Consider the following 56737-nt stretch of genomic DNA (forward strand, 5'->3'; position numbering starts at 1 on the left):
CGATTCCGATCCGGTGATCACAGCCCAGGCCCAGAAACTGACTCCTTCCGGGCTCCCCGTCACCTTCACCGTCGCGGATGCAATAGCTGAGCTTCCTGCCGGCCCTTACGACGTCATCACGTGTGTCGCCACGATCCACCACCTGCCGTTCCCCCTGGCGCTCACCCGTTTCCGCCGCCATCTGGCTCCGGGAGGGACACTGGTGATCGTCGGCCTGTCTCGCGCCCAGACCCCCGTGGACCACCTGCTCGGCGCTGTCGCCATTCCGGCCAACGCTGCCATGGGCTGGCTGAAGAACAAGGGCCGCCCCTCGCAGCGGCCCGTCTCCATGACGGCCCCTACTCGCTCAGCGGACATGACCTTTGACGACATCGTCCGTGAAGCCAGAGACGTCCTCCCTGGCGCACGGCTGCGACGACGGTTGTTCTGGCGCTATACGCTTGTATGGAATCAGCCCTGAGTGGCCCGTGGCTTCCTCGACCAAGTATCGGTGCGGGGGCTCTTGCGGGTGAGACGCCGAGTCATCATGGTGATGAGCGCCCAGTTCAGGTGTGCTTCGGAGTGCTGGGGCAAGCGTTCGTAGTCGCGTGCGTTGCGGCGGGCGTTCATGCACCAGCCGATCGTGCGCTCGACTTTCCAACGGCGGGGTAACACGACGAAGCCCTTGGTGCCCTTGGGTCGGGAGACGATGCGCAGGGTGAGCCAGAGGCGGTCGCGGGCCCAGTCCACGAGGTCGCCGGCGTAGCCGCGGTCGGCCCAGACCTGGGTGATCTGCGGCTGGGTGAGGCGCAGGCGCCAGAACACGTCGCGGGCGGCGTCGCGGTCCTGGATGTCGGCGGGCGTCACCGTGATCATCACGGGCAGGCCGAGCGTGTCGACGGTGATATGTCGCTTGCGTCCGTTGATTTTCTTCGCGGCGTCGTATCCCCGGCTGTCCCTGCCGACAGTGGAGGCGCCCTTGACCGACTGGGAGTCCACGATCAGCGTCACCGGGTGGGGACAGCGGCCTTTGCCGGTACGGATCCTGCGGCGGAGCTGGTCACGGATGTAGGTGACGACCCCGGCCCGGTTCCACCGCCAGAAGAACCCGTAAACCGTCTCCCACGGAGGGAAATCCGCAGGCAGGGCTCGCCACTTCGCGCCGTTGTCGACGATGTAGCGGATGCCGTCGACGATCTCCCGCCGCGGCCACTTCTCCGGATGACCGCCGGTCTTGGTCTGGCAGGCCGGGACGGGCAGCAGGGGTTCGAGAAGTGCCCATTCGGCGACGGAGGTGTCAGAGGGGTAGCGGCGGCGACGGGAGGCAGCGGGCATGGCGGGCTCGGCAGAGGTGATCGACGGTGGACGGGGTTTATTTGGCGAGCTGGGCGAGGGTGGCGCGCACCCCAGTGAGCTGGGCGGTGGCGAGCTGGGCCCATTCGTCGTCGGGGTAGCGGGCCAGGTGCGGATCGAGCGTGCCCGTGATCACACGGGTGAGCCGGCCGAGGATCTGCCGGAACTGCCGCTTGTCGTACTCAATCCAGTCCGCGGGGTCGTCGGAGAACATGAACCTGTCCCGCCGTGTCCAGGTGATCGGCGTCAGGTTCTCCGCGGCGACGACGTCGCGGACGTGCCGCATCCCGCGGCCGACCTGCGAGCGGGTCAGGCGGGTGGCGGCCATGAGCTGATAGGTGTGCAGGCCGGCGGGGCGTGCTTCCATCAGAGCGACGCGGACCAGATCGCCGTAGTGCTCGGCCAGCGGCCGGGCCTCCCGCCGTCGCGGCATGGCCTACTCGCCTATGAGCAGCTGGACCAGCTGCTCGTCCAGGGTGAACTCGCCGTTGTCGAGGGCCCCTTCGAGCCAGTCCGCCGCCGCGCGGACCCGGCCGATCTGCCGGCGCACGGTCTCGCGCTCGTCCTCGGTGAACTCCTGCCCGCGCAGCTGCGGGACCAGGCGGCCGAGCGTGGCCACAAAGCCGTGGCAGGAACCGACCAGGTCGAGGTACTCGATGGTGTGCTCGATCGCGCGGACGGCCGGGGTACGTTCCCGGATCCGGTCCCGGGTGTCGGCGGAGTTGTCGAACTGGGCGCGGTTGACGAGCATCCGGGTGGTGTCGTCCCGCATCGTCTTCCGGGCGACGGCCGGGCGGCGCAGCAGGTCGGTGGTCACCTGCTGGGCGACGGTGTCGTCCCTGGTCAGTTCCGTGACGACCCGGACCCTTTCGGCCGGGGTGACGTGCTCGGTGACCGCCGGACGCTTCAGCAGGTCGGTGGCGACCTGGGCTGCGACCTCGTCGTCTCGGGTTAGGTCGGCGACGGCCTGGACCTTCTCATCGACCGTGACCGGCCGGTCGACCCGCTGCCCGACGACCCGTTTCGCGCCGTCTGGCGTCCACTGCCGAGCTCCCGTGCGCGGGTTGAACGGTGCGTCCTCGATCGCCGCCCACCGCTCGTCCTCGTCCGCGACCGATGCGAGGATGCGGTGAACGGTGAACGACACACCCTCCTTGCGGCGCCCCTCGGGCCACCGGTTGGCGGTGTATCGCCAGTCCTCGACCGTCCGGCGCTCGACGCCTATGTCGTCCGCGAACATCTGCAACGACTCCGTCACGGTGAACAGGTCGTCCGTGCCGTTCGGCATCGACCCGCCCACCGACCGCATCGGCTCGATCTCCAACGCCATGTCGCCCAGGGCGAACTGCGCCCTCGCGACCTGTGCGATCAGTTCCTTCGCCCGGGTGACGAGCTGTTCGTAACGCTGCCGGGTGACGTTCCCGATCCGGTCGGCCACGTCGGTCATGATGACCACCGCCCTCGCCCAGGTCCGGCCCGGCCACCACGATGTGACCGGTCAAAGGGGGCGCCGGCCCCGGTCACCGTCCACCGTGACGCGGGCGCGACACGCCGGGGCAGGGCGTGAGCCAGGGGCGCTTGAAGCGCACACGCTTTGCAGCCAACTACCCTGCAAAACTTGAGATGTTCGAGGTGTCTGCGAGGCGTTCGGCTACGGCGTTTCCGTAACGCCGTTCCGCGACGCCCGCCGGTGGCGGCAAGCTCGCACCCGGCACCGGTCCGAGCAATACACCGCCGCCTTCGACCGCTCCACCCCTACCGTCCACGACCGTCGGCACACCGGGCACTCGGCCTGCTCTCCCCGCTGTATCGCGGCCACACGCTGCCGAGTCCGCTGAAGCCTCCGCCACCGTCGTGACCTGCACCGACCCGAACAGAACACCGCCTCCGCCGCCATCGTCTGCGGCAGCGGATCACCACACTCCCGGCAGTACCGCCGAGCCGTCCCGCCAGCCCCCACACCTCAGATCATCCAGGTGCACGCACCTCACGGCCAGGGATCAAAAACACCTACTCAGTCGCTGCAGGTAGGGCAGCAGCCGGTGGAGGCTGTCGGCGAAGACCACCTCGTTGAAGCCCTCCGCCAGCAGCGCGGGATGGGAATGGACCATCGCCTTGTGCTGCGCACGTACCGTGTCGTCCGGCACGGTACGGTTGGCCGGCCGCGGGCCTTGGCGTTCCACGCACACCGAGACGGGGGTGGCCACCAGGATCGCGATGACGGGCATGTGGTGCCGCTTGGCGGCGGCGACCAGCGGCTCACGGGCCTCGCGGGTGACGTTCGTGGCGTTCCCTGTCAAGTTCTACTGTTCGCATCGAGCGAATCCCAGCGGGGCCATGAACGCGGTTGTCTCACTGAGCTGTTTCCAACCTCAGTTTGAGCAGGTCAGATGCAGGGTGAGGACGGCCTGAACCAGGCTGGTGATGCGAGTCGTGGAACATCGCAGCTTGCGCAGGAGTCGCCAGCTCTTGAGGGTGGCCATGGCCTGCTCGACGAGCGCACGGATCCCTGCATGCGAGCGGTTGACATGCCTTGATGTCGTGGACCGCGCCGGGCAGTGCAGGCGATACCCACACCAGTCGCCCGGGCGGGATCGGTGATGATCTGCACGTTCATGCCTATGTTTCCCAGAGTAGAAGGGCCGGTCGGCCGCGATTCGGTCGATCGGCAGCAGCGTGCCGTCCAGGATCACGAAGGCCTTGGTGGACGCCGTGCAGGCCGCGGTCCGCAGGTCGGAAGCCAGCGCGGCGAGGACCGCACCCGCAGCAACCGCTTCAAGCGCTGAACACTTCGCGAAGAACCCGCTGCAGGCGGTCGCGAGCAGGCAGGTCGGCAACGACAACGACGAAAGGCGGATCAGCGCGCCGGCTCAGACATGCCTCGCGCCTGGTCGCGGCTGGCGACCACCAGGTATCCATCGCTCTCGGGGCGAAGGTGGTGGACTGCACCGTGAGCCCGACACTCCGCAACTGCGCCACGAGGTCCTCGTACCGGTAGGGCCAGATGGACAACCGCTCCGAGCAGGCTCGCACTGCCCCATCCGGCTCGATCTGGGCGACCACGATCTCGAGGAAGTGTTCCTGCTCCCAGCGCTGCTCGATCTGCCAGTAGTAGCTGACGACCGCATCGCGGTCGTTGCGGCGGATGAGTCGATCGCGAACGTCTACCCGTGAGCCGGCGGAGCGCACGAGCTCCCAGTTGCGTGACGTGAGCACGAGGCGTCCGCCCGGATTCAGCAGCCGCGACATCGCTTCCAGTGCGGTCAGGCGCCCGGCTGCGCCCTCGGCGTGCCCGAGCGAGTTGCCGACGCAGAACACCAGATCGAACGTGGAGTCCTCCAGGTGGTCGGGCAGCTCGTCCCAGCTCGCGCGGAGGGCTCGAAGCGAGACACCCTGCTCGTCGGCGGCCTTCTCGGTCCGGCGAACCATCCCATCGCTGGCGTCTGCGGCGACCACGTCAAGGCCAAGACTCGCGAGACCGACGGCGAGCTGGCCGGTTCCACACGCGCAGTCGAGGACGCGCGCGTTGGGCGGCAGAGAGCCCACGACATCGCTGTAGTAAACCGCGGCTGCCTTGGCGGGGGTCAACCTGTCGTCCCCGATCAGCCACTCGTATACGTCGGAAAGCGCCCCATAACCAGCCACCGCGATAACCTCCATCACTCGACGACACGCAGGCGAGACCGCGCCTGCGATTCGGACCTTGCGCCTCGCACTGTGCCGGGCCGTGTCAGCGAAGCATTGCGCAGGACCCAACCACTTCCGGCCGCTGAGACTCCACCGGATTTCGTGGGAAACCGCGACACGCCGCACCGACGCAGGTCCCCACTCCACCGGCGCCCCATCGGCCACGATGGGGACCGCAGCCGGCAAGCGCGCGTTCACTGCGGAGCGCTTTCACTGAGCTTTTTCAGCGCTGACGCTCCAAGGTGAGGACCGCTGCGGTGATTGACGACAGGCGGTTCGGGCTGCATCGGGCTCTACGGAAGATCCGCCAGGACTTCAGCCTTGCGACACCTCGCTCGACCGGTGCTCGGGCTGCTGACAGCGCCCGGTTCGTCGTGCGCTGGGTGGGTGTGAGTTCTCGGCGGGGCGGGCGTCGGACCGGCGTGGTCACCCAGGGGCCGGCTCCGATGTAGGCGCGGTCAGCGAGGATGGGGACGCCCTGGCGTTCGCAGATCCGGATGATCCGGTGGGTACGGGCTGCGGTGAGGTCGTGGGTGCGGCCGGGCAGCGCGGGCGAGATCCACAGCAGTCTGCCCGCGGGATCAGTCACGACCTGCACGTTCACGCCGTGGCGGCGGTGTTTGTGGGAGTAGTTGGCCCGGCTGTCGCCGACCCGGTCGCACTCGGCGAGCGTGCCGTCCAGGAGGACATGCCCGGGGTCGGTCTCCCGCAGCACCCGCAGCAGTCCGGGCGCCCGTTTGGACAGGTGGCTGATGACGGCGGTGACGTAGGTGTGGGCGGTACCGACCGAGATCCCGAAGCCGGCCGCGATCTGCGTGAGGGTGTCGTGCCGACGCAGGTACACCAGGCCGACCAGGGCACGCTGGTGCGGGGGCAGCTTGCAGCGGCGGTCACCCTCGCGGGTGACGATGAGCATGGTGACCCACTCGACCAGGGCGTGAGGCAGGTCGAGTGCGGCAGGATAGACAACCAACGAGGCTCCCACGCCGGTGGGTTGAGACGTAGAACACCTCCTCCAACGGCACGGGAGCCTTGTGTGTTGCGGGGATCCATCCCGTCACCCGATCAGTGGCCACGCTGAAAAAGCTCAGTGGCCACGCTGAAAAAGCTCAGTGAGATGCACACTGCCGACGGCAGCAGTGTTCAGCACCGCCGTTTCTGTTCCGCCCGACTGTCAAGTCGGCGGCTTGCGGACGATACCGGTGAAGCCAGCAACGAACAGGGTGAGGAACGCCCAGCTTAAAAGCTGCAGGACCACGCCTGCCACGAAGACCCACTGCGCAGGACCTGCGTTGGTCAGCTCGCAGCGGCCGGCCCCGATCGTTCCAAGCAGAGGCACGGCGCGGTCGACAGCGAACCCGATGCTTTCCACCACGCCGCAGCGCCCACCTCCTCGAGCCTTCGGGTGAACTACCCATCCGTGAGTATCCGCCAAGAGCATAAGGCCACAAGAGATGGCCATGACGAGGAGGAGGAACCACAGAGCGCGACCGGATCGGTAGCCATAACGGACCGTCACGCGGGCGATCCAATGCCAAACTCTGGCCCCTCGCAGGGAGCCATCCTCTTGGCTGAGCGTCAGGCCGAAGGCATCCTGCTGGGCGATAAGAACCATCTTGGCACGCTCCTCATCACCCGCTCTCCGGAAGACATCGGCTAACTGTCGGTACGGCTGCGGAGGATTACCAGGCACGCACTTCTGGAGCACTTGCAGCCAAGTTTCGGCTCGAGGCTCAAGGGGCTGGGAACGGTAAGTGAAGCCTTCCAATAGCAATCGCGGCCGCGCCTTGGCCTCGTCGAGCAGACTGTGCCATGCGTTCTCGCTCCACAACGACAGCGCGCCGTCCACTCGGGCATCTCGTAGATCGAGGATCACACGGTCGCCGCCTTGGGTGGCCACCCGTCCACTTACCGTCAACGTGCCAGTGATGTGGGCGCCTGACAGCCGGATGGCGCCGTCTTTTCCGCCGCCGGTGGCCTTCAGGTCAGCCAGCGAGGTTTCGCTGTCGACGCGCAGGCGGTCGGCGGCCAGGGCTGGACCGGTGTGGTTGGTCAGCTCTGCACCGGTTAGATAGAGCTTGCCGGCGAAGTGGGCTCCCGTTAGGCGAACGGTGCCGTCCTCCCCGTGCCCGGTGGCCTTCAGGTCGGCCAGCGAGGCGTGACTGCCAATCTGCAGGCGGTCGGCGAAGAGGGCGGGACCTGTGTCACTGGTCAAGGTTGGTCCGCTGCGGTTGGTCAGTTCGGCTCGGCGCAGGTCGAACTGGCCAGCGATGTGGGCCCCAGCCAGTCGGACGGTGCTGTCTTTTCCGTGGCCAGTAGCCTTTATGTCGGCCAGCCAGGTGCTGCTGTCGACTCGTAGGCGGTCGGCGGCCAGGGCTGGACCAGCGTGGTTCGTCAGCTTGGCGCCGGTCAAGTGAAGCTCGCCGGTGATATGCGCATCGACCAGCCGCACAGTGCTGTCTTCTCCGTGACCGGTGGCTTTTATGTTGGCCAGCGAGGTGTAGCTGTCGACCTTAAGGCGGTCGGCGAATAGGGCGGGGCCGTTGTGATTGGTCAGCTCGGCATAGCGCAGGTCAAGCTCGCCGGTGATGTGCGCGCCTGACAGCCGCACAGTGCTGTCTTCTCCGTGACCGGTGGCTTTTATGTTGGCCAGCGAGGTGTAGCTGTCGACCTTAAGGCGGTCGGCGAATAGGGCGGGGCCGTTGTGATTGGTCAGCTCGGCATAGCGCAGGTCGAGCCCGCCGGTGATGTGCGCGCTTGACAGCCGGATGGCGCCGTCTTTTCCGCCGCCGGTGGCCTTCAGGTCAGCCAGCGAGGTTTCGCTGTCGACGCGCAGGCGGTCGGCGGTCAGGGCTGGACCGGTGTGGTTGGTCAGCTCCGCGCCGGTCAGGCGGAGCTTGCCAGTGAAATGGGATCCCACTAGTTGGACAGTGCCGCCTTCTCCGTGGCCGGTGGCCTTCATGCCAGCCAGCGAGGTGTGGTCGTCGACCTGCAGACCGTCAGCAAATAGGGCGGGGCCCCTGTCGTTGGTGAGCTCGGCGCCGACCAGGAGCAATTGGCTGGTGATCTGCGCGCCTAGCAGCCGGACAGCGCCGTCTTTTCCATGGCCGGTGGCTTTTATGTTAGCCAGCGAGGTGTAGCTGTCGACCTTAAGGCGGTCGGCGAGTAGCGCGGGGCCGTTGTGATTGGTCAGCTCGGCATAGCGCAGGTCGAGCCCGCCGGTGATGTGCGCGTCCAGCAGCCGGACCGCACCGGCCTTTGCGTGACCGGTGACCTTCACGTGGGCCAAGGCGAGGGAAAAACTGAGCTGCAGGTGGTCAGCGTGCAGGGCAGGCAGCACCGACCCGCTTAGGGACAGAGAAGACATCTGGGCGCGTTCTAATACCACCGGTTCGTCGAACTGGCACCCCTCCAGCCTGAGTGGGACAACACTGCGCACATCGGTCAGGTCAAGTTGGCCGGTGATGCGCGCCCTGAGCAAACGGATGCCTCGTGGGTCGAGCGGACCTCCAGTGCGCTCCAACAGAAGGCTGCGGATTTGCCTCGCCGACACCTTCCTGAGGCGCGGATGCACTCGCGCAGGCATCCACCTTCGGGTCAGATCGAGGACTGCCCCCGCTTCTGTCGCTTTGATCAGTCGGTCACGCACGTTCCCCACGTTATGCCGACTCCATAAGCAGACGCCTAGGCAGGATGAGAAATCCTCCTCCATCTGAGTCAAAGACAGCAGTAGCTTGACTGTGCGTCTTCCCCAGCGCATGCCCGAGCAGGCCGTGCTGCGCGACCGCGCCCTGGTCACCCTCGCCCTCGCCGTCACCGGCCGTTCCGCGGAGGTCTCCGCGCTGGATGCCGATGGCATCCGCCTGGTTGCTGAAGGCCTTGAGATCCACGTCCCCTCTGCCAAGGGACGCCCGGCCTGCGACGTCGTCGCCCACGGACAGCACCCCGTCACCTGCCCTGTCCGCTGCTGGCTGGCCTGGAAACAGGCCGCCGACATCGACACCAGACCCGCCTTCCGTCCCGTCGACCAGGCCGGCCGCATCGGCGCCGCCCGCCTCGGTCTCGACGGCTGCCGCCGTGCCGCCTGCCGTGTCAGCTATGACTTGCCTTCTGTCTCCACCGGGTCTTCGTAGGGAAGACGGAGGCCGGTGGCGCGGTGGGTTGCTCTTTGGTGCTGTCCTGGTGTGTGCGAGGACGTTTCAGTGATTCGGCCGACCATCCGTCGGTTTGCTGCCAAGTGCGCCGCATCGGGCTGCCGCACTACCAGCTGCCCGCTACACAGGGAGGCGGGACTGCGCTTGCGCCTGGAGGGGGACTGGCCCGGTGGTGACGATCAATGTGGCGGTGCTGCTTGCTGTGATCATTGTGATCCGGCTGCGTCGGCGGACCCAGGCCCGCAGCCGTAGCGACGAGCAGCTGACGGTGCTCATCGTCTTGGTGTTCGGTGTGTTGATCGCCCCGACCGACCTGGGGCAGGGAATCTTCAATGCTGTCGGTCAGGCCACGGCGGGGCTTTCGCGGTCGGGTCCGTGAGGCCGCGGCGCCCGGCTACATGCCGCGGTGCCTGTGCTCGGATCTCTGTTGCGGGTCTGTCAACGCCGCGGGCACCGGCCGATTGCGGGGTGAGCGGCGGGGGAGGGGTGCCGGAGCGGGTCTGGCCCGCTCCGGCGCGGTGGGGTTACACCATGGGGTAGTAGCCGTACATGTACTCGTCGCAGTCGCTGCTCTCGTCGGTACTGCGGGGGTCGGCTGCTACGGCGCGCGCGGCGAGCGGGGCGGCGATGAGGAGCAGGCTCAGCAGGCCGCCGGCGGGCAGGACCGCGTCGATGAGGGTCAGGTGGCTGTCTTCCTCCACGTGGAACATGCCCGCGAAGAACAGGGCCAGGGAGCCGGTGAGACTGGTGAGGGCGGCCAGCCACCTGAGGTTGTTGCGAAGAGCCGTGTCCTTCCGCTCCGGTGTTGCGGGCCCGTCAACGACCGGCCGGGCCGGCGCGGCGCCCGGCGGCTGAGCCGCTTCCTCTCGCGCGGGCGGGACGCCCTGGCGCGGTGACGGCGCAGCGGCGTGCTGGTCCTCGCGGCGGATGGTCTGTGCCACCTCGGCGCGCTGGCGTTCGCTGTCCTGCAGCCGGGCCTCGAGATCCTGGACGTAAGCCGAGGCGGCGTGCAGCTGCCGGCGCATGACCGCGTTCTCCTCCTCCAGCCGGCCCCGTTCGGTCCCGGCGAGAAGAAGGCGCTCATGTGCCGCGGCGAGGTCTTCCTGGAGCTGTTGCAGCCGTGCCAGCACGACGCGGTGCTCCTCCAGCACACCGGCCCGCAGATGATGCTGGACTTCTGCCCCCTCCTGCGCCAGGCACCACCGGACGGTCACGGCCTGCACCTGGCCCTGCAGCTCCCCCACGAGGGCCTGCAGTTCCTCCACACGGGCCTGCAGCCGGTAATTGGCATGCCCGCTGCCGCGCAGCGCCGCCTCACGCAGCCTCCTCAGCTCCTCCAGCCTGGCCCGCGCGATGGGCTGGCCCCCGCGGTGCGCCTGCTCGGCCAGGCTGTCCAAGAACCACTGTGGCGCTACCCGCGCGCCCGACAGGTAGCGCGAGACGGTGCTGGCGTCGGCGTCTTTCACCTCGCGGGCGAAAGCACGCACGCCGAACCCCCTGCCGGTGAACTCCGCTCGCAGCGCTGCCGCGAAGGCCTGCCGCTCTGCGGTGAGCCGGCTGCCGGTGTCCGTCTTCTTCGCCGGACTGCCGTCCGGCCGGTGATGCGTCATGGCGTACCCCCCAAGTAGTTAACTAACTGTATTCATATGATCACTTTTGGTGTGTCTGGGGGGTGGGTTCCCCGCTGCCCGGGAACCGGCCGGTGCCAATGCCACGGCAACGGGTGCTGCGGCTCCCGCCACAGTCCCGGCCGGTGGTGACGTGAGCACAGGAAGTCTTCACGTCTCGCCCGCGGCCCGCCCGCGCGCCCGACCCAAGAGGGGAGAGCACTTATGTCCACGCTCGCCCGCATCGTCGTCCTGCTGCTCGTCCTGGTCACCCTGGTCATCGCCAGCGGCCTGGCCGTCGTCGGCTATGCCTACCCGGCCCTCGTCCAGCCTTTGACGCTCGCTCTGACCGGCGCGGGAGTTCTCGTCGCCCTCGTCGTCGGGGTCATCGCGGCGGGACGTCAGTAGTCCGGCACAAGAGCACGCTCCTACTGGAACCGGGCGTCCGGAGCGGGGTGGCCCCGGATGCATGCCCGCGCTCAAGGCGTACGGATTACAGCTGCAGAGGTGAATCGCTGCACCCGCGGGGATGGTCCTTCCGCCTCCATCCTCGGCATCGTGCCCCTTGGCTACTCCTCGCACCTGTGGGGATGGCCGCGAGGTCGGCCGCTGCTCTTCGCCTCTGCGGAGGTGGTCCTGGGGCGCAGCCCGGCGTCGTTGTCTGCCTCGGCTGCTCGCGTGTTGACTGGCCTTCGTGCACCCCGGGTTCCGCTGGATTTTGTTGACACGCTTGTGGATCTTCAGGTGGCGGGTGAGGGGCGCATGGTGGGGGCACGGGAGGACGGGGAAGTCTGCGCGGGCGCACTCAACTTCGTCGATTCATCCGACATGTCCTCTTTGAGTGACCGTTTTTGATCGATTGGAGTCGTTTATGCGCGAGGTCTTCTGGCAGTGACCGTCCACGGGGTGACGGGCACCCGTACCCACGACGCTACTTTCTGGCATCAGAGCGCTGCGCAAGGTAGTAGCGTCCTGCTCCCGGCATCTTCTGCCGGACGGCAAAGACCCCGGCACCGTTGGTTGGTCGCCCGCGCGCCGGGGTCCTGTCGCTCTCAACGCCAGCCCCGAGACAAGGGAGATCTCCGATGTCGCTGCGCCGACGCCGAACTCGTTTCCCCGCAGGCGCGTACGCACTTGCGCTGAAAACGAGTCGTGACCGTATCATCCCGCTGCCATACCCGGCCCAAACCACGGTGTGGCATGTCAAGGCTGTCATGCTCCGCGGGAGCCTGCCCATGGCCGCGATCTGCCTTCCTCTGCTCGCGATTCCGGACGCTCTGCCGCCGCGTGTACTGCCCCTTCTTGCCCTCTTTCTGACGGCTGCTCACGGATCTGTACTGGTCCGCCAGTGGATTGTCCGCCGCTGACCTGATCGCCGGTGGGGGCACGAGCCGTCGCTCGTGCCCCCCGCCGGCTCCAGCCTCTCCGGCCCCGCGCGGCCGGACAGCCGGTACAAATACCCGCCCAGCACCCCCGAAAGAGGTCCCCTGTGTCCACCCGTTCCCGCGTCCAGACGGCTGACAACGCCCCGCGGCCGGCCCGCACCGCCCCCTCGGCCGACCCCGCCCGTGCCCGCCGCTGCACCGAAGCCCTGCGCGACATCGCCGAGGACTGCACCGTGGTTTCCGAGTCCTTGCTGCTCAACGCCTACAGCGCGGCCGCGCTGAACACCGAACTTCTCCAGCGTCTCGTCGCCCTCCGGGACCTGGTGGACGAGGCGATCGGAGTCGTCGTCGTGCGCCAACGCGCCCAGGGTGAGCCGCTAGCAGACCTCGCACCGATCGCCAAGCGCACCGAGGACCGGCTGCGCAAGAAATACGATCCGCCCTCCGTCGACCGCGCCCTGGCCACCCGCCGTCGGCCCAACCCTGCAACCCCCGCCCACAACACCGAGGCCGCCGCCGACACACCGATCCTGCGCCGCCCGGGCCAGCGCCTGGCCAGCGCTCTGACCCGGATGAAGGAAGGTTCCGGCCGCCGCCAGCGCGAATTCGCCGAAAAGATGGGCGTCCACGAGTCCTACGTCTCGCGGATGCTTTCCGGCCAGCGCGACCCCTCCTGGAAGCATGTAAAGATCATCTGCGACGTGTGCGGGGTCGACCCCGAGTGGATGAAGCCACTGTGGGAAGCAGCCGCCGACGTACAGCCCTCAAACGCCAATGACCCGGTCACGTACCTGCGCACCTACCTGCAAGGCCTGCACTATGCGCTCGGCTCCCCGGACCCCGAGGTCATCCTCACAGCCGCCCAGCACACCATCAGCGCCCACGACCTCAGCCGCGCGCTGTATGGGCCCGGCGTCCCCGACTGGCCAGTGATCGACCGGCTCACCGTCGTCTTGCAAAGTCTGCCCACCATTACCCGGCCCTTGTGGCGGCGTGCTCAGGCAGCCGCCGAAAGCGCCCCTACCGACACCCTCAACTGATCTGCCGTCCTACCGGGGGAAGGACCATGAAGCCCACACCGCCCACTGCGGCCGTGCTCACGACCGCCTTCTACGCCTTCTACGACCTGCACCGCCCGGCCTACCACGCCTACGCCGCTGCACGCCTTCCCCAAGAGGAGGCTCACCTCAGCGTCACCCAGCTCTTCGACCTCATCGCCAGCAACTGGACCTGGCTCATGACCAAGCAGTGTCCCTCCGCCTGGGCCTGGGAAAAGCACACCCGGGCCGTCGCCCGCCGCACCGGCCGCACTCCCACCCCGGCCGAAGACACCGCGCTCCTGCACGATGATCTTCGCCTGAGCATCGACCGCATCGCCACCATCACCGGCACCGACCCCGCACGGGTCACCACGCTCCTAGCCGCCGCCAGGCGCCCAGCGGGCCGCGCGCCCGAAGCGGTTGGACACGTGCAGGAGCGCCTCGGAGCATCGGGTGCCGGCGGTCTCCTCACGAGTACCATAGGCACGAGGACCCGGTAGGACCGGCTTTCCAACTCCCGCTCCGTCTGAGGAGCCGCCGTCTTCCGACTGATGCCAGCGGCAAAGATCGGTATCAGCGGCAGTGTGGACTGCTGCGCATGGCGATGCGCAGCCCAGGGGATTTCCGCGTGATGCGCTGACCGCGGGGGTGTTCCGCGGTTGGTGGGCGCGTGTTGCGCAGCTGCTGCGCGTTCGGCTGCGCAACGGCCTGCGCAGGACGCTGTCACGTTGTTGAGTGTGCGAGTGCCTGACGGCGTGTCGTGTGTGGTGGAGCCGGGTTCCGGCTCCGAGCTCAGGCCTCGGCGGACCGGCCGACGACGCCGGTGACCTGGTCCCAGATGGCGAAGCGGACGGTCATCTCGGCGCGGTAGTTGTGTGCGGTCATCAAGTGGCGGCGGGGTCTGAAGTGGGGTGAGATGCCGCTGAACGCGGCCAGGAACCGCTGCGCCCCGCCAGCGCTGCGGAAGCCTTTCATGGCGCGTTCGCGTTGCCGGGTGGGCTGGTGGCTGTTCTCGGCCCGGTTGTTCAGGCTCTTGTGGGAACGGTGTTCGACCGAGGGCATGACCTCGCGGTGGGCGGCACCGTAGGAATGCAGCTTGTCGGTGACGACCACCCGCGGCACCGCACCGGTCCTCTTCAGCAGCCTGCGGAAGAAGCGCCTGGCGGCGGTCGTGTCCCGCCGGTTCTGCACGAGGATGTCCAGCACGGTGCCGTCCTGGTCGACAGCCCGCCACAGGTACTTCCGCTCTCCGTTGATCTTCACGAACACCTCGTCCAGATGCCATTTATCCCCGGGCCTCGGCCGGCGGCGGCGCAGTCCGTTCGCATAGGCCTGCCCGAACTTGGCGCACCACCGCCGGACCGTCTCGTACGAGACGACCACACCGCGTCCAAGCATCAGCTCCTCGACCTCCCGAAACGACAGCGGGAAGCGGAAGTACAGCCACACGCAGTGGGAGATGACCTCGACCGGGTACCGGTGCCCCTTGTACGACGGCGACGCGCTGTCCACGGACAACCCCTCCCGCATGATCAACCAGAAGATCATCCCACCAGCTCAGCCAACGTGACAGCGCCGGGCGGATGAGTTCGCGCATGCGCTTGTCCCAGGTGCGGTCCGCGTGACCGCCGGCGAGCTCGGCCAGGATGCGGCTGGTCTTGGTGAAGCGGACGTTGGCGCCCTGGCGGACGGCCTGGTGGCCGAGGGCCTGGGCGACGTGTGTCTTCCCGACCCCGACGGGCCCGAACAAGATGACGGACTCGCCGGAGTGGAGCCAGCGCAGAGCGGCGAGGTCGCGGATCTGGGCGGCGGGCAGCTTCGGGGAGGCGTTGAAGTCGAAGCCTTCCAGGGTGGCCTGCTGCTCGAACTTGGCCTTGCGCAGGCGCCGTTCGAGTGCGGCGGATTCGCGGCGGGTGATCTCGTCCTGGCAGAGGACCTGGAGGAAGTCGAGGTGCCCGAGCTCGCCCTTCTGGGCCTGGGTGAGGCGGGCGTCGAGGGTTTCGAGCATGCCGGACAGCCGCAGCGTCTTCAGCGACTCGCGCAGGGCGGTGGTCATCACGCTCACCGGCCGGCCTCCTCGGTGTCCACATCCGCATCGGCGTCGGTGTGACCCTGGTCGTCGTGAACCTGGCCGGGGATCTGCAGGGGGACGGTGGCCGCGAAAAGGCCCTCGGGGCCGTGCAGGAAGGCCGCGGCCCCGGCGTCGCCGGTCTCGGGTTCCGGGTCGGTCTCGGTGCCGGCGACCAGGATGCCCTTGACGGTCCGATAGGACGGATCACCGACGGCGACCGCCTTCGCGCAGGCGGCTTCGAGTCTGGCGTCGCCGTACTTCTTGCGCAGCCCGAGTACTCCCTGGGCGGCCCGGAGCCGGTAGAGGGCGTTGACCTCCAACAGCTGGTCGATCAGCTCGCGGCAGGCGTCCCCGACCTGGGAGGCTTGGCCGCGGCACCAGATCGGCGTCCGCATCTGGAAGGCGATCTTCTCTGGCGGGTAGTCGTTCTTGTCGGTGCGTTTGCCCTGCTCCAGGGCCGCGTGGGTCTTGACGAGCTCGCCCTCGTGGAAGACCTGGACCATGGTGGCGGTGGAGCGGACATCGACACGGCGGCCGATCAGCTTCCAGGGCACCGAGTAGAGAGTGCGGCCGACCTTGATGTGGATGTCCGGGCCGACGGTGGCCTGTGACCATCGGGCCAGCACGAACGGTTCCTCGGGCAGCGGCAGCAGGGCCTTGGCCTCCGCCGCCTCGAATACGGACAGCGGCTTCGCGCCGCCCAGCGGGCGGCACTGCCGCTGGCCTGCGACGTTGGTGGCCCAGAGCAGGGCCTCGGCCTGCATGTGCTCCAGCGAGGTGAACGTCCGACCGCTCCAGAACGAGTCGCGGACATAGGGCATGGGCCGCTCGACCCGCGGCTTGTCCTTCGGCTTCGACGCCCGGGCCGGATCCACCAACGTCCCGTAGTAGGTGGCGAGTTCGGCATAGGACCGGTTGATCTTCGGGTCGTAGAGGTCCGGCTTGTCGACCCCGGTCTTGAGGTTGTCCGGCACCAGGCGGCGCGGGACGCCGCCGAAGAAGCGGAAGGCTTCCGTGTGTGCGAGGGTCCAGGCGTGCTGGTCCATGTGCGTCACCGGGCGGACGAACATGTGCCGCGAGGCGGGCAGCACCATCACGAATGCCCAGATGCGGTGCCGTTTGCCGCTGGTGGGGTTGATCCACTGCCCCAGGAAGCCGTAGTCGATCTGGGCCTCCGAGCCCGGCTCGATGTCGTCCCGCAGCACCGTGACCTTGGAGCGGGCCGCTTCGTCGGGCAGGTTCTCGTGGACCCAGCGGCGGAACGTCGTCAGCGATACCTTCAACTTGCCCTCATCGCGGAGACGTTGGTGGATCGTGGTGACCGTCGTGGTCTTCAGCAGTTCCTTGACGTAGTCGCGGTGCGGCTCGATCTCGCCCCACCTGACCTGGTTCAGCTTCCGGCTCGTGAGCTCGGGGAACCAGCTCTTGAGCAGCTTGGCCCAGTCCGCCTCGCTCATGGGCGGCCCGCCCGGGGTGATCCCCGCCTTCTCCGCCGGCGCCAGGTACTTCCTGACCGTCTTGCGGTCTACCCCCAGCGATGCGGACACCTGGCTCTTGGACCGGCCCGCGTACCAGTGCACGTAGATCTCGACGATGTCGACCACGGTGAATGTTCTCCTTGCCATCCGGTGCGTCCGTCGGCCTCTCGGCTCGCGGATCGAGGGCCTGTGACACTCCGAGAGGCCAGCACCCTCAACCCGGGCACCGGCATGCCCATGGGGAACCCGGCCGATTCGCAAGGAATAGTCAATAAGTGATCAAACCACCCGAAACAGGGAACATCGCGCCAGTTCGAGCATGGTCGGTGGCACCATCGATGGTCGGCGCCCCGGTGGGGAATCGTGACCACAAGGGTGGGGAATTACGTGGCGCTGATCATGCAGATCGTGGGGAATTACGTGACCGCCGACAGTTTCTGCCCCGGCAACACGGGCCAGGCCGCACGCCGCTGGAAAACGGGCATCTGACACCGGCGCAGCCTGTTGACCCGCTCGGTCAGTGCGACGGGGAAAAGCGCAGGCCTGCGGTGACGAGCTTGCGGATGGCGATCACGGCGGCGGCCGCCATGATGGCGTCCCAGCTGGGCTCACCCGCCAGCCGCAGCAGCCCTGCCGCGATGAGGAAGTCCAGCAGGACGGCCAGTGCGGGCATCAGCCGTCTCGCCGCCGCGAACACCACCGCGGCTGCGATGAGCCCGAAGGCGGTGGCGGCGAGAGCGGCCAGGTGCAGGAGGGCGGTCACGCCGGTCCCGCCGGGGCGCGGGAGCCGTCCGCCTCCTTGCGGCGCTCGCGCTCGATCTCGGCGCGCTCGTTGGCGATCTCCCGGCTGAGGAAGTAGTTCAGGGCGGTCCGGATCGCAGCGATCGCGGCGAGCTGCCCGATCTCGGTGAAGCTCGGCGCGATGGCGGTGCGCAGCACGTCCCCGGCGAGCTGGAACTCCAGGCCCAACGCCAGGAACCGGCCCAGGGAGAGCCGGATCCGGTTGAACTGGCGGCCCACGCCGCCGCCACGGATTCCTGCCAGGAGGAAGTGGCCGAACGCCCAGGCGGCCCCCACGAAGATGATCAGGGCCCCGGCCGCCTCCACCAGTCTCACCAGCAGGTCCACCACGTTCCGGAGCGTGGACTCGGGCAGCACTTCCACCGACAGGAAAACGTTCATGAGCGGCCGGGTACCCCCACCCGGCCTGGTCGGCACGGCGGGCGAGGCGGGGAGTCGTACTGCACGTCAGGGACCTGTACACTCGGCCGGCGCGACCGGTACTCGACCGCCGACGCCTGCATGGCCAGGACTGCGGCGGTCAGACGGCGGCCGATGATCACCTTCTACGAAGGCCGGAAGCGGCAGGCGACGCCCTGCCCGTGAAGCAGGATGGGGCGCCGCTGCGTCTGGCGACGGCTGCCGGGTCAGCCGTGGTAGGTGATGTAGCCGTTGCCGTCACGGTCGTTGGCCGTCTTGGTATAGGAGTGCACGTCCGCGCGGCTGCCGGAGGGCTTGTAGAAGTAGATGGTGTCCTTGTCATTGTTCCAGATGAAGTTGCAGTTCTGGCGGTAGACGACGTTCTTGGCGTCGGAGTCGGTGCCGCGGCCGCCGCGCAGCTTGATGTAGTCGCCGGGCTGCAGGGTGTGGCTCTTGGTGAAGGTGAACGTGTTACCGGCGGCGTCCTTGACCTTGTAGCCCTTCAGGTTCACGTTCGCCGTCTTCGAGTAGTTCTTGATCGTCAGGTACTCGTCCTTGGTGTTCCCGCCGGAGCACTTGTTGGAGTCCCGGCCCGGGGCGTCGTACTGGACACCCTTGATCTTCAGCGCCGAGGAGTACTCGGCGGCCTGGGCCGGCGCGGCGGTGAGGCTGAGCACGCCGGCGGCGGCCACGGCCGCGGCGACGGGCAGGGTACGGCTGATGCGCATGCGGGTTCCCCCTGATGGTGCCTATGGAGCATCGGGGAGCATACCGAACCCGTGACCATCACATGGTCAAATGATGAAGGAAACGTGAAGACTAGACAGCGTGGGCTGGTAGTTGACAGAAGCGGGGCTTGGTGGGGCACCAGGTGCGGCTGAGCTGAGGGTCTGCCCGGCGAACGGACTTCCGCCGCGGGACCACCGAGTGTGCTGCGCTCTCCATCGAGATTGTCACGGTCCGCCGGACGCTCCACCGCACCCCGGCCGAGTTGGAGAGGGCCGTCGGCAGCCATACCGTCGCAGAGGCGGCCGGCCTGTATGCGCTGACCTGACGGCAAGCAGCAGGAGCCCTGCCCAGCTGCCCTGGGTGGCCGACGGACTATGGGGCCGGCTCGTAGGTCACGGTCTGGTCGGGGCAGCCGGCCGCCACCTTGCTCAGGGCGGTCACTTCGGCTTCGTCAGCCGCAAGGCTCCAGCGGAGCTTGGTGGCGACCCATTCCGCGACGTACCGGCAGTGCACCTCGGCCGCCGGCGGCAGCCACTCGGCGGGGTCCTGGTCGGCCTTGGACCGGTTCGAGCGGGCGGTGACGGCGACCAGACTGGCGTCGGCGCCTTGGTCGTTGGCGTACGCCTCACGCCGCTGCGCCGTCCACGCGGATGCCCCACTGTCCCAGCTCTCCGCAAGGGGCACCATGTGGTCGATGTCGAGGCCGGGAGCCGACGTCACCCAGACCTGGTCGTAGTACGACCACCAGCGCCCGCCCGACAAGCGGCACCGGGGCCCGACCGTGGGCGGCTCAACGGCCTCAGAGAGCAGGACCTCATTGCGCGTGTTGCAGCCGTCAGCCGGATCATCCCCGGTGTTCCAGTGACGGAAGGCATCCCGGTCGTAACCGTCGCGGGACTCGGTATCCACCGGCAGACGGGTGACAGCCTCGGCCAGTGAAAGCGTCTCCGCGGCGTGGGCGGGCGCGGGGATCGTGAGGGGCAGGACGGCGAGGGAGACGGCGGCCAGGCCGCGCAGCACAAAGGTGAGCATGAGCCGTTCATAACGGCCCCCGAGGGGGCGCTATCAGGCGTTCTCCGAGTACGCCGCCCATATGGACGCAATGGTCGTACCGGGAACCGGGCAGCGGGCCTTCTCACAGCGCCTCACGCTCGAGCGTCTCCGTGCGCCCGGCCACCTGGAAAGGAGCAGGCTGATCGGGCCCCGGGCCGGGCGAACAGGCTGGAGGAGGTCAGCACGCACGCCCCGCTGTACCCGGTCCGGGTGACGCTGCCCGGAGGGGAGAACTCCAGCGGGCGTCGGAGCGTAGTGCTGATTATGAGGCCGATCAACGACGGGCATGTGGCGGAGCCGGGACTTGCGGTTGTGGAGGTCGCGGCCGCCGATGACGAGACCGCGTTTGCGGTCCAGGAGCTGCTCACCACGCGGTGGGCGATCGCGCCGGCGGAACGCGTAACCCACGAGCCCGGCGAGCCAGGCGTGCGGCTGCGCTGTTTCCTGGACCTGTGGCAGCGGCCCGACTCGTAGACGTGGAAAGGGGTTCGGTGTGACGTGGACGCTGCCGGAGCCGATGCTCGCCGCCCTCGCGCCGGATTCCGCCCTTGCGCCCGGGTGGGCGGCCGAGATGAAGTGGGACGGATGGCGAGCGCTGCTCTCGCTGGACGCTGGGCACCTGGTGCTGCGCTCACGCAGGGGCACGAACCTCCTTCCTTCCTTCCCCGAGGTGGGCTCCGGCGCCGCGCAGCTGCCGGATGCGACCTCTCTCGACGGGGAGCTGGTCGTATGGGAGGGCGGTCGGCTCGCCTTCGAGCGGCTGCAGGGGCGGTTGCAGCGGCGCGGCGCCGGCGCGGTCCGTCTCGCCGCTGAGTGGCCTGTCCACTTCGTCGCCTTCGACGTGCTGCGCCTGGCGGGCACCGACACGACCGGGTGGCCCTACCGGCGCCGCAGGGCCGCACTGGAGCATCTCTTCGTCGAGCGGCGGCTCACCGCACCGTGGGCGCTGTGCCCGTCGACCACCGACCCGGCCACCGTGCGCGAGTGGCTGACCAGCTGGACAGCGGTCGGTTTCGAAGGTGTGGTCTTCAAGAGGCTGGAGGGCGGCTACGAGCCGTCCGTGCGTGGTTGGCGCAAGTTACAAGGTGCGCGCCACCGAGGACGCCGTGGTCGGCGCGTTCACGGGCCCGCCGGCCGCTCCCCGCACGCTGCTGCTGGGCCGGTACGACACCGACGGGCGACTGCGGTACGTCGGGCGGCAGCACGGCCCTTCCGCAGACCGCGGGCGGGGCGCTCGCCGGACTCCTCACCCCGGCCGGAGATGACCACCCCTGGACGGGCTGGTCGTTCAGTGCGGGTTGGGGCTCGCGCGAGAGCCTGCGCGTCACCCTCGTGACGCCGCAGCTGGTGGTGGAGGTCGGCGTCGATGTCGCCCGCGACAGCGTCGGACGCTGGCGCCACCCGGCACGCTGGCATCGGCCGCGCCCCGACCTGTCACCCGCCGACACCCCGCCTTTCGGGTCCGGGCCGGCGGGCTGAGCGCATCACCGCCAACGGCTGTACCGCACTGTCCCCACGACTAGAAGTGCTCTCCGCGGCGCGGGTGCACGTCCACCCCGATGCCGGGCACCCACAGGTCGCCGGCGTCGCCGGCGCTGATGTCCCAGGCAGTCACCTCGTCCGGGCACACGGTGCCGCGGGCCCGCAGATCGGTGACGATCAGGCGCGCGAGTGCAGCGGCCGCCATCGGGTCCGTCTCGGGCAGCGTGGTGCGCCACCACCGGTGCTCATCCACGTACTGCCAGCCCCTCGCACGCATCTCCGCCGCACGCTCGGGTGTCTGCTCGTGGTCCCGGTCCTGGACGGCGGCGTGGAACTCGCGGTCCTTTTCGAACGGCTCGTAGGCCACGAGCAGGGTGCGTCCCCAGTCCCGTGACGCCCAGAGCTTGAAGCTCGCCCAGTCACCGGGGGCCTGTATGGGCATGTGTTCCGCCCAGGAGGCGAGAATCCCCGCCAGTCGCTCCTCACACGACGCCCAGCCGTTTGCCGCTGCGTGCCCGTTGAAGGTCCAGCCGTGGTCCTCACCGGGGCCGTGGCGGTCCAGCTGCCACGTGTAAGGCAGGCGACCCGAGTCGAGGGCGGAAAACTCAGCCCGGACGAACGATTCCGCCTGATGCACGGACAGGGTCGCTTCGCTGTGGTCCCCGGACAGCAGCAGAATTCGCTCAGAGGTACTCCACCGCACGCTGGGTCCGTGGGCGGTGCCGCCCAGCAGTTTGGGCCGGCCGATGCGCGCCACGATGGCCTCGTAGACCGGCCGCAGAGCCTCACGGCGTTCGACCAGGCCGCTTGTCTCCCCGTGCGTCAGGATCGTGAACGGCCGGTCCAGTTCGACATCATCGTGGGTGAGAAGGCTTTCCGCGAGATCCGCCGCGTCCCGGCGGATCGTCCCCGTGGTGTGTGTCATGACGATCATCCTGGCAGCCGCCGCCGACATCACCGCCCGCAATCACCCAGGGAATTCGCACAGCGGTCCTCACCCTCGCCGCCCCGGGGGCCGGCGTGAGCCTCAGGAGCCAGCCTGCGCAGGTTCTACGGGTATGTGGTGGAACGCGGTGCCGTGTGGTCGGCTGCGCCGCCGGGCGTCGCGCAGCGGGGGCGAGCAGTTCAGCGCCCTCCGCGGCGAGAATTCCTCGGCCGGGCGACACCGTACAACGCGGCGGCTATGGGCGGTCGGGATACCAGGGGGGCGAGGCGCAGCAGGAGGTGGAGTGTGCGGCGCGCGGCGGTGCGGTGGGCGGGGGCGGCGGTGAAGGCCAGGAGCAGAAGGAGGGTGGTGCCGGCGTACGCGAGTGCGGTGCGGCCGCCGGCGGTGGGGGCGTCGCGGTGTCGGCGGCGCAGCTGGAGCGGTGGCGGCGGCAGGGACTGTTGCCCCGGCACGCGCGGGTGTGGCTGGGGCGCGGGCGCGGCTCGGTGTCGGTGCTCGCCGAGGAGACCGTCGCGGTGGCCGCGGTGCTCGGGCGGCATGCGAGGGCGGGGCGGGATGTGCGCTGGACGGTGATCGCCTGGTACGCCGAGGCCGGACGCCCGCTCCCGCTCGGGCAGTTGGCGGTGCCTAAGCCGCCGTGGCCGGCCGTGCGCGAGGCCCTGGTGTGGGCGATGCGGCGCTCGACGGCGCAGCGCCTGGTCATGGCGGATGTCCCTATTGCAAGGCAAATGCAGGGTGTTGAATCAGGAATGGAAGACCTGAGTGAAATAGTAGAACGTCCCATTCTGACCCGCCCCGCTATGTCCCGCAGGAATGATTCCAGATCCGATGGCGAACCCCACACCAGTCGCCTTGTGGGCACAGTTGAGAAGATTGGCCTTGTGTATTCTGCTGTCCATCCACGAGTCTAAGGCAGCCTGAGCCGTAGGCGGGGTCGCGTTGCCCCATGTGAAGTGGACGGATACATTTTCCGTGCCAGGGGTACCCACAGCCAATTGGATCCGCTGCGCTGGCAAACTGTTGTTGGAACCGTAATGACCCGGCTGGTTGTTCGCGTCCCTCTTTTCCCAAAGACCGGGGTGATCAGCGAGGTCTTGGCTGTGGTATTGCGCCACTCCATCCAAGCGTCTGTCAACCCGCAAATCGACGGAGCACGGTGGCTGTTGCTGCCTTCGCGTATCGTTGACCCTGCTGAAAACCTTGTTCCGCTCCGAGCTTCCCGCATTGGAAGGAAGACCCCAGTTCGGGAGCGCGAACCTTATTCCTTGCGGGTTATGGGCACCATTGACCGGGCAACGCCCTTTGGGCCCAGGCTGCGCACCTTCGTAGAACATCCCCCAGCACTTGTCACAGAAACGCCATCCCGGCTGGGTCCACGACGCTTGCGCATCGAACGGTAGGATGAACTTGAATCCTGCCGGGTTATGGGCACCATTGACCGGGCAACGCCCTTTGGGCCCAGGCTGCGCACCTTCGTAGAACATCCCCCAGCACTTGTCACAGAAACGCCATCCCGGCTGCGCCGAGGTGAGTTGAACATCATGGGGAAGGAAGAAGTTCAAGCCCTCCGCCAGATGGCCGTCACCGACCGGACACCGCCCCACGGCGCCTGAGGAACCACCTTGATAGAACATCCCCCAGCATTTAGAACAGAAGCACCAGCCTTCTTGGCCTGTCCGACTTGACAGCGGCCCTCTCAGGTCGAAGGTCATGACCCTCACCTCAGTCCACCACGCTCTGGGCGTTCCGCAACGATGTCGCGGCCTACATCTCGACTATCGGCGGATGAGGCACGCCATAAAGCTGACCCGTGCGGGACAACACATCACTACATCACTGCCAAGGTTTCCTTTGTCCACAGCCTAGTGGCCGCGTGTGCAGTCCGCACGCGCTCGAGGCGCCAGCTCCTACCGTGCCGGGCTCGTTCCGGCTGGGGGTGTCGCCCGGCATGGTCAAACACGAGGGCACCCGGAGCGTGCTGTGGGGCGCCAACGTGCTCGAGCAGCTCGCCGGTAACGGCCCCGTCGCCAACCTCGCCCGCTACATCAAGACCGGCGAGGTCACCGCCAAGGACACCGGAGAATAGGGGCACTACGGCAATGGTCACGGTCGGGGAAGAACTCGACAAGGCGGTGCAGGGCGTTCACACGCCCCGTTCCCAAGTCCGCCAGGGCGCAGATGCGTTACCTGGTCAAGCAGCACCAGCGCAGTACCCGGCGCGTGGCCGAGCTGCTCGGCATCAGCCAGCGCACCGTCGAGCGGTACGTGAAGGACCAGATCAAACACCCCCGGCCGCAGCTCGCCGAGCGGCTGGAGCGCGAGGTGCGTGCCCGCTGGCAGCCGCAGATCCGGGCCAGGACGAAGCAGACCGCGGCCACCACCGGCGGCATCATGATCGATGCCCGGGTCCGGTTCGGCTACACCGCCACCCCCGGCAGCACCGACGACGCACGGCTGCGCCACCTCACCCTCGCCCTGCCGCCCGACCACGCCGCCCGCCTCTTCCAGGCCCAGGAGGCCGGCCTCACCGAGGACCAGCTGCGCCAGATCGCCGCCGAAGCCCTGGGCGAGGTCTACTTCCGCGACAACGGCCGCCGCGCCCACGGCCTCGAAGTAGAACTCACCGACCTCCTCGACCTTCAGTTCGAGCTGTAGGCAAAACCGCCACACCGACACACCGGGCATCGACACACCGGGCGGTGAGCGGCAGGGGCTCGGTGGCGAGGTGCGTTGTGCCGTGCCTGCAGCAGGACTGCGGGCGGAGTGTCGTCGGGCCGAGCGCACGGGGGCAGGGTGGCGCAGGCGGTTGCGTCCCCGGTCTGCCGGATTGGCGCGAGATGACGGAATGCGATGGGTGTACTGGCCTTGACCTGCGAGGACGGCGGGAAGGCGGCTTCGGCGGGAAGCGTACGTCCCTGTGGCGGCAGGTGACGGAACGGTGCTGATCGGCCTGGAACTGCGGGGTTGCGGCGTGCCACGATCGAGGCCTCGCCACGGCGCAGCGTGCGGGCCGGGGGGATCCTCAGGCCGTGTTCGCGGTGAACCTGGTCCTGGAGCAATGGTTACGCCGCAGGTCGCGGGAGACGGGACGGAGCCGCGCCTGCATGCCCGGTTACACGGCCGGGAAGCAAATAGCCACAACGGCGGGCAGGTTGACTGCTCGCGGCCTACGATCGCGTCATGACGAGCGCTGCGGAGGCCCCCACCGCGCTGCGGTTTTTGTCGCTGGAGATCACCGGCCGCTGCCAGCTCACCTGTCCAACCCTCTGCTACGCCCGGTCCGGGCCGACGCGGAGCCACGGCGGCATGACCGAGGACGACTGGAACCGGACCATCGAGGAAGCCGCCGATCTGGGCGCCGAGGAGATCCAGCTGATCGGCGGCGAGCCGACCCTGCACCCGGCCTTCGCCCGGATGGTGCAGCGGGCGGTCGGCGCCGGTCTGCGCGTCCGGGTCTACAGCAACCTGCTGCGGGTTCGCGCCGAGCACTGGCGGCTGTTGGCGCACCCCGGTGCGCGGCTGGCGACGACGTACCACAGCACCGTCGCGGCCGAGCACGACGCGGTCACCGGCCGGGCCGGTTCGCACCGGGCGACGCGCGCCAACATCGCCGAGGCCGTCAGACGCGGCATCCGGCTGAAGGTCGCCGTCCTGGATGGAGGCGACCGTGGGGGCGTTGTCACGTTGGTGGGGTGTTGATCGGTTGAGGGCGTGTCAGGGCGTAGAGGGGGCGGGCGGGGCCTGGATTACGCTGCGGTGGGCGGGGCGGTGGCGCCAGTGATCTGGTCCCAGATGGCGAAGCGGATGGTCATCTCGACGCGGTAGTGGGCGGTGGTCATCAGATGGCGGCGGGGCCGGAAATGGGGTGAGATGCCGCTGGACGCGGACAGGAACCGCTGGGTTTTGCCGACGCTGCGGAAGCCCTTCATGGCACGCTCGCGCTGCCGGGTGGGCTGGTGGGAGTTCTCGGCCCGATTGTTCAGGCCCTTGTGCGAGCGGTGTTCCACGGAGGGCATGACCTCGCGGTGGGCCGCGTCGCAGGAACGGAGCTTGTCGGTGACCACCACCCGCGGCACCGAGCAGGCCTTCTTGAGCAACCTGCGGGCGCTGTCACGTTGGCTGAGCTGGTGGGATGATCTTCTGGTTGATCATGCGGGAGGGGTTGTCCGTGGACAGCGCGTCGCCGTCGTACAAGGGGCACCGGTACCCGGTCGAGGTCATCTCCCACTGCGTGTGGCTGTACTTCCGCTTCCCGCTGTCGTTTCGGGAGGTCGAGGAGCTGATGCTTGGACGCGGTGTGGTCGTCTCGTACGAGACGGTCCGGCGGTGGTGCGCCAAGTTCGGGCAGGCCTATGCGAACGGACTGCGCCGCCGCCGGCCGAGGCCCGGGGATAAATGGCATCTGGACGAGGTGTTCGTGAAGATCAACGGAGAGCGGAAGTACCTGTGGCGGGCTGTCGACCAGGACGGCACCGTGCTGGACATCCTCGTGCAGAACCGGCGGGACACGACCGCCGCCAGGCGCTTCTTCCGCAGGCTGCTGAAGAGGACCGGTGCGGTGCCGCGGGTGGTCGTCACCGACAAGCTGCATTCCTACGGTGCCGCCCACCGCGAGGTCATGCCCTCGGTCGAACACCGTTCCCACAAGAGCCTGAACAACCGGGCCGAGAACAGCCACCAGCCCACCCGGCAACGCGAACGCGCCATGAAAGGCTTCCGCAGCGCCGGCGGGGCGCAGCGGTTCCTGGCCGCGTTCAGCGGCATCTCACCCCACTTCAGACCCCGCCGCCACTTGATGACCGCACACAACTACCGCGCCGAGATGACCGTCCGCTTCGCCATCTGGGACCAGGTCACCGGCGTCGTCGGCCGGTCCGCCGAGGCCTGAGCTCGGAGCCGGAACCCGGCTCCACCACACACGACACGCCGTCAGGCACTCGCACACTCAACAACGTGACAGCGTCCGCGCGATGCCCGGTACGGAGCGGCACTGGTGTTCGGAGCGTGTGGCGAGGTGTCACGGCTGCGTACCGGCTGATCTGTTCAGGTTCCTGGTGGGGCTGGTTCGGGGCATTCTCGCTTCACGGTGACGGTGGAGGGGGATGCCGGTGCGCGGGGCGAGGTCGGTCGGGTGGGCGGGCGTACTGGTCCGGTTGGTGCTGGTTGCGGCGTTGGCCGCCTTCGTGGGGGCGGTGGTCTAGGCGGTTGCCCGTTTCGGGCTGGAGGCGGCGGATCAGACGGCCAGTGTCGTGGACGGCGCCGTCGCGCTGCTGAGTCTGCCGGTCTCCCTGTATGCCCTGCGCGCCCCCGGTGGCGCGGAAGCCGGTTCGGTGACTGGTGGGGTGGTGGCGCGGGAGTGGGTACCGGCCGCCGCGGTCAGTGCTTCGCTGCGGCCTCCGGTGCCGACGGCGCTTGTGCGGGGCCGGAACAGTGAGCTCGCCCTGCTGAACCGTCTGGCGCGGGGTGGTGGGGGGATGGCGGTGGTGTGCGGGGCTGGTGGTCTGGGCAGGACCACCCTCGCCGCCCAGGCTGCCCGTCAAGCGCAGCAGGCGGGGAGGGCGGTGTTCTGGGTCTGCTGGCAGGACGATGCCAGCCGCCTGGCCGAGGACCTGACCCGGATCGCACAGGCCCTGGGGCTTGCCGAGGAGCTGCTGGAGGCGGCGCGGCGGGGTCAGGCCGTGCTGGTCGATGTGGTGTGGGAGCACCTGGCGGCAGTGCCGGGCTGGATGGTCGTCGTGGACAATGTCGACACTCCCGCGCGGATCGGGCCGGGCCGGGAGCCGGTGGCCGTGTACCGGGGATGGCTGCGCCCCGACGGTGCCGGGCTGTTGATCGTCACCAGTCGGGATACCGCGGTCAGTACCTGGGGCCAGCGGGCACAGGTGGTGAATCTGGAGCCGCTCGAGGAGACGGCCGCAGTCGCTGTTCTGTGTGATGCGGCGCCGTCGGCCGGCAGTGAAGTCGGTGTTGCCTCCGGCGGTCACGATCATGCGGGCCACCTTGCGGGCCTTGTATTGACGCGGGGTGAGGCCGGCCCAGTCGTCCGCCGTGGCCGCCGTCTGCAAGAGGCGGGATTCATTGCGGCGTGTGGCCGGGTTGGTAACCGGTGTCCCTCTGAGGGGGATTTGAGGTTTCCCACCGCGAAGATCGGCCATTCCATTTCGCGGATTTGCCCGATTTGGGTAACCGGAAGGCTCCCTGATGAGAAAAAGGAGCCCGTTGTCCGAGTTACCCCACCGGAAGAATTCCGGCCACCCGTTAAAAGCGTCTGTCGGCCGGGCCCGGCGCTGGTTACTGTCCATCTCGCCTCCAGGACTCCTGGAGGCGCGGGCACTGCCCAGCGCACACGGTTTCCAGGCCATGAGGTGCGCCGGGCGTCGTGCCCGCACCGACCAGCGAAGGGACATGCTAGTGAAGTCCAGACTTGCCCGCATCAGCGCGGCCACCGCCCTGGTGGTGCTCACCCTCGGTGCCGGCGCGCCGCACGCCCTTGCCTCCGCGGCAGGTGAGGACCTGCCGAACGACGAGATTCTCACCGGTGTCGAGGTCGAGGGCCAGGAGCTCGACGAGGACCTGCCCGTCCCGGGCGAACCCGAGGACACGGTCACACCGGAGGCGGACCTGCCCGACAGGGAACCGGAGGGGATCGAGTGCAAGCCCGGCTGGTTTTTCAAGATCACCGAGAACAAGAAGAACACCATGTCCGTCAAGTACCACACCTTCGCCGAGAATAAGACGTCTCGGTCTCTTGATTTCAAGTTCACCTCCAAGAAGTCCGGGACGACCGAGGTCGGAGGGTCGGTGACTCTCAGCGGGGAAATGAAGGTCGTGGTTCTCGGCTCGATCAAGGCGGAGATCAACGTCAACGCCAAGAAGAGCTGGACCTCGGAAATCGGCGTCGAGGTCTACGGGGAGATCCCCGCGAAGAGCATCGTGTACGGCGACTACGGGATCATGAAGGAAAAGGTCTACGGGTACAAGTACTACCGGGGCAGCGCCTGCCAGAAGTCCAACAAGCAGTCCATGACCGTCTGGGCCCCCTACCGCGAAGGCTGGCGCGTCAGCTAGCCGCCGCGCCCGGCCCCGACACCGGGGCCGGGCGCCCCGCCCTCACTCTTGGGAGACCCCGTTGCGTCGCTCCATACCCGCCGTTGCCGTCGTGGCGACGTTGTTCCTCGTCGGAGGCTGCTCCGATGAGCCCGAGGCGAAGCGTCCGAGCCCTTCCGGCTCGACAGCCTCCTCCGGCCAGCCCACACGGACACCTGTCACACCGCCGCCCAGCCTGGATCTGCCCAAGGACGCGCAGTTCCTGGTGGCCGAGACCACCGGCAACAAGGACCAAGAACTTCCCGAATTCACCCCGCAGGAAGGCGCCTACACCCTCTACGCGGCTTGTGAGGGCAAGGGCAAGGTCTCGATCGTGGACCGGGACAGCACCAACCCCCATCCGGTCACGTGTGGCGGGGTTCCCACCGTGGGCGTCATCTACGAGGACAAAAAGCCCCAGCACCTCACCATCCAGGTGACCGGCGGAACTCCCACCTGGAAAATCGCGGTGATCTCCGGAAACCACCAGCCCTGACACAGCCTTCACCGGGGCTCACGCCTCCGTGTCCGGCCAAATGCCAGGCCTTGGGACCCCCGCCCCACGGCACCTGAGCTGTAACGTCCCCAGCCGATACGTTGTAAGGCGTTCCGGCGACCGAACAGGTCGCGCCCCGCACAGGAGGAGCTTGGGCAGGGCGCGGACGCGGGAGGTGAGTGTGCTTACCTCACCGCGGTGGATGTGGACGCGGGAGCAGGGCTCTCGCTCTCTGCCGTGGCCTTGTTGCCCCCTCCGAGCAACAGGACCAAGGCGGTGATGACCGCAGCGGCGGAGGCGATGGCGCCGACGATGTCACCGCGGCTGGCCGGTGCGGCGGACGCGCGGGTGTGCCGGTAGACGAGGCAGCCCACCATGATGCCCACGAGCAGGATGGCCGCGCCGAGGGGCTCGATGTACACGATCACTGAGCGCCCTCGCTTCGCGAGGTCTTCGTGGCCCTCTTCATGGTGGGAGACACGGTGGCCGAAGTGGTGACCTGCTTGTGGGACTTGCGCGGCCGAAGGATGGCGGTGCGCGCGTACTGGTAGGCCATGGTCACGCCGAGGGGGGACAGCGGGGCCTTCTTGTACTCCTCCCGGCGCTCTACGAGGCCGAGTTCCAGGAGCTTCTTCAGGCCGCGCTCGTGCGTGTCGGCCGACCAGCCGTACCACGCGGGCACCTTCTTCGCGGGGAAGGTCGACCAGCTCTTCTCACGGGCCACGACCAGGAGGAGCGCCAGGGCCGACAGGTCTAGTACTCCAGTTGCAGTTCGCTATCTCTGCTGGTCAGAGGCACCTTCTTGAGTCTATTCGGCTGCCGTGGCATCAGGCGTCGGAAGTTCGTAACCTCCACCGCGGCAATCCGTTGTGATTGTCATGCAGGATGTGCGGCCCGACGTCTGGTCGGCGGAACTGGAAGAGGCACTTGTACGGATCGGTCACCGGTTCGGGCGGGCGGACCTGCGGCGACAGATGCGGGCCTACGTCCATGGCCTGCTCGGTCCGGTGGGCCGCAAGAACAGCTGGCAGCTGGCCGAGTACGCAGGCCACCGCACGCCTGCGGGCCTGCAGAACCTGCTGAACCGTGCGCGCTGGAGTGCCGACGAGGTGCGTGACGACCTGCAGGAGTACATCGCCGAGAAGCTCGGAGACCCAGACGGTGTGCTGGTCCTCGACGACACCGGCTTCCTGAAGAAAGGCACGGTCTCGGCCGGGGTCCAGCGGCAGTACTCCGGCACCGCCGGCCGCACCGAAAACTGCCAGATCGGGGTCTTCGCCGCCTACGCCACCCGGCAAGGACGGGCACTGGTGGACCGGGAGTTGTATCTGCCGAAGTCCTGGACGTCCCACCGGGACCGCTGCGAGGCGGCGAAGATACCCGACGACCGCGACTTCGCGACCAAGGGCGACCTGGCCAAAGCCATGATCCAGCGGGCCCTGGCCTCGCCCTTGCCCATCGCCCGGGTGACCGCGGACTCGGCCTGTGGCCAGGAATGGCGGCTGCGGCGGATGCTCGAGGAAGCCGGCGTCGGCTACGTCCTGGCCGTCCCCAAGTCCCAGCCCGTCCCCGCGCCGGGCCGGATCGACCTCCTCATCACCCAGGCGCCGGACGAGGCCTGGGAACGCCACTCCTGCGGTGCCGGAGCGAAGGGGCCGCGCGTCTACGACTGGGCCGCGGCGAAACTGCCGGCCATCCCTGACTTCGACGGCGACCACCCTACGCACGAACGGTGGGTGCTGGCCCGCCGCAGCCTCGCCCGCCCGAAAGAGATCGCCTACTACCTCGCCTACGCGCCCGTCGAAACTGAGGTTCCCGAGCTGGCCCGGATCGCCGGCAGCCGGTGGGCGATCGAGGAGTGCTTCCAGGCCGCGAAGAACGAATGCGGCCTGGACCAGTACGAGGTCCGACGCTATCCGGGGTGGTACCGGCACATCACCCTCGCCATGCTGGCCCACGCGGTCCTCTCGGCCACGTCCGCCACCGCGACAGCAGCAAGGGGGGCTGCAGAAACGGTTCCAGTGAACTTGCGCCCCTCACCGTGGCAGAAGTCCGGCGGCTCCTGGCAGTTCACCGTCCCCCACCGACACACCGGCGGAAAGGCCGATCACGCGTTGAGCTGGTCCTGGTGGCGACGCCGCCACCAGGCAACCGCACAACGCTGCCACTACCGTCGCCGCCGCGGTGGAGGTTACGAACTTCCGACGCCTGACGCCACGGCAGCCGAATAGACTCAAGAAGGTGCCTCTGACCAGCAGAGATAGCGAACTGCAACTGGAGCACTAATCGTGAGACCATCCGCAAGATGCTGCGGGGCAAAACCGTCCCATTGAGCTGGGCAGTGGTCGATGCAGTCCTGACGGTGCTGTGCGCGCGAGCCGGTCGCGCCCCCGACGCGAGGCGATGGACGGACGGTTTCACTGGTGAGCCGACCTCACACCGGGAAAGCCTGCGGAACCTGTGGAACGAGGCGCTAGACACTCCGCCCCCTCCTACTGCCTGGTCTTCCGGCTGGAGAGGTCAGGACGACCCCTGGGCAACGCCAACCAAGTTTTCCGTTGACGAACCGCCGTTCTGACGTCAGCCTAACGATGAAGCCGGACCGCATCAGGTGGTCCGGCTTCGGTGTTTCCGCCCGGCAACGCGCTCCAGAACGTCGCAGATACCGGACTTAAGCGTCACTGGTGGAACGTAGGGTCTGACCATGGCGATACGACATGCGGCCTGGGCGCCCGAAGACGCAGAGCAGGACTTCGACGAAGCTGCGGCCCTGGCAGCTCGCTGGATATGGAAGCGGTGCAGTGAAGAACGGACAACGGCAGCACTGGTGCTGAATGCCCTCGGTGCGGCGGACAGTGTCCCAGCGCTTCGCGGGTTCGAGGTGACCAGTCCGCAGACGCGCACCCGGCCGGCGAGCGGCCGTCCGGTACTCGCCTACGTTCCGACTGCTGAGAGCCTTGTCTATGCTGAAGAGCTGGCCAGGAACTCATCGCTGGCCGTTGTCGAGGGGTTCTCCTTCGCCGTGGCGGGGTAGGCGCGTGAACACGGTGCCGTGAACCTCTTGCGGCCCGAGGATCCGGCTGAGGTCTCGGAAGAGCGCTGGGTAAAGGCTCTTGATCGGCTGTCGTTCCACAAGAACAACGGATTCGGCGACATGTTGGGCAAGAAAGCGGCTCGCGATATCGTGGCGGAACTTAGGAGTGCCGGCTTGTTGGACCGTGACGAGGTCGTGAGCGCCATGGCGGCACGTGGTGCCTCTGCGCGGGCTCTCAAGGTGCTCGGGCAGCTCATCGACCGGGCTTGATTGTTCTCACCGATAACCACCGCTGTACCAATGTTCCCCGAGGCCGTTCAAGTACGTGCCGGAACTGGCTGCTGGTCGGGGCTCCCTGGCGACCGGTGACGCGCCCGCCGCTCTGCCTGCTCCACGCTGACTGTTAGAGGTCGTTTTCGTCCTTAATGTGAGCTTCATCCTGCATTCTTCGGCGCGGGCTCGTCGTTGAGCCGGGTCTCGTGGAGTGAGTGCGGCTGATGTGCTGCATGGGGTGACGCCTGAGGCGCAGTACAGCTTGCGCCTGTCTCATCCCAAAACGCCCGTCGCACGGTCCGTGCTCCCGCCGCTCGCGGTGCACGCCTGGGCGCACGCCCCCGAACGGCAGTACGCCCAGGTCATGGCCGAACGTCGCCCCTATCCGAGTGATCTGTCCAATGCCCGCTGGGAATTGATCGAGCCGATGCTGACCGCCTGGCGGACCGAACGGCGCCGGCACGCACTAAACATCGGTCGCCCGCCGGAGCACGAGCTGCGCGAAATCATGAACGCCATCCTGTACGTGGACCGCACCGGAGTGCAGTGGCGCTACCTGCCGCACGACTTCCCGCCCTGGGAGACCGTCTACGGCTACTTCGCCAAGTGGCAGAAGGACGGCGTGTTCGCCCAGCTCACCGGCGTACTGCGCAGGCGGCTCAGGCAGCAGGAGGGCAAGGACGCGGAGCCGTCCGCGTGCGTGATCGACGCGCAGAGCGTGAAAACCTGTGGCGGGCCGTGGACCAGGACGGCAATGTGCTGGACATCCTCGTGCAGAACCGGCGGGACAAGGCCGCGGCCAGGCGTTTCTTCCGCCGCCTGCTGAAGACGACCCGCACGGTGCCCCGGGTGGTCGTCACCGACAAGCTCCGCTCCTACGGCGCGGCCCACCGCGAGGTCATGCCCTCCGTCGAGCACCGCTCGCACAAGGGCCTGAACAACCGGGCCGAGAACAGCCACCAGCCCACCCGTCAGCGGGAACGTGCGGTGAAGGGCTTCCGCAGCGTCGGCGCGGCCCAGCGGTTCCTGGCCGCGTTCAGCGGCATCCCACCCCACTTCCGGCTCCGCCGCCACCTGATGACCGGCACCCAACACCGCGCCGAAATGACCGTCCGCTTCGCTATCTGGGAGCAGATCACCGGCGTCACCGGCCGACCTGCCGCGGCCTGAGCCCAGGGCCGGCACCCGGCCCCACCACACCTCGACACACCGTCAAACACCCGCACACCCAACAACGTGACAACGCCCTCACGGGCCGTCGAGAAGGGCGCCAGTCTCGCCGACCTAGGGCGCGCCTGGCGCGTCTCGCGGCAAGGTGCCCGGCACCGCTGGAACGTCCTCAAGCACCGGATCTATCCGGACATCCCCCGGCAGCGTCCCGACACGCACTACCTCAACGGTTCGGGCTGACCCGCGAAGGCCGAGGCGGCGCTGGCACGACTGGGCTGTCTCTCCGCGTCGGTGTCAGTGCCGCGTGCCACACTGCCGGCCATGTTGCTCGCTGATCTCACTCTCGACCTGTGGCGGACCTTCGATGAGGTCACCGCCCGGCGGGTCGCCCAGGATGCCGCTGACCACGTGGGCGGCCGGGTGTCACTCGTCGAGGCCACCGAACACCTCGGTGCCCCGCTGTACCGCGTCCGGGTCGAGCGGGACGGGCAGGAGTTCGCGCTGATACCCGGAGGCCGAGTGTCCTTGGGCTTCGACCTCAACACCTGGCAGCCGACCGCGCAGCAGGCCGCCGACTACGCCGAAAGCCGGGAGCAGGGCTACGGCTACGGGCCCGATCTGCGGATCCACCTCGAGCGGATCCTCAGCGCCCCCCGCAGGGTCCACCTGGACACCGTCCTCATGGCCGTGGACGACGAGACCCTGACCGAACCCCCGGCCGACATGGCAGCCGCCCTCTCCGCCCGTGGTCTGCGGATGCCGAGCCCCGACGAGTGGGAACACGCCTGCGGCGCCGGGTCCAACACCCTGTTCCGGTGGGGCGACGACTGTCCCCTCGACCGCATCCCCTACGGTGACGACACCGGCCCGCACAACGAACTGAACGCCTTCGGCCTGCACATCGCCTACGACACCTACCGCGCCGAGCTGACCAGCGATGTGACCGCGGTCCACGGCGGCGACGGAGGCGAGTCGGTGTGCGGCGGCTACGGCCACCTGCTGGCCTGGCTCCCTCTGGCAACCGCCAACCGCAACCCAGAGACGGCCGAGTTCGCATACGGACCGGACGGAGAGGGTCTGTACGACAACTTCTCCACCCGACCGGTGCTCACGCTCTGAGCGACCGCGCGCGACGGCCCGGGTCGACGACCGCGCCGCGGCTGGTGGGACAGACTCGCTCCCCCCGCCCCGTGGTGAGGGCGATCAGCGGCTGGCTCGCCGACAATATGGAAACGCCTCCCGGTCGAGTTCCTTCTGCCCGCTGTGCCGCCTCTTCCCGGCGGACCGCTCTGTGGGACGCCTCTGTCTCCTCTCGAGGCGTGTGCCGGATCCGTCTAGCTTGACTCTGAAGCTTCTATAGATCGTCAAACTGTAGGAGACGGCCCGGGTGTGCCGCTGAATGCGCTGGTCAGGTGGTGGTAGACCTCGCGCGCGACGAAGCGCTTGAGGCACCTGAAGATGTCCTTCGTCTTGAGTCCTTCGAGGGTGCGCCGGGTGACGTAGTCACGGGTGCGAGGGTCGTGGCGCATGCGGACCAGGACGATTGTGTGCAACGCGCGGTTGGCCTGGCGGTCTCCGCCACGGTTGAGCCGGTGGCGGTCGGTACGCCCGGAAGAGGCTGGCACTGGCGCGGCGGCGCACAGGTGGGCGAAGGAGGCCTCGGATGCGAGCCTGTCGGGGTTGTCCCCGGCGGTGACCAGCAGCTGCCCGGCGGTCTCGGGCCCGACGCCCGTCAGCGCGAGCAGGCCCGGTGCGGTGCGGGCGATCAGGACGCGCAGGTCGCGGTCCGCGTCCGCTATCTCCTCGCTCAAGTGCCGGTAGCGCCTGGCCAGGCGCTTGAGGGCCAGTCTGACGGCCGTGGCCGGGGCAGCCAGATCGGTGCCCGGACGGCTGGCGGCCAGCCGTCGGACCAGCTCGGTGGTGGTCAGCGAGCGCAGTGCTTCGCGGACCTCAGCAGGCGCGGTGATGATCAGCGATTTGATCTGGTTGATGGTCTGAGTACGGGGGGATCTCCCGTTGGTGGTCGGGGCGGTGCGGCGGGTGGTCGGGCAGGCGGTCGCGCCGGCGCAGTTCGGCGTCGATCTTGTCGGTGACGGCGTTGGCGCGGGCCAGCGCGGCGCGCGCGAACTGCCGGCGCCGGGCGCCGGTGGCGCGCTTGTGCTCGAGCAGGCGGCGCACGGCCGTCGATGAAGCGGGCCCTCCGGCGGCGTGGTGGGCGGCGTGGTCGAGGGCGCGTTCGCGTTGGAGGTCCTCGCGGGCGGCGTCCCGCCAGGCGAGGGCGCGGCGCAGCTGGGATTCGCGGGCCAGGGCGGCGAGCAGGTGCCGGACGGTGTCCGGCAGCGGCGCTCCGATGGTGTGGGTGTGGCGGAGCCGGGTGCGGGCCGAGGCGAGCTGGGCGGCGAGGTCGGTGCGGGAGAGGTCGCCGAGGGGGCGCTGGTCCCGGGCGGGGTGGGTGCGGCCGTCGCGGGTGGTGACGGGGGCGGGCAGGTGGGTGAGGGCGGCGTCGGCGGCCTTGAGGGCTTCGCGGGCGGTGGCGCGGTGGGCGGCGGCGATCCGTTGCAGGGTGTGCAGCTGGGTGCGGGACAGGGCGGCCAGCGGGCGCCGGACGTGTTCCTGCCGGGCGGCGGTGGCGTCGCCGAGGTGGCGGCGCAGCCGCCAGGTCAGCACCGCGGCGGGATCGTCGGCGTCGCCGAGGCCGCGCTCGGGCACGGTACGGGCCAGCAGGCGGGGCAGGTCGAATCCGGCGCGTTCGGCGTCGGCCGGGGCGCGGGTGAGGGCGGGGCAGGCGTCGGCGGCCAGGAGCCACGCCGCGCGTTCGGCGCCGAGGGTGTGCTCGAGCAGGCCGGTCAGCCGGGCGGTGGTGGCGCGCTCGGCGGCGTCCGCGTACTGGGCGGACAGCCGGCCCGGCGCGCTGCTCTCGCGCTGCAGGGCGGTGAGGGTCTCGGTCGCCGACAGCTGGGCGCGGCGCCTGGCGGCGATGGAGGTGAGGACGTCGTCGAGGCGGTCGGAGGGGTCGAGGGCGACGTAGAGGCGGTTGGTGCGGGCGCCGCGGGTGAGCTGGACGTAGACGCCTTCGCGGGTGGAGCGGGCGGAGGCCAGGGCGTGGGAGGTGTCGACGGTCATGCCCTGGGCGCGGTGGATGGTGGAGGCGTAGCCGAGTTCGCAGTGGGCGGCCACGTAGGCGGCGGGCAGGCGGATGCGGCCGCGGTGGCGGGTGTGGCGGGCCCCGATGCCGCCGTCGGGCAGGACCTTGGTGAGGGCCCAGGTGTCGCCGTTCTTCACGAAGTCTCGGCCGCCGCGCACGGTCAGGCGGCGTGTCGGTACTCGTGGAGGATGCCGCCAAGTCGTTGGCGTCGTCGTATGTCGGGGCGGGTGATCTGCTCCGGATCGCTGATCGGCATCGGCAGGGGGCGTAACGGGCGGGCGTCGGCGATGCCCTGATGGGTCCAGTGGAAGTGGTGGAAGTCTTCGAACGCGCGTAGCGCGTGGAGCAGGTGTCGCTGGTTGCAGATCAGGGTGCGGTCCAGCGGCTCGCGCCGGCAAATCGGCATCCACCGTTCCAGGATCGAGTGCATGCGCGGCATCCGTACTCCGCCGAGTACTGCCTCGGTCCCTGCGTCATTGAGGACGGTGTCGAACAGGGTGGGAAACGTCCCGTCCCGGTCCCGGATCAGGAACCCGGCCCGGCAGCCGGCGTCCTCAAGGTCCATGACCAGGCCCTTCGCGACTTGCGTCACCCAGGACGTGGTGGGGTGCGCGGCGCCGAGGACCCGGATCCGGCGGCCGGCGTGCTCGATCACCGCACCTGCCCGAAGCCGCACCCCGGACAAGGTGATCGTTTCCAGGAAGCCGCATGCCGGCAGGACATCGGCCCGGGAGCGCGGGAAGTCCGCCCACCTGCTCGCGGCGCGCCCGGGTGCCGGGCCGGGGTCATGCCCCTTGTTGTGGTGCAGGTGATCAGTCGTCTGACGTGGCGGGCAGGGCGATCGTGTCGTCGGTGTAGAGGGCGTCCATGCTCTCGTCGGAGAGGTAGCGGTGGGGGAAAGCGATCCGTTCGTCGTGGAGTTCGGCGAGGACCGCGGTGGCCGGCCGGAGGACGGCGGGCGGGTTCGGGAAGACCCGGACGACGTCGGTGCGGCGTTTGATCTCCTGGTTCAGCCGCTCGCGCGAGTTCGTGGACCGGATCTTTTTCCAGTGCTGGTGGGGGAAGTCCGCGAACGCGGTCAGGTCCTCCTTGGCCTCGAGCAGCATCTCCCTGACCTTGGGGAACTGCCGGCCGAGCACGTCGGCGACGGTGTCGAGCTGGATGCGGACCGCGTCCGCGGTGGGCTGGGCGAAGACCGTGCGGATCGTCGCGGCGACCATCTCCGCCGAGCCTTTCGGAATCACGGCGAAGACGTTGCGCACGAAGTGGACCCGACATCTTCGCCAGGCGGCGCCGGGCAGGACCTAGCGGATCGCTTTGACCAGGCCGCTGTGGCTGTCGGAGATGACCAGGCGGACGCCACTCAGCCCGCGTTCGCGCAGGTGACGCAGGAACTGGGCTCAGAACGCCCCGGTCTCGCTGTCGCCGACCATGACACCGACAACCTCGCGGCCGCCGTCCTGGGTGACGCCGGTGGCTGTCACAATCGCTTGGGAGACGATGCGGTGGTCGACACGGGCCTTGACGCAGGTGGCGTCGAGGAACAGGTGGGGAAACCGGATGTGGTCCAGCGGACGCGTCCGGAAGGCGTCCGGCTGTTCGTCCAGATCCGCGCAGATCCGGCAGACCTCGCTCTTGGAGATCCCGGTGTCCGAGCCCAGGGCCTTGACCAGGTCATCGACCGACCGAGTAGACGCCGTGGACGCGGGCCTCCGTGACGACCGCGTAGAGAGCCTGGTCGATGCGGCGACGGCGCTCCAGCAGGCTGAGGAAGAAACTACCGGCCCGCAGTTTCGGGATGGAGAGCTCGAGGTCGCCGGCCTGCGTGGTCACGGTCTTCTCCCGGTGGCCGTTGCGCCAGGTGGTGCGGGTGTCGGCGTGCTCGCCCCACTCGGCACCGATTGTCGCGGTGGCCTCGGCCTCGATCAGTTCCTGCAGCAGTCGCTCGGTGACCTCGCGGACGAGTTCAAGACCATCTGCCGAACGTAGTGACTCAAGCAGGCGAAGTAGGCCATGCCGGGACAAGGCCACCGTGCACCCGCTGGGGTCGAACTCCCCGTTCACTCCGGACAGTTGCACGGTGGCCTGCCAGTTGAGCAGGGAGTACTCACCGGCAGACGGTGCACTCCAGGGAGCAGAACCCGCGCACTCAACCGCGGAGATCGCCTACACCACACAGCGGGACGTCATCTCCTTCCCCATGCGTTGGAAGAACCGGGCGTACTCGTCGAACTTCGCGGCGATGAGGACGGCTTCCTCGGTGCAGTTGTCGACCTCGATGAACAGCAGCGGCACCCCGGACTCCGGGGCGGTGAGGCGACGTCGGCGCGGGCGCTGCCGATCGCAGGGTTCTTCCAGGTGCCCTTCACCGGGGCGCGACCTCGGTGGCGTAGGAGGCGAGGGTGCCGATCCCATCTGGGGCGTCGACGGCGGCCTGCGCGGCGACGACTGCTTCGGCCGGCTCCCCCGCGACCAGGTCCAGGTTGGGCTTCGGGCGGATCAGCGCGATGACCATCTCGTTCACCGTCACCGGGTGGGAGGCTCCGGAGCTTCCCACCCCCTTGGGCATGCTGCCCATCTCCTCCGGCTCGCGGTCCATCTCGAGTCCGGTGGCCGCCAGCCCGGCAATCGTGAGGACGCGGACCTTTTCGGCGGTCTCCGCGCGGAGTCGTGCTTCGACGCTGTGGCGGAGGGGGGAGCTCCCCACTGCCGGGAGGCGTGGGGAGCTCCGAGGGTGCGTGTACCTGCTGCAGAGCAGGCTGCCGCGTTAGTCGATCTTCATGTAGAAGCGGTCGTTGGTCTCGGAGGGGCGGTCCAGGCCCTTGTCCCAGGCCAGCATCCGGTCATCGACGTAGTAATCGCGCAGCATTCCGCCCGCGACGCGGTTGTCCTTCGCCGGCACCGACTTCACTGAGAAGTCCCAGCTGGCGTTGCCCGCTCCTTCCAGGGTGGAGGCGAAGGGGTACTCGTCGCACTGCTCACCGGGGTTGGTTCCGTTGGGCAGGCCCGTGTCCCGGTACAGGTCGCGCTCCGGGCCGGTCTTGAAGCAAGCGCCGTCCTTGTGGTCCTTGTTGGCCTTGGTCTCGTCCGGGTGCAACTTCTTGGTGATGCGGTGCAGTCCGGGAGCGTCCGGGTTGGCCGGGTCGTACTTGCCGGGGATCTTCTTGTCCCTCGGCCACGGCTGCCCGGGAGGGGCCAGCAGCGGGTAGGTCGAGCGCGGCTGGTTGAAGGCGATGTACAGGTGCTCGGCCACGGCGTGATGGGTGGTGCCTCGGGTGTAGGTCAGGTGCGGGGTGACCTCGCTGAAGATGCACGCCTTGGGGTACTTGGCCTTGCCCTTGTTGAAGTAGGTTGCCGAGTCGCAGCGCACCAGCCGCGGCGGGGTTTCCGCCTTGTTCAGCGTGGTGTATTCCTCGTTGTCGGTGAATGCCTCGACGTACCACTGGTTGTAGGAGATCTTGTCGCGGCCTTCGGTGTTCTGCTCGCGGTTGTAGATGTCCCAGTTGGCCCAGATCGGGTTGTTGTCCCACGTCGCCCAGGGCATCGTGTACGAGCCGGGGCCTGCCCCGCAGACGTCCGAGTCCTGTGAGCACTGGCCCATCAGGCTCAGCGGCACGCCGGGAGCGACGAAGATGTTGTCGATGGGGCCCCAGTCGTAGTCCACCGAGTCCTTCTCGATCTGCGAGAAGATCCTCACTCGGCGGTCCTTGGCGTCGCCCTGGCCGAAGACCCTCCACACCGCGCTGGTGGTGCCTTCCTTCTCGACAGGGACGCCCTTGCTGTCGATCTCCCAGTACTCGACCTGCAGGTTCCACCGGGCGCAGTAGGTGAAGCGGTTGTAGATCCGGCCGATGCCCTTGTCAGCGGCGTCGCCGTCGAAGCACGCGTTCAGGCGGTCCTCATGAGGCATCTCCCCGATCGGTACCCACCCGCGGTCGTACTCGGGAGTTGGGATCGGGTCAGCGGCTGCCCGAGGGCTCTGGGCTGCCTGCCGAGCGTTGTCGGCAACCACCTGCTTGGATGTGCGGTCCGCTTCCAGGACCGTCAGCGGCTCGGCCGCCTTCTTGACGGGCTTGGCCGGTGCTGCTCTGTCGGGCTGGGTTGTGGGCGCGGGAACCGGGAGGCTCTTGTGGCCCTGTTCGCGGGCTTTACGGCCCTGCGCGCGCAGATCGGCCAGCTCCTGCTGGGAGATGCCGACCTTCATTCTGATCGTCAGGTCAGGGCCGGCGGCCGGTTCCTCGGCTCCAGCAGGCGCCGGCACGGCAGCGGGCTGGGCGGTGGCCAGCTGGGCCGGAAGCACGAACGCCCCCGCCACCACAGCCGCGATCAGTGTGTTCAATCGCCACGTTCTGCTCAGCGACATGCGTTGAGAATCCCCCTTGATTCAGCCGGGCTCCGGCCGACAGCGGTTTCCCGGTCAGCCCGCTCCCCCGGCGTGGCAAACGCGGGCACCAGGTTTCAGGGATCTCATCGGTAGCACAAGGACATTTCAGGCCGAACTTCACCAGTAGCAGCGGCCGATGAGGCCTCCTGCGGCCAGCGTCACCCGCCTGCCGCGCTCAGACCGCCGAGCCAGGGACCGTCGAAGTCTTCTTCTTGCAGCTCCACGCCCGTCACCGCGTGCAGCGCCAGCACGACGCGGTCGGCAGCGCCCGCCGCGGCCACCTGGCCGGTCGGCTCGTCATCGCGAGAGAAGCCCAAGGACAGCAAACCGCCGACCGTCTCTTCTGTGTCGCCGACCTCGTAGGGCAGTCGCCCGGTGATGGCATCAAGCTCACACACCACCTGGCCGTCGGCCGCCACGTGAACCATCAACTGGTTGGGGTCCTCGAACGCGGAAACAGCCACCCGCCCGCCCGCGGACAATGCCGCGAGCACCGCACGGTCCATCCCCGCCCAGCCCTGGGTGCCCTCCAATTCCACAACCAGCGACCAGCCGTCCCGAAGCTCGCGTCCGAGCAGCAGCACGTCCGGCTGCGTACCGTCGGCTTCCAGCCGCTCGGTCGCCAACTGCAGCCCATCAGCGACGTCTGCCACATCGCGCACGCCCATCCGCTCAAGAGCCAGAGCAGGCGCAAGGTGAGCGAGCGTCACACACCAGCCCTCACCGAACAGTTCCGACAGATCCACCATCCGACGTCTCCTTCCTCCGACTGACGCCCCCTAGCCTCTCGATCTCTGCTCGCGCCAGCAAGCAAGCCCCGCCCGGGTCCACTCCAGCCGCAACAGGCAGACCACATAGCGCGGGCGGTCGCTACGACGGTACGAGCGACCGGTATCGGCTCCTGAGCGCTGCTGCGGGGCCAGGTGCAGCTCGGTGCGGATGCCGAGCGGGAAACACTTCGGCCGTCAGCGTCGCACCACGGCGGGGCGGCGCGGGTCTCCATGGGCAGGCTCGACGAGGCCGACGGGCAGTCAGCCCACTGCTGGCGCATCAGCTCTCCAGCGGGCAGGGAGACACCTACGAACAGCATGTCTCGATGCCCAAAATTGACAGACAGTCGAGGCCGCGCCACGGCTTGCTCAGCACGTGGTCCACGATGACGTCGTTTCCCTCCTCGGCCCTGGCCGCGATGGAAGGGTGAAAGCCCATACGGATTTGCCGCAGCGCGTGCCGAGCCTTCACGCCGGCAGCACGCTTGGTACTCCAGCGGTGGTTCGTGTCCTGAACTGGTGGTTGTCGTTGTCCTGGCATTGAGGGGATGACTGAAGCCGGTTGCTAGGCTGCGGAGTTGGAGTCGGTGTTCAAGCGGGTGGCGGGCCGGTTAGGTCGGATGGATCTGCGGTGGCGGATGCGGGGCTACGTGCGCGGTCTTCCGGGCCAAGCAGCAAGGAAGAATGGCTGGCAGCTTGCGGAATGAGCAGGTCATCGCACTCTGGACGGCTTCCGACGGCTGCTGAACAGCAGCGTCTGGGACGCGGACGCCTTGCGTGATGATGTCCGTGCTTACATCGGTGAGCGTCTCGGCCCGGACGGAGTTCTGATCATCGACGGCACCGGGTTCCTCAAGAAGGGCACTACGTCGGTCAGGGTGGGCCGGCAGTGCACCGGCACCTCGGGAAAGATCGATAACTGTTAGATCGGGGTGTTCGCCACCTAAGAGCGGCGAGCCGAAGTCGATCCCGGCTCATCTGATGGGCGAGGCGAGGGAGCGCGTAGAGCGGCTCGGCCGGAAGGCTATGTGGATCAGGCGCGAGGCGTACCGTCGCGGCTTGCGCTGACGTTGGCCATCGACTGCCGTGCCGATCTGCTCTGCCAGTGCCTTGTTCCGGCCGGCGGGTCTGTTGTGTGTCAGCTGTCGCAGCCGGTGCCGTCGCCGTCTCGGTCTAGGTGGGAGCCGTAGCCGGGTTCGCCGCGGTGGACGGGTGCGGCGCCGGCGGCACGGGCGGCGTCGCAGTTCTGGTAGTAGACGCTGCCGCCGCCGCTGCTGTCGTCATCGCCGCTGCTGTATCCGCCGCCGGATCCGCTGGCGGGTTCTTCGGTGACGGTCTTCGTCACCTCCACCTCTACTTCGACGGTCTTGGTGACGGTGGGGGCAGGCTTCGGCTTGGCGGTAGGGCTCGCCGTGACGGTTTCGGTGACCGTCGCGGACGGGGCCGCCTTGGCCGCAGCGGGCTTGGCGTCGTCCTTCGGCTGGCTGTCGCTGGCGCCGGCTCCGATACCGATGAAGAACGCGAGGCCGAGCGCAGGCAGCACGTACCGCTTACGGGCCCACTTGGGGGCGGGGCGGCCGGTGGCGGGAGGTGCGGGCGTGTATGGGCTGGTCATTGATTTCCCGTCAGGTGGGTGTGGACGGGCTGACGGTAGCGCCTGAGTGAAGAGAATGTGAAACCGTGACATCGAGTTCGATCATGGGATAGTCACAGTGATTCCGTCCCTCCGGTGACATGTCTGCAGTTCAGGCCAATAGAAAGGACCAGGGCCGGTATCACCGGGACATGCCAAAAATCTTGCTGCGCGGTTTGCTCACCGCCGCCTTCCTCGCCCCGCCTCTGACGACGCCGGCTTCCGCCACCTCGATGTCGCTGCCGCTCGCCGACGCGGTCGCTGTCCTGCCGACCGCGGACGAGTCCCGCGACGGCTACACCCGTGACGCTTTCCGGCACTGGGTGGACTCTGACCGGGACGGCTGCAACACCCGCATGGAGGTGCTGCTGGGCGTTGTCAACTTAGCGGGTAGGGCGATCGACTGGGACAATCCTTGAGTCCTTGACTGTCGGGAAGGCACGTCGTGGCGCCGTCGTACAAGGGATACCGGTTCCCGGCGGGAACCATCGCCCACTGCGTTTCGCTCTATCACCGCTTCACGCTGAGCTTGCGCGAGGTCGAAAAGCTGATGCTCGGCAGGGGCGTGGCCGTCTCGTACGAGACCATCCGGCAGTGGTGCGCAAAGTCCGGTCCGACCTATGCCCACGAGCTGCGACGCCGTCGGCCACGAGCTGGGGACAAGTGGCACCTGGACGAGGTCTTCGTCCAGGTCAACGGTGAGCGCCGGTGCCTGTGGCAAGCGATCGACCAGGACGGCAACGTCGTGGACATCCTCGTCCAGAGCGCCCAGGATGCGCGGACCGCCAAGCGGTTCCTGATCAAGCTGATGAAGAAGCAGTGCCGGGTCCCGCGGGTGCTGGTCACCGACAAGCTTCACAGCTACGGCGGCGCCCACCGCGAGGTCATGCCCTCGGTCGAGCACCGCTCCCCCAAGGGCCTGACAAGGTCCTGAACAACCGGTCCGAAAACAGCCACCAGCCGACAAGGCAGCGCGAACGCGAGATGACGACGTCCAGCAGCTGCCGAAGTCCCGAGCGATCCCTGCTGTCGACCATCAGCCGATGATCCCAGAGCTCCGCCGGGCAGTCAGCAAATTTTGTAGCGTCCAAGACAGCTGTCGAGGCAGTCAGGTCGCAGTGCTGTGCGGAGGGCCGAGCGGCGATGGTCATGGTGCGATGGGCGCCTCATATGTGGGGGCGCCAGGACCTGCCCCGGCAGCGGCCGGGGCAGGCGGTCGCTCACTGGGCGCCGGGCCTGTGCTCGGTGATGCAATGGGCTGTCAGGAGCCCTGATGCCGCGGTGAGGACGGCGGCGGCGATGACGGTGGCGTTCAGGCCGAGGGCGTCGGCGAGGATGCCGGCGACAAGGGCCCCAGCGGCGTAGCCGATGTCCCGCGAGAAGCCGTACTTGTGCGCAGTGTTGATCCGCCAGGTGGGGTCCTGGTGACGGGGCCATTCGGACAGTCGCGGCCGACCTGCCGCGATGCCGCTGCGGGTGTCACGACCCAGAACCAGGTGGCTGTAAGTGAAGGCTCGCGCGGCGTGGGCTGTGATGACCGAGAGCGGACGTCCACGGATGCCGCAGCGGGGCGAGCCGGGCGATGACGCCACCGTCGACGTTCCAGGGCGCGCCGGTCACCCAGTCCGTCTTGCCCGATATGAGGATGGCAGGGCAGTCACTCGAAGCAGGACCAGTTCGCGGTATTCCGGGGCTATTTCGAATTCGGTACAGACCCGGCTCAGCAGTCCGTTCCGCTCTGTTGCGAGCGGGAGGTTTCGTAGCAGCACCCGGCTGATACCGATCAGCCTCACTGGCGGCCGTCGACGAGCAGGTTCGTGGCAGCCGATGCTGCGGCTTCCGCCAGGGCCGCTGCGCCGACCAGGCCGGAATCGGGACCCAATGCGGCCGGAACGGCACGCAGATGATGCAGAAAGGGCATCGCCGCGTAGCGTCGCAGATGGTGGTTGAGCGGAGAGAAGAACACGTCGCCTGCCTGGGCGACGCCCCCACCGACCACGGCGATGTCGATCTCGACCAGTGCCGCCGTGGCGGCGATACCGGCTGCCAGGGCGCGGGCCGCACGGTCGAACGCGGCGACAGCGGCCATGTCACCGGCTCGGGCCGCTGTCGCGACCGCTGATGCGTCCGCTGTCGCGGGCGGCCTCCAGCCGAGTGAAAGCGCGTGCCGCGTGATGGCCGTGCCGCTGGCGATGCCTTCCAGGCAACCACTCGCACCGCACGGGCAGGGTTCGCCGCCGAAGTCGACGCTGATGTGCCCGAGGTGACCGGCGTTGCCGGTGAGGCCGTGGCGCACTTGGCCGTCGAGGATTAGACCGGCCCCCACGCCCGTAGACACGACCAGGCACAGTGCGTTCCCGTGGCCGCGCGCGGCACCATGGCGGTGCTCGCCTGCGGCCATGGCCACCGCGTCGCCCGCCAGCACGACAGGCCTGTGCGCCAGCGCCGGATGTGCGCTGACGGATTCGACGAGCGGGAAGTCGCGCCAAGCGGGGATGTTGACGGGGCTGACGGATCCGTGCGCCAGGTCGACCGGGCCGGCGCTGCCGATCCCCAATGCGCGAACGTCTTCCCACTGCGGGGCGGCGGCCAGGCCGTTCACCACCTGGTACACGGCGTCGAGAAGTGTGTCCGCGGATTCCTGCGCCGGGGTGGCGTGGCGCACGTGGTGGACGAGGGCGCCGGCCGAAGTGACGAGCGCTCCCGCGATCTTGGTCCCTCCGATGTCAAGGGCAGCTATCAGGACATCGTCCGGGGACGGGGCGGCGTGTCGATGACTACTCATGGTGATGACTCTCCGAAGGGCGATACGTACAGCCGAGGTAAGACGACGTCACATCGGAGCATGCCTATGACAACGATGTCCAGAGCTGTGCGCGCCTCCTTCGGGTGGGGTGCTAGGAGTGGGTTGCGTTTAGTCAATATTTAGTAAAGATGCAGATCAGGGCAGTGGAAATCAGCAAACTCGATCTAGACCGGTCTATGGACATTGCCGCGAAGTTACGTCTACGTTGAGCGCTCATCAGGCCGGGGCCTCGGAGCCCGATGCGACGTTCCCCCGAAGCCTGAAGTCGACATTTCGCGATGAGAGGCGGCGGGGATGCGGAGAAGTTGGGTGACTCTCGTGGCTGCGACCATGGTGGCGGCCACGGCCTGTAGCGGTCAGGGAGGCGACGAGCGTGGCGAAATCGCCGCTCCGCCGAGTGATCCGGCGAAGGTGGCGGGCGAGATTACGGTGCTGACCAACAGGACGGACCAGATATCCGACGGCACGCTGGAGAAGTACGCCGCCGAGTTCCGCAAGGTGTACCCGGGTGTGAAGGTCAAGTTCGAGGGTCTGACCGACTACGAGGGCGAGACCAAGATCCGGATGAACACCGACAAGTACGGTGACGTCTTGCTGATCCCCAACTCCCTGTCCGTCGAGCAGTACCCCACCTTCTTCGCCCCGTTGGGCAAGGCCGACGAACTGTCGGCGAAGTTCGACTACACCGACCACGCCACCGTGGACGGTCAGGTCTACGGCCTCGCCAACATCGGCGTGGCCAACGGATTCGTCTACAACAAGGCGGTCTGGGCGAAGGCCGGCATCACGGACTGGCCCGCCACGCCGGAGGAGTTCGTCACGGATCTGGAGACGATCAAGGCGAAGACCGGCGCCGTCCCGTACTACACGAACTACAAGGACGGCTGGCCACTGACCAACTGGACGAACGCCATCGGTTCTCCCGAGTGCGACTCCGGTGCCTACGACGCGCTGGCGAAGACCGGGAAACCCTGGGCCGAGGGTTCGGACCTGTACACGATCGACAAGCTGCTCTACACGATCGTCGAGAAGAAGCTGAGCGAACCCGACCCCACCACGACCAACTGGGAAGACTCCAAGGCGCAGATCGGGACTGGCAAGGTCGCCTCGATGTGGCTCGGTTCCTGGGCGATCTCCCAGATGCGCGCCGCGGCGGAGGCGGCCGGTGAAAACCCTGACGACATCGGGTTCATGCCGTTCCCCGCGCAGAAGGACGGGAAGTTCTGCTCCGTCCTGCGTCCCGACTACCAGTACGCGGTCAACGTCCACTCCGACAAGAAGGCCGCCGCCCGCGCGTGGATCGACTGGTACATCACCAAGTCCGGCCAGGCCGCGGCCGAAGGATCCATCTCCTCCGTGAAGGGTGCCCCGCTGCCCGACACGCTGAAGGCGTTCGCCGACAACGATGTCACCACCATTCCGCAGCATCAGAAGAACCGCGCCGAGGTCAACGAAATCGACAAGGCGTCGGAGATCGGGATCACCGCGCAGGACTACCGGCAGAAGCTCGTCGACGTCGCCCGCGGCGCGGCCGACGGTGACATGGACAGCTACTTCGGCGAATTGAACGGGAAGTGGTCCGAGGCTCAGCAGACCCTCGGCGGCTGACCGCGCCACGGCACGGCGAGAACGCTCGCACACCCGTTCCGGACGTACAGGGACCCCAGGTGCCCCGTCGCTCGCCGTGCCGTCACCGCCCGATACGCCCGACCGGGAACCCACCACGAGGAACCATGAGATGACCGCTGCCCAGAAGACCCGCGCCCCGGCGCACGCCGTCGGCCGGCGAAGTGCTCCGCCTCCCGAGTCCGGCGTCGGCCGGCCACGTACCGGCAGGCGCCGCCGTGTCGCCGTCCTGACTCCTTGGCTCTTCCTGGCTGCACCGCTGACGCTGCTGGTGATGTTCACCTACCTGCCGGTGGCCGACATGATCGGTTACAGCTTCACCGACTGGGACGGGGTCAGCCCCACCCGCTCCTTCGTGGGCGGGGAGAACTACACCGACCTGGTGACGCGGCCCGCCCGGTTCGAGGTGTTTCTCGTGAGCGGCTTCTACCTGGCGGCCTCCGTCGTGCAGATCGCTCTCGCCCTGTACTTCGCCACGGTCCTCAGTTTCAACACCCGGTTCCGCAACCTGTTCAAGGGCCTGCTGTTCTTCCCCTACCTGATCAACGGGGTGGCCGTCGGGTTCGTGTTCCTGTACTTCTTCCAGCCCGACGGCACCCTCGACACACTGCTGCGCCTGATCGGCGTGGACGGCAAGCACCTGTGGCTGGGTGACCCGGACCTGGCCAACCCCTCGCTGGCCGGGGTGTCGGTGTGGCGCTTCATGGGGCTGAACATGGTCCTGTTCCTCGGTGCCATCCAGTCGATCCCGCCGCACCTGTACGAGGCGGCGCAGCTGGACGGGGCGAACCGCTGGCAGCAGTTCCGGCACATCATCGCGCCGAGCATCAAGCCCGTCATCAGTCTGAGCTTCATTCTTGCCGTGTCCGGCTCCCTGGCCGTGTTCGAGATCCCGTACATCATGACCGGCGGCGCCAACGGCACCGAGACCTTCGTCATCCAGACGGTCAAGCTCGCCTTCCAGTTCGACAAGGTCGGTTTGGCCTCGGCGTCGGCCGTTGTCCTGCTGGTCCTCATCCTGCTGATCACCTGGGTCCAGCGCCGGCTGATCCCCGAGGAGAGGGTGGAACTCTCGTGACCACCGGCCCCACTATTGCCGCCAGTCCGCGCCGCGACCGCAGTGGCCTGTCCAGGACCGCCGTCACCCTGAAGTACCTGTCCCTGCTGCTGGCGTCGGCCGTGGTCCTGGTGCCGCTCTGCGTCGTCGTGCTGACCTCGCTGAAAACGCGGTCGGAGATCGTGAACGACGGCCCGCTGTCGCTGCCCGGCGACTGGTTCAACTTCGCGAACTACGCGACCGCCTTCGAGCAGGGCGCGATGCTGCGGGCGTTCGGCAACACGGCGTTGATCCTCGTGGTGTCCACCGCCGGGACCGTACTGATCGGCTCGATGACCGCCTACGCCATCGACCGTTTCCGGTTTCGTCTGAGGAAGCTGGTGACGGGCCTCTTCCTGCTGGCCTCGCTGGTGCCCAGCGTGACCACGCAGGTCGCCACCTTTCAGGTGATCGACGATCTGGGTGCCTTCAACACCCGCTGGGCACCCATCCTTCTCTACAGCGGTACCGACATCGTCTCCATCTACATCTTCCTGCAGTTCATCCGGTCGATTCCCATCTCCGTGGACGAGGCCGCGCGCATCGACGGCGCCAACTCCTGGACGATCTACCGGAAGATCATTTTTCCGATGCTGCGGCCGGCCGTCGCCACCGTCGTCATCGTCAAGGGCATCGCCGTCTACAACGACTTCTACGTGCCCTTCCTCTACATGCCCGATCCCGAACTCGGCACCATTTCCACCGCCCTGTTCCGCTTCAAGGGCCCGTTCGGCGCCCAGTGGGAGACGATCTCCGCCGGCGCGATCCTGGTGATCGTGCCCACCCTGATCATCTTTCTGGCGCTGCAGCGCTTCATCTACAGCGGCTTCGCGGCCGGTTCCAGCAAGTGACCCGCCCGCCTACCGCGCCCCGCACCACGTCTTACGAGGAGTCCCGCATGAAGGTCCGCACCCCGCTCTCCCAGGGCTGGACGCTGCGCCTGAACACCGACCGTCACACACCCGAGCAAGCGCCCCCGGGGCTGGCCGGGACCGCTGTGCCGGCGCAGGTGCCCGGCTGTGTCCACACCGACCTGATGGCGGCGGGCCTCCTGGCCGACCCGTACCTCGACCGCAATGAGGACGAGGTGGCCTGGGTGGGCCGTGCCGACTGGACGTACACGACCGAACTGCCTCGGCGGGACACCTCCTTCGAACGCGCCGACCTGGTCTTCGACGGGCTGGACACGGTCGCAGCCGTGCACGTCGGCGGCCGGCTGCTGGGCCGTACCCGGAACATGCACCGCTCCTACCGGTTCGACGTCACCGAGCTGCTGACCGACGGACCCGCGCTGCTCGAGGTCGCCTTCACCTCCGCCTACACCGAAGCCGAGGAGGTGCGGGCGGCGCTGGGGGAGCGGCCCAACTCCTACCCGGAGCCGTTCAACTATGTCCGCAAGATGGCCTGCTCCTTCGGCTGGGACTGGGGCCCCACGCTGGTCACGGCCGGCGTGTGGCGCGAGGCGCGGATCGAGCAGTGGTCCACGGCCCGGCTGGCCACGGTCCGTCCGCACATCACCGTCGCCGAGGACGGCACCGGCGTCGCCGAGATCGTCGTCGAACTGGACCGCACGGCTGCCGGACGTGACCGTGCCCTGCGGCTGGTCGCCGCGGTCGGGGGCACGTCCACCGAAATCGCCGTCGCACCGGGGGAGAACACCGCCACGGTGACGGTACGGGTCCCGGACGCGGCACTGTGGTGGCCGCGCGGCTACGGCGATCAGCCGCTGTACGGCTGCACAGTCGCTCTCAGCGATTCTGACGGCGGCGAGGCCTTGGACACGTGGGAGCACCGCATCGGCTTCCGCACCATCGAGCTCGACACGTCCGCGGACGCCCACGGAAGCGCGTTCACCCTGGTCGTCAACGGGACCCCGGTCTTCGCCCGGGGAGTGAACTGGATCCCCGACGACGCCTTCCCTGCCCGGGTCACCACCCAGCGCTACCGCACCCGCCTCATGCAGGCCGCGGCGGCCGGCGTGGACCTGGTGCGCGTGTGGGGTGGCGGCGTCTACGAGGACCGGGCCTTCTACGACGTGTGCGACGAACTGGGCCTGATGGTCTGGCAGGACTTCCTGTTCGCCTGCGCCGCCTACCCCGAGGAACAGCCGTTGCGCTCGGAGATCGAGGCCGAGGCCCGGGAGAACGTGGTTCGGCTGATGCCCCACCCGTCGCTGGTTCTGTGGAACGGGAACAACGAGAACCTGTGGGGGTTCGCCGACTGGGAGTGGGAGCAGGCCCTGGCCGGCGACTCGTGGGGCGAAGGCTACTACCTCGGTCTGCTGCCGCGTGTCGTGGCACAGACCGACCCGACCCGCCCGTACTGGGCGGGCAGCCCCTGGTCGGGCTCGTGGGACCACACACCCAACGACCCCGATCACGGCACCGCGCACTCGTGGGAGGTGTGGAACCGCCGTGACTACAGCGACTACCTCACCACCGTGCCGCGCTTCGTCGCCGAGTTCGGCTGGCAGGCACCGCCGACGGTCGCCACACTGGAACGAGCCCTGTCCGAACGGCCGCTGACGGCGGACTCGCCCGGCATGCTGCACCACCAGAAGGCGGAGGACGGCAACGGCAAGCTGAACCGGGGCCTCGCCCCGCACTTCACGCAGCCGGCCGCATTCGACACCTGGCACTACCTGACCCAGCTCAACCAGGCGCGGGCCGTGGCCGCAGGCGTCGAGCACTGGCGCTCCCACTGGCCCCGCTGTGCGGGCACGGTGCTGTGGCAGCTCAACGACTGCTGGCCGGTCACGTCCTGGGCGGCGATCGACGGCGACGGCCGTCTCAAGCCCCTCTACTTCGAAATGCGCCGGCTGTACGCCGACCGGCTGCTGACGATCCAGGACCGGGATGGTGCACTGGTGCTCGTGGGCTGCAACCAGGCAGCGGCGGTCTGGGACACCACTGCGACGGTCCGTCGGATCGGTGCGGACGGAACGGTGCTGGCCAGTGCCGAGGTCGCGCTGAAGGCCGCAGGACGGGAGGTGGCGCTGGAAAAGCTGCCGGAGTCGGTCGCGAACTTCGGTGACGTGCAACGAGAGTTCCTCCTCGCCGACGCGGACGATCTGCGTGCGGTGCACTTCCCCAGCGCGGACCGGGAGTTTGCCTACCCCAACGCTTCCTACGAGGTCCGGGTCAGCCCGGACGGCGTCAACGCCGCGCTGATCACGGTCACGGCCGGCACGCTCGTACGGGACCTGCTGCTCCAGGCCGACCGCCTGGACGCGCACGCCCGCACCGACCACGGCCGTGTGACGCTCCTGCCCGGCGAGAGCATGACGTGGCGGGTCACCGGCTGGGCACAGCCGGATGCGGAGGCCGCCCGCGCGGCGCTGTACAGCGTCAACGGAGGCGGAGAAGTCCGTGAATGAGGGAAGGGCACGCCGGCCCGGACGCGTCACGATCACTGACGTGGCCGCCCGGGCGGGTGTGTCCCGCGGTGCGGTGTCCCTGGCCTTCAACAACCGGCCTGGCGTATCGGAGGCCACGCGGGAACGCATCATGGCGGCGGTGGCCGAGCTGGGCTGGGTGCCGAACCAGGCCGCGATCAAGCTGTCGGGTTCGGCGACCGGCGCCGGGGACACGGTCGGCCTGGTCGTCGCCCGCCCTGCGCGGCAGCTCGGGCTTGAGCCCTTCTACATGGAGTTCATCTCCGGAGTCGAGTCTGTTCTGGAGGAGCAGGGGTGTTCGCTGCTGCTGCACCTGGTACGGGACACGGACCAGGAGATCGCCGTCCATCGTCAGTGGTGGCAGTCCCGCCGGATCGCCGGCTCCATCCTGGTGGACATCCGGCAGAACGACCCCCGGATCACCGAACTGGCGACGATCGGGCTGCCGGCCGTCGCTGTCGGTCACCCCTCCCTGACGGGCGACTTCACGTCGGTGTGGACCGACGACGAGACCGCGGTACACGAGGCGGTGCGCTACCTCGCCGCCCTCGGACACCGGCGGATCGCACGGGTGGGTGGTCACCCGACGCTCGGCCACACCATGATCCGTACCGCTGCGCTGAACGCGATCGTGGCGGAACTGGGCCTGGAGCCGGCCCGCAGCCTCACCACCGACTACTCCGGTGAGCAGGGCGCAAGGGCCACCCGGTCACTGCTCGCCTCCCGGGAGCGGCCCACGGCGATCGTCTACGACAACGACATCATGGCCGTCGCAGGTCTGTCCGTGGCCGCCGAGATGGGCCTGAGCGTGCCGAAGGACATCAGCCTGATCGCCTGGGACGACTCCCAGTTGTGCCGGCTCACGCACCCGAACCTGTCCGCCATGAGCCACGACGTCTTCGGCTTCGGCGCCGACGTCACCCGTCGGCTGTTCGACGTAGTGCACCGTCGCAATCCCTCGTCGGGCCCCGCCGCGACACCCGTCCTGCTGCCCCGCGGCAGCAGCGCACCCCCGCAAGACACCACCGGCTGACACAAAGCCACGGGACCGGGGGCCCGGGCTCTGGCTGCACCCCGGGCCCGGGCCCCCATGCCCTGCTTCTCTTCCGTTGCCTCCCCTTGAGCCGAAAGGCAGGTTTGCCGTGCCCCGAAACCGCCGAAGAACCCTCGCTTCCCTCCTTGCGGTGAGCGCCCTCGTCACCGCCGCCACCGCCTCGTTCCCCGCCACCGCCGGTCCGAGCGGCCGGAGCGCCGACGCGTTCGTCCAGCGCGACGGGAGCACGCTGACACTTCAGGGCAAGCCGTTCCGCTTCGCCGGCACCAACCTGTACTGGCTCGGTCTGGACGAGAACGTGGGCGGCGTCGACCACCCCACCTACTTCCGGATCGATGACGCGCTGAAGACCGCACGCGCGATGAACGCCACCGTCGTCCGCTCCCACACGCTCGGCACCTCCCTGGGCTGCCCGAAGTGCATCCAGCCGGAGGCGGGCGAGTTCAACGAGGACGCGTTCGCGCCCATCGACTACGCCATCGCCCGGGCCCGCGCCTACGGCCTGAGGTTGATCGTCCCGCTCACCGACCAGTGGGACTACTACCACGGCGGCTACCCCACGATGGCGAAGTGGCTCGGTCTGAAGGAACCGAAGGACTTCTACACCGACCCCCGAGCCAAGGCCGCCTACAAGGACTACGTCCGGCACGTGCTCGACCACGTCAACCCGTACACCGGTCTCGCTTACAAGAACGACCCCACGATCATGTCGTGGGAACTGGGCAACGAACTGAACGACATGACCCGCGACTGGGTCGACGAGATGGGCGCCCACGTCGGCAGGCTCGCGCCCCGCCACCTCATCTCCGCCGGCCGCCAGCAGGGAGTCGACGCCGCGGCCCTCGCATCCGACGAGGTCGACATCGTCGACGTGCACTACTACCCGTCATCGGCCGGCGCCATGACCGCAGACGCGGCACGCGTCACCGACCGGGGCAAGGTCTACATCGCCGGGGAACACGGCTCGGACAGCCTCACCGCGGCCGACGCGCTCGCCCTCGCCGACGAACCTGACGTCACCGGAGTGCTCTCGTGGTCCCTGTTCGGCCACGCCGACGACCACGGTTACGTCCAGCACGACGACGGCTTCACCCTGCACCACCCCGGCGACACGGCCGCGATGCGCACCGACGTCCTCGCGAACGCGGCGCTGGCCAAGGTCATCGCGGGGGAGAGGCAACTGCCCGCCGTGCCCGTCACCCCGCCCCTGATCACCGCCGTCACCAAGCAGTCCGGCATCAACGAGATCGCCTGGCGCGGCACCGCCGGCGCCCACACCTACCGCGTCCAGCGGTCGGTGAAGGGCGCACGCGGACCGTGGACGACGCTCACCAAGACCCCGATCACCGACAACGACGCGCCGTGGCTGGACGCCACCACCCCCAACAGCCGCGCCTGGTATCGGGTGACCGCGCTCGACCGGGCCGGACGTGTTCTCGCCACCTCCACCGCCCTGGACGCCGGCCCCGGCCAGGACATCCGGATCGACCCGCTGCAGAGCTGGGCGCACACCTCCGCGCACAGCGACAGCCTGACCCGCACGCCCGACGGTGACGGCATCCAGGTCGCTCCACGGCCCCGCCACGAGGGCCGGATCGCGTGGGAGACCCGGCGTCCGCAGGAGATCACGGCCCGGTTCGACACACGCGGGCGCGGCGGTCTGCCCACCGCGCAGATTACCCGGGACGGAACCACCTGGACGCCGGTGAAGCCCGCTGTGTCCACGACCCGCGGCGGTACCCTGCTGCGCATCGAGCCCCCGCGTGAGACGGTCGGCGTCCGGCTGGTGTGGGCCGCCTCGTCCCGTCCGGCACCGCTGACCGGCGTCACCCTCGCCGAGGAGGCGGCGTCCACCGCGACCACGGCACCCGGTGCATTCCAGCAGAATCCGGAGGACGGCGCGACCGGGGTGTCCGTCACCGCACCGCTGACCTGGACGCCAGCCGAGAACGCCGCGCACTACTCGGTGACCCTCTCGGCGAAAGCGGACCTGTCGGACCCTGTCATCGACGTCACCGGGTTGCGGACCACCAGCTACGCCCCACCCGTCAACCTCCGGCCCAACACCACCTATCACCTGCGGGTCACCGCCGCGAACGGCGCCGGTACTCGCACCGCCGACGGTGCCCCTACCCGCTTCACCACCGGAGCACTGACCGTCGACGACTTCGAGGACTACCCGGACGGCGGGGCGCTGACCGCGGCGTACGTCCGCAACACGGGCGGCGGCCCGGTAACCGTCTCCCTCGACGGCGAACACGCCGACCGGGAAGGCCGCGCCCTGCGCGCCGCCTACGACCCGGGCACCCCCGGCTACGCGGGGGTCATCCGCTCCCTGCCCACACCCCAGGACTGGGGCGGAGCCCGAAACCTGCGCCTGTGGGCTCGCTCGGACGGCACCGAGGAACAGAGCCTGACGGTCCAGTTCGTCGCCGCCGGCATCTACTGGGAGAAGACGGTCCCGCTCACCGACACCGACGGCGCGATGGTCACCCTCCCGCTCGCGGACTTCACCAATCCGCCGTGGGCGACCAAGGGCCCGCTCGACCTCACCTCCGTCACACAGATGTCCTTCTACTTCAATGGCAAGGCCGGCACGGCCTGGA

At 68.4% G+C, this 56737-nt stretch carries 53 protein-coding genes and 10 pseudogenes (1 of these 63 cut by a window edge); 30 read left to right on the forward strand and 33 right to left on the reverse strand.

Going from position 1 to position 56737, the window contains the following annotated elements; all coding sequences use genetic code 11:
- On the forward strand, positions 1-460 hold a 460-nt coding region (locus tag GL259_RS00005), incomplete at its 5' end, for a class I SAM-dependent methyltransferase (protein WP_159528089.1).
- On the opposite strand, the gene GL259_RS00010 is transcribed toward GL259_RS00005, so the two are convergent.
- From GL259_RS00010 to GL259_RS00045, 8 genes and pseudogenes are all read right to left on the reverse strand, one after another.
- On the reverse strand, positions 451-1314 hold the full coding sequence (locus GL259_RS00010) for an IS5 family transposase (RefSeq protein ID WP_159528091.1): 864 nt from the start codon (positions 1312-1314) through the stop codon (positions 451-453). The two genes, GL259_RS00005 and GL259_RS00010, sit on opposite strands and share 10 nt — an antisense overlap.
- Before the next feature lie 37 nt (positions 1315-1351).
- Positions 1352-1765: a hypothetical protein gene (locus GL259_RS38080; RefSeq protein ID WP_159528093.1), complete on the reverse strand. Its 414-nt coding sequence runs from the start codon at positions 1763-1765 to the stop codon at positions 1352-1354.
- A 3-nt stretch (positions 1766-1768) separates the two neighbouring features.
- Positions 1769-2779, reverse strand: coding sequence for a DUF6192 family protein (locus GL259_RS00020; protein WP_243762130.1), 1011 nt, complete (start codon positions 2777-2779; stop codon positions 1769-1771).
- 553 nt (positions 2780-3332) lie between these two features.
- Positions 3333-3632, reverse strand: a complete 300-nt coding sequence (locus tag GL259_RS00025; protein WP_243762131.1) for an AAA family ATPase — start codon at positions 3630-3632, stop codon at positions 3333-3335.
- A 72-nt stretch (positions 3633-3704) separates the two neighbouring features.
- A pseudogene (locus tag GL259_RS00030) lies at positions 3705-4103 on the reverse strand (transposase family protein); the annotation flags it as partial.
- Between the two features lie 86 nt (positions 4104-4189).
- Positions 4190-4992 (reverse strand): annotated as a pseudogene (locus GL259_RS00035) (class I SAM-dependent methyltransferase).
- Positions 4993-5242: 250 nt separating this feature from the next.
- Positions 5243-5992, reverse strand: a complete 750-nt coding sequence (locus tag GL259_RS00040) for a transposase family protein (protein WP_159528095.1) — start codon at positions 5990-5992, stop codon at positions 5243-5245.
- 201 nt (positions 5993-6193) lie between these two features.
- Positions 6194-8668 carry a hypothetical protein gene (locus GL259_RS00045; protein WP_159528097.1) on the reverse strand — a complete coding sequence of 825 codons (2475 nt, stop codon included), beginning with the start codon at positions 8666-8668 and terminating at the stop codon, positions 6194-6196.
- Positions 8669-8753: 85 nt separating this feature from the next.
- Here GL259_RS00045 and GL259_RS00050 point away from each other — a divergent pair, with 85 nt between their 5' ends.
- Together GL259_RS00050 and GL259_RS00055 are read left to right on the forward strand one after the other, a co-directional pair.
- The gene (locus tag GL259_RS00050) at positions 8754-9152 is read left to right on the forward strand and encodes a hypothetical protein (RefSeq protein ID WP_159528099.1); all 399 of its coding nucleotides are present in this window, start codon (positions 8754-8756) and stop codon (positions 9150-9152) included.
- A 190-nt stretch (positions 9153-9342) separates the two neighbouring features.
- Positions 9343-9552, forward strand: a complete 210-nt coding sequence (locus tag GL259_RS00055) for a hypothetical protein (RefSeq protein WP_159528101.1) — start codon at positions 9343-9345, stop codon at positions 9550-9552.
- A 145-nt stretch (positions 9553-9697) separates the two neighbouring features.
- On the opposite strand, the gene GL259_RS00060 is transcribed toward GL259_RS00055, so the two are convergent.
- On the reverse strand, positions 9698-10783 hold the full coding sequence (locus GL259_RS00060) for a hypothetical protein (protein WP_159528103.1): 1086 nt from the start codon (positions 10781-10783) through the stop codon (positions 9698-9700).
- A 222-nt stretch (positions 10784-11005) separates the two neighbouring features.
- Between GL259_RS00060 and GL259_RS00065 the strand changes: the two genes are divergently transcribed.
- The 3 genes from GL259_RS00065 (at position 11006) to GL259_RS00075 (ending at position 13705) form a co-directional block, all read left to right on the forward strand.
- Complete coding sequence (locus GL259_RS00065; RefSeq protein ID WP_159528105.1) at positions 11006-11188, forward strand: hypothetical protein; 183 nt, start codon at positions 11006-11008, stop codon at positions 11186-11188.
- 1081 nt (positions 11189-12269) lie between these two features.
- Complete coding sequence (locus GL259_RS00070; RefSeq protein WP_159528107.1) at positions 12270-13205, forward strand: helix-turn-helix transcriptional regulator; 936 nt, start codon at positions 12270-12272, stop codon at positions 13203-13205.
- Between the two features lie 26 nt (positions 13206-13231).
- A complete protein-coding gene (locus GL259_RS00075) occupies positions 13232-13705 on the forward strand; it encodes a hypothetical protein (RefSeq protein ID WP_243762132.1) in 474 nt (157 codons plus the stop codon).
- 292 nt (positions 13706-13997) lie between these two features.
- Here GL259_RS00075 and GL259_RS00080 read toward each other — a convergent pair whose 3' ends face one another.
- The 7 genes and pseudogenes from GL259_RS00080 to GL259_RS00110 all read right to left on the reverse strand — a co-directional run bounded on the left by GL259_RS00080 (position 13998) and on the right by GL259_RS00110 (position 19715).
- Positions 13998-14735 carry an IS6 family transposase gene (locus GL259_RS00080; protein ID WP_159528109.1) on the reverse strand — a complete coding sequence of 246 codons (738 nt, stop codon included), beginning with the start codon at positions 14733-14735 and terminating at the stop codon, positions 13998-14000.
- Between the two features lie 100 nt (positions 14736-14835).
- Positions 14836-15261, reverse strand: a pseudogene (locus GL259_RS00085) (ATP-binding protein); the annotation flags it as partial.
- 5 nt (positions 15262-15266) lie between these two features.
- Positions 15267-16901 (reverse strand): IS21 family transposase, encoded by a 1635-nt coding sequence (istA, locus tag GL259_RS00090; RefSeq protein ID WP_243762133.1) that lies wholly within the window; start codon positions 16899-16901, stop codon positions 15267-15269.
- Positions 16902-17271: 370 nt separating this feature from the next.
- Positions 17272-17517, reverse strand: a complete 246-nt coding sequence (locus GL259_RS00095; RefSeq protein ID WP_159528111.1) for a DUF1622 domain-containing protein — start codon at positions 17515-17517, stop codon at positions 17272-17274.
- On the reverse strand, positions 17514-17936 hold the full coding sequence (locus GL259_RS00100; RefSeq protein ID WP_159528113.1) for a DUF1622 domain-containing protein: 423 nt from the start codon (positions 17934-17936) through the stop codon (positions 17514-17516). Before GL259_RS00100 ends, GL259_RS00095 begins: the two co-directional genes overlap by 4 nt.
- Before the next feature lie 245 nt (positions 17937-18181).
- On the reverse strand, positions 18182-18682 hold the full coding sequence (locus GL259_RS00105; RefSeq protein ID WP_159528115.1) for a lamin tail domain-containing protein: 501 nt from the start codon (positions 18680-18682) through the stop codon (positions 18182-18184).
- A gap of 373 nt (positions 18683-19055) precedes the next feature.
- Positions 19056-19715, reverse strand: a complete 660-nt coding sequence (locus tag GL259_RS00110; protein WP_159528117.1) for an HNH endonuclease family protein — start codon at positions 19713-19715, stop codon at positions 19056-19058.
- 231 nt (positions 19716-19946) lie between these two features.
- Between GL259_RS00110 and GL259_RS00115 the strand changes: the two genes are divergently transcribed.
- Both GL259_RS00115 and GL259_RS00120 read left to right on the forward strand, forming a co-directional pair.
- Positions 19947-20210, forward strand: a complete 264-nt coding sequence (locus GL259_RS00115; protein ID WP_243762134.1) for a DUF6207 family protein — start codon at positions 19947-19949, stop codon at positions 20208-20210.
- A 19-nt stretch (positions 20211-20229) separates the two neighbouring features.
- Positions 20230-21072, forward strand: coding sequence for a hypothetical protein (locus GL259_RS00120; protein WP_347814597.1), 843 nt, complete (start codon positions 20230-20232; stop codon positions 21070-21072).
- 183 nt (positions 21073-21255) lie between these two features.
- Here the strand turns inward: GL259_RS00120 and GL259_RS00125 are convergent, their stop codons facing one another.
- Together GL259_RS00125 and GL259_RS39445 are read right to left on the reverse strand one after the other, a co-directional pair.
- Positions 21256-22143, reverse strand: a complete 888-nt coding sequence (locus GL259_RS00125; protein ID WP_159528119.1) for a hypothetical protein — start codon at positions 22141-22143, stop codon at positions 21256-21258.
- Between the two features lie 764 nt (positions 22144-22907).
- Complete coding sequence (locus tag GL259_RS39445) at positions 22908-23876, reverse strand: CAP domain-containing protein (RefSeq protein ID WP_159528121.1); 969 nt, start codon at positions 23874-23876, stop codon at positions 22908-22910.
- Between the two features lie 236 nt (positions 23877-24112).
- Between GL259_RS39445 and GL259_RS37505 the strand changes: the two genes are divergently transcribed.
- The 3 genes and pseudogenes from GL259_RS37505 to GL259_RS00145 all read left to right on the forward strand — a co-directional run bounded on the left by GL259_RS37505 (position 24113) and on the right by GL259_RS00145 (position 25863).
- Positions 24113-24250, forward strand: coding sequence for a hypothetical protein (locus tag GL259_RS37505; RefSeq protein WP_166461392.1), 138 nt, complete (start codon positions 24113-24115; stop codon positions 24248-24250).
- A gap of 13 nt (positions 24251-24263) precedes the next feature.
- Positions 24264-24819 (forward strand): annotated as a pseudogene (locus GL259_RS00140) (XRE family transcriptional regulator).
- 525 nt (positions 24820-25344) lie between these two features.
- Positions 25345-25863: a radical SAM protein gene (locus GL259_RS00145; protein WP_159528125.1), complete on the forward strand. Its 519-nt coding sequence runs from the start codon at positions 25345-25347 to the stop codon at positions 25861-25863.
- 47 nt (positions 25864-25910) lie between these two features.
- Here GL259_RS00145 and GL259_RS00150 read toward each other — a convergent pair.
- Positions 25911-26264, reverse strand: a pseudogene (locus GL259_RS00150) (DDE-type integrase/transposase/recombinase); the annotation flags it as partial.
- A 50-nt stretch (positions 26265-26314) separates the two neighbouring features.
- On the opposite strand from GL259_RS00150, the gene GL259_RS00155 reads away from it, so the two are divergent.
- From GL259_RS00155 to GL259_RS00165, 3 genes are all read left to right on the forward strand, one after another.
- Positions 26315-27052 carry an IS6 family transposase gene (locus GL259_RS00155; RefSeq protein ID WP_159528109.1) on the forward strand — a complete coding sequence of 246 codons (738 nt, stop codon included), beginning with the start codon at positions 26315-26317 and terminating at the stop codon, positions 27050-27052.
- A gap of 1523 nt (positions 27053-28575) precedes the next feature.
- A complete protein-coding gene (locus GL259_RS00160; RefSeq protein ID WP_159528127.1) occupies positions 28576-29232 on the forward strand; it encodes a hypothetical protein in 657 nt (218 codons plus the stop codon).
- Positions 29233-29323: 91 nt separating this feature from the next.
- Positions 29324-29746: a hypothetical protein gene (locus tag GL259_RS00165; RefSeq protein ID WP_159528129.1), complete on the forward strand. Its 423-nt coding sequence runs from the start codon at positions 29324-29326 to the stop codon at positions 29744-29746.
- Positions 29747-29931: 185 nt separating this feature from the next.
- Here GL259_RS00165 and GL259_RS00170 read toward each other — a convergent pair whose 3' ends face one another.
- Entirely contained in the window at positions 29932-30174 is a 243-nt protein-coding gene (locus tag GL259_RS00170; RefSeq protein WP_159528130.1) for a hypothetical protein, read from the reverse strand.
- The gene (locus GL259_RS00175) at positions 30171-30470 is read right to left on the reverse strand and encodes a hypothetical protein (protein ID WP_208026379.1); all 300 of its coding nucleotides are present in this window, start codon (positions 30468-30470) and stop codon (positions 30171-30173) included. Before GL259_RS00175 ends, GL259_RS00170 begins: the two co-directional genes overlap by 4 nt.
- Positions 30471-30633: 163 nt before the next feature.
- Here GL259_RS00175 and GL259_RS00180 point away from each other — a divergent pair, with 163 nt between their 5' ends.
- The 7 genes and pseudogenes from GL259_RS00180 (at position 30634) to GL259_RS00210 (ending at position 35342) form a co-directional block, all read left to right on the forward strand.
- Positions 30634-31977: an IS701 family transposase gene (locus tag GL259_RS00180; protein WP_243762162.1), complete on the forward strand. Its 1344-nt coding sequence runs from the start codon at positions 30634-30636 to the stop codon at positions 31975-31977.
- 473 nt (positions 31978-32450) lie between these two features.
- Complete coding sequence (locus tag GL259_RS00185) at positions 32451-32780, forward strand: hypothetical protein (RefSeq protein WP_159528134.1); 330 nt, start codon at positions 32451-32453, stop codon at positions 32778-32780.
- An 18-nt stretch (positions 32781-32798) separates the two neighbouring features.
- On the forward strand, positions 32799-33050 hold the full coding sequence (locus GL259_RS00190; RefSeq protein WP_159528136.1) for a hypothetical protein: 252 nt from the start codon (positions 32799-32801) through the stop codon (positions 33048-33050).
- A gap of 367 nt (positions 33051-33417) precedes the next feature.
- A pseudogene (locus tag GL259_RS00195) lies at positions 33418-33780 on the forward strand (transposase); the annotation flags it as partial.
- Positions 33780-34223 (forward strand): annotated as a pseudogene (locus tag GL259_RS00200) (DDE-type integrase/transposase/recombinase); the annotation flags it as partial. The pseudogenes GL259_RS00195 and GL259_RS00200, both read left to right, overlap by 1 nt.
- Before the next feature lie 66 nt (positions 34224-34289).
- Positions 34290-34463 (forward strand): hypothetical protein, encoded by a 174-nt coding sequence (locus GL259_RS00205; protein WP_159528138.1) that lies wholly within the window; start codon positions 34290-34292, stop codon positions 34461-34463.
- Positions 34464-34544: 81 nt separating this feature from the next.
- Positions 34545-35342, forward strand: coding sequence for a hypothetical protein (locus GL259_RS00210; protein WP_159528140.1), 798 nt, complete (start codon positions 34545-34547; stop codon positions 35340-35342).
- A gap of 245 nt (positions 35343-35587) precedes the next feature.
- Here GL259_RS00210 and GL259_RS00215 read toward each other — a convergent pair whose 3' ends face one another.
- The 9 genes and pseudogenes from GL259_RS00215 to GL259_RS38105 form a co-directional block, all read right to left on the reverse strand.
- The gene (locus GL259_RS00215) at positions 35588-36034 is read right to left on the reverse strand and encodes an IS110 family transposase (RefSeq protein WP_243762135.1); all 447 of its coding nucleotides are present in this window, start codon (positions 36032-36034) and stop codon (positions 35588-35590) included.
- 139 nt (positions 36035-36173) lie between these two features.
- Entirely contained in the window at positions 36174-37526 is a 1353-nt protein-coding gene (locus tag GL259_RS39240) for a helicase C-terminal domain-containing protein (protein WP_159528142.1), read from the reverse strand.
- Between the two features lie 2 nt (positions 37527-37528).
- Entirely contained in the window at positions 37529-38023 is a 495-nt protein-coding gene (locus GL259_RS00225; RefSeq protein ID WP_347814598.1) for an integrase, read from the reverse strand.
- Positions 38024-38180: 157 nt separating this feature from the next.
- Positions 38181-39399, reverse strand: a pseudogene (locus GL259_RS00230) (IS256 family transposase).
- A gap of 135 nt (positions 39400-39534) precedes the next feature.
- A complete protein-coding gene (locus tag GL259_RS38095) occupies positions 39535-39663 on the reverse strand; it encodes a replication-relaxation family protein (RefSeq protein ID WP_243762136.1) in 129 nt (42 codons plus the stop codon).
- A 70-nt stretch (positions 39664-39733) separates the two neighbouring features.
- Positions 39734-40075: a hypothetical protein gene (locus GL259_RS00235; RefSeq protein ID WP_159528144.1), complete on the reverse strand. Its 342-nt coding sequence runs from the start codon at positions 40073-40075 to the stop codon at positions 39734-39736.
- Between the two features lie 60 nt (positions 40076-40135).
- Positions 40136-41707 carry a NucA/NucB deoxyribonuclease domain-containing protein gene (locus tag GL259_RS38100; protein ID WP_243762137.1) on the reverse strand — a complete coding sequence of 524 codons (1572 nt, stop codon included), beginning with the start codon at positions 41705-41707 and terminating at the stop codon, positions 40136-40138.
- 203 nt (positions 41708-41910) lie between these two features.
- Complete coding sequence (locus GL259_RS00245) at positions 41911-42501, reverse strand: DUF6461 domain-containing protein (RefSeq protein WP_159528146.1); 591 nt, start codon at positions 42499-42501, stop codon at positions 41911-41913.
- A 328-nt stretch (positions 42502-42829) separates the two neighbouring features.
- On the reverse strand, positions 42830-43063 hold the full coding sequence (locus GL259_RS38105; RefSeq protein WP_243762138.1) for a hypothetical protein: 234 nt from the start codon (positions 43061-43063) through the stop codon (positions 42830-42832).
- A gap of 79 nt (positions 43064-43142) precedes the next feature.
- Here GL259_RS38105 and GL259_RS00255 point away from each other — a divergent pair.
- A pseudogene (locus tag GL259_RS00255) lies at positions 43143-43445 on the forward strand (transposase); the annotation flags it as partial.
- 215 nt (positions 43446-43660) lie between these two features.
- On the opposite strand, the gene GL259_RS00260 reads toward GL259_RS00255, so the two are convergent.
- Positions 43661-44137, reverse strand: a complete 477-nt coding sequence (locus tag GL259_RS00260; protein ID WP_159528148.1) for an excalibur calcium-binding domain-containing protein — start codon at positions 44135-44137, stop codon at positions 43661-43663.
- A gap of 170 nt (positions 44138-44307) precedes the next feature.
- Here GL259_RS00260 and GL259_RS00265 point away from each other — a divergent pair, with 170 nt between their 5' ends.
- Positions 44308-44574, forward strand: a complete 267-nt coding sequence (locus GL259_RS00265) for a hypothetical protein (RefSeq protein ID WP_243762139.1) — start codon at positions 44308-44310, stop codon at positions 44572-44574.
- Between the two features lie 26 nt (positions 44575-44600).
- A pseudogene (locus GL259_RS00270) lies at positions 44601-45142 on the forward strand (IS6 family transposase); the annotation flags it as partial.
- 233 nt (positions 45143-45375) lie between these two features.
- Here the strand turns inward: GL259_RS00270 and GL259_RS37885 are convergent.
- Together GL259_RS37885 and GL259_RS00280 are read right to left on the reverse strand one after the other, a co-directional pair.
- A complete protein-coding gene (locus tag GL259_RS37885; RefSeq protein WP_208026380.1) occupies positions 45376-45747 on the reverse strand; it encodes a hypothetical protein in 372 nt (123 codons plus the stop codon).
- A gap of 197 nt (positions 45748-45944) precedes the next feature.
- A complete protein-coding gene (locus GL259_RS00280; RefSeq protein ID WP_159528150.1) occupies positions 45945-46940 on the reverse strand; it encodes an ROK family protein in 996 nt (331 codons plus the stop codon).
- 315 nt (positions 46941-47255) lie between these two features.
- Between GL259_RS00280 and GL259_RS00285 the strand changes: the two genes are divergently transcribed.
- From GL259_RS00285 to GL259_RS00310, 6 genes are all read left to right on the forward strand, one after another.
- Entirely contained in the window at positions 47256-48569 is a 1314-nt protein-coding gene (locus GL259_RS00285; protein ID WP_159528152.1) for an extracellular solute-binding protein, read from the forward strand.
- A gap of 130 nt (positions 48570-48699) precedes the next feature.
- Positions 48700-49665, forward strand: a complete 966-nt coding sequence (locus tag GL259_RS00290) for a sugar ABC transporter permease (RefSeq protein ID WP_125503539.1) — start codon at positions 48700-48702, stop codon at positions 49663-49665.
- A 14-nt stretch (positions 49666-49679) separates the two neighbouring features.
- Complete coding sequence (locus GL259_RS00295) at positions 49680-50534, forward strand: carbohydrate ABC transporter permease (RefSeq protein WP_243762163.1); 855 nt, start codon at positions 49680-49682, stop codon at positions 50532-50534.
- 47 nt (positions 50535-50581) lie between these two features.
- On the forward strand, positions 50582-53059 hold the full coding sequence (locus tag GL259_RS00300) for a glycoside hydrolase family 2 protein (protein WP_159528154.1): 2478 nt from the start codon (positions 50582-50584) through the stop codon (positions 53057-53059).
- Between the two features lie 40 nt (positions 53060-53099).
- A complete protein-coding gene (locus tag GL259_RS00305) occupies positions 53100-54110 on the forward strand; it encodes a LacI family DNA-binding transcriptional regulator (RefSeq protein ID WP_279578612.1) in 1011 nt (336 codons plus the stop codon).
- A 151-nt stretch (positions 54111-54261) separates the two neighbouring features.
- Positions 54262-56737, forward strand: the 5' portion of a protein-coding gene (locus GL259_RS00310; protein ID WP_159528158.1) for a carbohydrate binding domain-containing protein. It continues 26 nt past the right edge of the window; the window shows 2476 of its 2502 coding nt (coding positions 1-2476); its start codon is at positions 54262-54264; the stop codon falls past the right edge of the window.

This window comes from Streptomyces sp. Tu 3180 (assembly GCF_009852415.1).
Taxonomy (GTDB): domain Bacteria; phylum Actinomycetota; class Actinomycetes; order Streptomycetales; family Streptomycetaceae; genus Streptomyces.

Bases quoted from the DNA above. Each gene is read 5' to 3' on its own strand.
- GL259_RS39445 (WP_159528121.1), bottom strand. From the start codon at position 23,876: ATGACCTTCGACCTGAGAGGGCCGCTGTCAAGTCGGACAGGCCAAGAA.
- GL259_RS00110 (WP_159528117.1), bottom strand. From the start codon at position 19,715: ATGCTCACCTTTGTGCTGCGCGGCCTGGCCGCCGTCTCCCTCGCCGTC.
- GL259_RS00100 (WP_159528113.1), bottom strand. From the start codon at position 17,936: ATGAACGTTTTCCTGTCGGTGGAAGTGCTGCCCGAGTCCACGCTCCGG.
- GL259_RS37505 (WP_166461392.1), top strand. From the start codon at position 24,113: ATGGTCAAACACGAGGGCACCCGGAGCGTGCTGTGGGGCGCCAACGTG.
- GL259_RS00265 (WP_243762139.1), top strand. From the start codon at position 44,308: ATGCCAAAAATCTTGCTGCGCGGTTTGCTCACCGCCGCCTTCCTCGCC.
- GL259_RS00125 (WP_159528119.1), bottom strand. From the start codon at position 22,143: ATGACACACACCACGGGGACGATCCGCCGGGACGCGGCGGATCTCGCG.
- GL259_RS00080 (WP_159528109.1), bottom strand. From the start codon at position 14,735: ATGCGGGAGGGGTTGTCCGTGGACAGCGCGTCGCCGTCGTACAAGGGG.
- GL259_RS38105 (WP_243762138.1), bottom strand. From the start codon at position 43,063: ATGCCAGGACAACGACAACCACCAGTTCAGGACACGAACCACCGCTGG.
- GL259_RS00245 (WP_159528146.1), bottom strand. From the start codon at position 42,501: ATGGTGGATCTGTCGGAACTGTTCGGTGAGGGCTGGTGTGTGACGCTC.
- GL259_RS00105 (WP_159528115.1), bottom strand. From the start codon at position 18,682: ATGCGCATCAGCCGTACCCTGCCCGTCGCCGCGGCCGTGGCCGCCGCC.
- GL259_RS00155 (WP_159528109.1), top strand. From the start codon at position 26,315: ATGCGGGAGGGGTTGTCCGTGGACAGCGCGTCGCCGTCGTACAAGGGG.
- GL259_RS00010 (WP_159528091.1), bottom strand. From the start codon at position 1,314: ATGCCCGCTGCCTCCCGTCGCCGCCGCTACCCCTCTGACACCTCCGTC.
- GL259_RS00210 (WP_159528140.1), top strand. From the start codon at position 34,545: ATGTTGCTCGCTGATCTCACTCTCGACCTGTGGCGGACCTTCGATGAG.
- GL259_RS00300 (WP_159528154.1), top strand. From the start codon at position 50,582: ATGAAGGTCCGCACCCCGCTCTCCCAGGGCTGGACGCTGCGCCTGAAC.
- GL259_RS00260 (WP_159528148.1), bottom strand. From the start codon at position 44,137: ATGACCAGCCCATACACGCCCGCACCTCCCGCCACCGGCCGCCCCGCC.
- GL259_RS00290 (WP_125503539.1), top strand. From the start codon at position 48,700: ATGACCGCTGCCCAGAAGACCCGCGCCCCGGCGCACGCCGTCGGCCGG.
- GL259_RS00185 (WP_159528134.1), top strand. From the start codon at position 32,451: ATGGCGATACGACATGCGGCCTGGGCGCCCGAAGACGCAGAGCAGGAC.
- GL259_RS00285 (WP_159528152.1), top strand. From the start codon at position 47,256: ATGCGGAGAAGTTGGGTGACTCTCGTGGCTGCGACCATGGTGGCGGCC.
- GL259_RS00145 (WP_159528125.1), top strand. From the start codon at position 25,345: ATGACGAGCGCTGCGGAGGCCCCCACCGCGCTGCGGTTTTTGTCGCTG.
- GL259_RS00065 (WP_159528105.1), top strand. From the start codon at position 11,006: ATGTCCACGCTCGCCCGCATCGTCGTCCTGCTGCTCGTCCTGGTCACC.
- GL259_RS00075 (WP_243762132.1), top strand. From the start codon at position 13,232: ATGAAGCCCACACCGCCCACTGCGGCCGTGCTCACGACCGCCTTCTAC.
- GL259_RS38080 (WP_159528093.1), bottom strand. From the start codon at position 1,765: ATGCCGCGACGGCGGGAGGCCCGGCCGCTGGCCGAGCACTACGGCGAT.
- GL259_RS00060 (WP_159528103.1), bottom strand. From the start codon at position 10,783: ATGACGCATCACCGGCCGGACGGCAGTCCGGCGAAGAAGACGGACACC.
- istA (WP_243762133.1), bottom strand. From the start codon at position 16,901: ATGGCAAGGAGAACATTCACCGTGGTCGACATCGTCGAGATCTACGTG.
- GL259_RS00020 (WP_243762130.1), bottom strand. From the start codon at position 2,779: ATGACCGACGTGGCCGACCGGATCGGGAACGTCACCCGGCAGCGTTAC.
- GL259_RS00280 (WP_159528150.1), bottom strand. From the start codon at position 46,940: ATGAGTAGTCATCGACACGCCGCCCCGTCCCCGGACGATGTCCTGATA.